This is a genomic window from Bacteroidales bacterium (assembly GCA_026418905.1).
Taxonomy (GTDB): Bacteria; Bacteroidota; Bacteroidia; order Bacteroidales; family DTU049; genus JAOAAK01.
On sequence record JAOAAK010000018.1, the window covers coordinates 1 to 57,671 of the forward strand.

The window sequence follows — 57,671 nt, forward strand, 5'->3', positions numbered from 1 at the left end:
AAAAATTAAGCTCTCCATCTGAGTCTCGTGGGAAATATATAGCCATTGCCCTGTGTCATTGAGATATAAAATAGGCTTGTTTTTCGCGATTTCATTTATGCCCACAGGGGTAGCTATGTATTTTACGTAAACAGCCACAGAATCAGATGGATTATCACTTACAAAAAACGTATATCGTATAGTGCTTACACCCAAATGACCCATCGGTTTGTATTCCCCCCAGAAACTATGATCGTCAGTAGTGTGAGCCGGGATTGTAATAGCATCGGGAGAAACATATACGGTCGGTATGTAACACTGCCCCCAGCAAAAAGTGTTTTCACTTCCAGGTACTATTTGAATTTCTGCTTTTTTAACTTTAACAGGAAGATTCTGATTGGTTTGGTTAGTGACATAAATATGAATTACAATAGTCGTATATAAGCCTGAATCACCATAGACTACTATTGTATCGTTCGGATTTAAGAGCCCTCCAGCGTAAGACAAAGAAAGACTTTGCTGAGCAAGCAAAGCCAAACTAATAAATATTCCTATGCTAGTGAATAAATTTTTCATCATTTTTTTTCAAATATATTTATTTATTTAAAAATGTATATTATCTTTGAAATGAAAACGAGAAACATATGAGAAATTTTATTGTAGTTGTAATTCTATCTTTTTTTTGTTTGAACCTCAAAGCTCAAACAATTGTCAGTACTCAACCTTCCAATAAAAACGTTATTCTTGAAGAGTTTACTGGGATCCACTGTCCTTATTGTCCAGATGGGCATAAAATAGCTAATCAATTAATGGCGAACAATCCAGGAAGGGTTTTCGCTATCAACATTCATCAGGGAACATATGCTGCTCCATCGAGTGGGGAACCCGATTATCGTACACCTTTTGGAGATGCACTGGCAAATCAATCCGGTTTAACAGGATATCCAGCAGGCACAATTAATCGTCATGTATTTACCAGTCCAACTCCTATGACCCCTGGAAAAACAGCCCAGAGTCGTGGAAACTGGACAAATTGTACTAATCAGATTCTAGCTATGCCCTCTCCTGTTAACATAGCCATTGACGTTTCGCTGAATTACCAAACTCGAGAATTAACTTTGTTGGTAGAAGTTTATTACACAGGTAACGCTGATAGCTCAACCAACAAATTAAATATTGCAATTTTGCAAGACTACGTAAAAGGACCTCAAGCTGGCTCAAGCTTAAATCCTTCTTATGTCACACCTGATGGACAATATTACCATATGCACATGCTTCGAACCTTCCTTACCGGTCAATGGGGCTGGACAATACCTCAAACAACCGCAGGTACTTTCTGGGATACTACTATCACTTATATAGTTCCAACTGCATATCATTCCATTCCTGTGGATCTTGGCAACTTAAAGGTAGTTGCATTTGTTTCCGAAGGAAAACAAGAAATATTGACTGGAACTGGTAAAAAAGTTCCCTCTCCACCATTAGATGCCTCCATCATTGGAATAACCAACGTATCTAGCCTTGCATGCGAAAGCACATTAAATCCGAAATTTCGTATTAAGAACGAAGGAACTGATACCATATATTTCTACGAAATTGAATACGGAATCAGAAATTTTTCTCAAAACACAATTCTTTACAACGATACAATACCACCTAATCAAACTCATATACTTGATTTACCTGGTTTTCAAGCGGCTAATGGTTATAATCCTATTTACGTAAAGGTAAATAATCCCAATGGTGGAATCGACGGACGAACTTTCAACAACGAGTATGAAATCAAAGTAACACGGTTCTTCCAGCAACTAACACCCCCCTATACCCAAAATTTTTCCAGTACAACTTTTCCACCAGTCAATATGAGTATTGAAGATGTGAATCAATGTGGCAGGCCATGGAAACGTTCATCTGCTGGTGGTGGATCTGCCTTAGTTGAATTTTATTACATTGAAGAAGGAAAAGAAAACAATTTATACCTCCCTTCTTTTAACTTTTCTAATTTACAACAAGTTGGTTTGGCTTTTAAGTTAGCTCATAGAATGTATAGTTCGGAATATATCGACAAACTTTACGTGGAAGTATCTACCGATTGTGGAAACTCATGGACTACCGTATGGTTTAAACAAGATCCAAATCTTGCCACTAACTCTTCACCATATACTAATGCATATACCAGTCCAGCCACCTCTGACTGGAGAGATGAATTTATCAATCTTTCCAATTATGCCGGGCAGTCTAATGTGCTCATTCGTTTTAGAGCAGTCAGCGGCTATGGCAATAATTTGTTTGTCGATAACATCAATGTCTCTGAAAACGTTTCTATTTTCGAATTAGGTAACATCCAAGTTGCTTTATATCCTAATCCTACTTCAGATAATCTTTCAATTCAATTTGATAACATCACCAACGAAAATATAAGAATACAGATTTACTCTGTAACGGGGAATGTAATTTTTGATAACACTTATTTTATCAGTGCATCTACCATATCTATTCCAGTCAAAGAACTACCCGAAGGAGTTTATTTTATAAACTTAATCTCTAGCCAGAATTTCACAACTAAAACTTTTGTGATTCAACGTTAAACTTTGTTTTCTATAACTAACTATATAGAGTTTTTAGCTAGCTTATTTAACTAAAGGAATTAGTTTTTTCTTCGTTAGGTAATAAAAGAATATTGCAACGATAGCACCAACAGTCATTCCTCCAATTACATCAAAAGGATAATGTTGGCCAAGATATATGCGACTATATCCGATGAGGAAAACATATAACAACAAGGTAAAGAAAAAAATTTTCTTTCTTCGAATTTGTCTCATTAACCATAAAAAAACATATGTTGCAAATGCTGTGCTATTAGCTGCATGTGATGAAATAAAGCCATATAATCCTCCACATTTATTATTGACCAGGTGAATATGTTCTTTTAAATTCAAGTTGTGACATGGCCTATAGCGCTGAAAAACGTTTTTAAACAAATGAACGGATGCTTGATCGGTTACAGTAATAAGGAAAATACCCCCTAATAAGATAATCCAACCGTGTCGAGGATATTTTTTAAATATCAACCAAATAAAAAACATATAAAAAGGAATCCATACATATTTATTGCTTACATACCAGAAGAAGACATCAGCCCACGAAGTATGATAACGATTAATCCATAAAAATAAAGTTATGTCTACATATTCTAGCCATTGAAGCATATTTATTCATTTAAGAGTTTCCACAAAGTATCTTTCAGCTGCATCAAACCTTCTCCAGTACGACTAGAAATAAACACCGGATTAAATTCAGATAATTCCAACTGCCACTTTCTTCTCTTGAAATTATCCAGCAAATCCGCTTTTGAAACAGCAATTAGTCTTTTTTTTAATAATAGAGATGGATTATACAAGTCAAGTTCGTTTAACAAAACATGGTAATGATGAATCGGATTTTCAAGATCTGCCGGGATGAGAAAAAGCAAAATACTATTTCTTTCAATATGGCGAAGAAAACGAAGACCCAAGCCCTTTCCTTCATGAGCTCCTTCTATAATACCAGGTATGTCGGCCATCACAAACGAAAAATAATCGCGATAAGGTACTACACCTAGCTGAGGAACAAGAGTCGTAAAAGGATAGTCAGCGATCTTAGGTTTTGCAGCTGAAAGTACAGAAAGCAAAGTAGATTTACCTGCATTAGGAAACCCTACCAACCCTACATCAGCAAGTAATTTGAGTTCGAAAACAAACCAACCTTCTTGTCCTTCTTCACCAGGCTGGGCAAAACGTGGAGTTCGTAAAACAGGACTTTTAAAAAAATCATTTCCTTTACCACCTCTACCTCCTGGCAACAAAATAAATTCTTCACCATCTTTATTAATTTCACCAACTAATTCATTGGTTTCTGCTTTTTTAACTACCGTACCAACGGGAACTTCAATGACTTTATCCTCTCCACTAGCACCTGCTTTTCTTGCGCCAGACCCTGACTCACCATCCCCAGCAATGATATGTTTGGTATATCGAAGATGAAAAAGAGTCCATAGTTGTGCATTACCACGGACAATTACGTGACCTCCTCTTCCACCATCACCTCCATCGGGTCCTCCGCGTGGATTTTTTCGTGTCCTGATAAAATGAACCGCTCCCGCTCCCCCTTTACCACTGCGGCAATAAATACGTATGTAATCAATGAAATTGCTTTCGCTCATACTCCTCTAGTTCCTCCTGAATATGACTGCTTATTTCAGCAAAAACCTCTTCGATAGTCTTGTTTCCATCTATTTCTTTTAAAATATTCTTTTTTCGATAATAATCAATAACTGGTTGCGTATGTGAATAATACACTAACAGTCGATTCTTCGCTACAAATTCATTGTCATCTTCTCGTCCTGATACCTGAGCTCTCTTAAGTATGCGTTGAATCAAAACTTCTTCAGGTACATCAATGGCCAATACGAGATGTATCTGGTACCCTTTTTTCTGAAATACTTTATCTAACATTATAGCTTGATAGAGAGTTCGAGGAAACCCATCAAAAATAATTCCTCTTACTTTTTCATGCTTTCGAGCAAATTTCCAAACTTCCTTTAATATCATATCATCCGGAACGAGAAGGCCCTGTTGGGTAAATTTGAGAAATTTTTGGCCCGCTACTGTACCTTTTCGTATTTCTTCGCGAATAAGATCACCAGTAGATAAATGAATAAAATGAAAATGCTCTTTAATAATTTGTGCCTGAGTCCCTTTACCACATCCTGGAGGACCTAACAAAACTAAATTAAACATCACTTAAGATTCTTAAATGTTTTGTTAATCATAACTCTCAAATCTTCAAAGACTTCTTCTTCACTTCTGCTTGCGTCGACGGTTTTAAGCAAATTACGCTTTTGGTAATATTCTCTGAGGACGGAAGTTCTCTCTTCAAATTCTTCCATACGGTGAATAATAATTTCCGTTGACATATCGTAAATTCGAGCATTAGGAGTTTTTGACCGTGCAGTAAGACGTTTAATGTTTAACAACGTTGGTGATTGAAACTCAATGACACAAGACACCTTACTACCAAGTTTTTGTAAAAAGCCATCCAAAATATAAGCTTGTGAAATGGTAAGAGGAAAACCTTTAAATATGAAACCCTTAGCTCCTGGATGTTTTTGAATCTTTCTTTCGATTAAACGAATAGCATATTCATCTGGAACAATATCACCTCGTTCGATATAAGGTTTAACAGCTCTTCCGATTGGAGTATCTTGTTGCATTTCCTCCCGCATGAGTTCTCCGGTCGAAATATACACAAGATTAAATTCCTGGGCAAGTTTCTTAGCTTGAGTCCCTTTCCCTGCACCGGGTGGACCAAACAAGATGATATTGACCCACACATTTTCTAGAACTTTTTGAATTACGCTTTCAATGCGAGAAAAAACTTCATCGATAGACCCAACTCCATTTAATTCATAAAACTTTCCCATCCCCTGATAAAAATCAGCCACTGGTGTAGTCTTTTTTTCATATTCATCCAAACGATGAAGTATCACGTCCATTTTATCGTCCGATCGTCCTTCTTTACGAGCACGTTCGAGCATACGCTCGATAAGCATTTCCCGTGGTACGGATAGAGAAATCATACAATTTAAAGTGGTATTCATACGCATGAGCAAGCCTTCTAAAATGTAAGCTTGTACTACCGTACGAGGAAAACCATCAAACAAAAAACCATTGGTTTCAAGATTAGTATCGATTTTGTTTTCCAAAAGTTGAACAATGATGTCATCGGAAACCAATTCGCCGCGTTCGATGATGGATTTTACTTTTTGGCCAATAAGGGTGTTGGCAGTCATTTCTTCACGAAGCATATCTCCCGTACTAACATATGTGAGATTGTACTTCTCAAGAATTTTGCGGGACTGCGTTCCCTTACCTGCGCCTGGAGGGCCAAATAATGCAATATTAATCATGACTTCATTAATTTAAAAATTCCACGTAAGTTTCTTCCTTTTTCATTATAATCTAATCCAAATCCTACAACAAAATCGGAAGGAATTGAAAACCCAACATAATCCAATTTGAAGTCGTAGAGAAAAGCATCAGGTTTAAAAAGCAATGCAGCTACACGTATTGAATGGACCCCCATTTCTAAGAACCTTTGCAGCAAATAATTGAGAGTATGACCCGTGTCAACAATATCCTCAACTATGATTAAATCTTTGTTTCTTAAATCTTTTTCTATAAATAATTTTTCTTGAATATTTTCTGTTGAACGTGTTCCCTGGTAGCTGGACAATTGGATAAATTCTACTTCACATTCACCTTCAAAATACCTGACCAATTCAGATCCGAAAAAAAATGCTCCTTTTAAGACAATAACAAATAGTGGGTTTTTTCCGGTATAATCATGATTTAATTGTTGAGCCATTTCTTTAATTTTGTGAAGAATGGCTTCGTATGAGATAAATTCTTCAAATATCAAATTTTCAATTCGTACAACTTGCATGATTTTGCAATTAAAAAACAAATATATAACAATTGAACTGAATCTAAAACTATTTGGCAAGAATAACGAATTCCGTTCTTCTGTTACGAGCTCTACCTTCTTCAGTGTTATTATCTGCTATTGGTTTCGAAAAACCATAACCTTTATAGCTCAGACGATTTGAAGAAATTCCATTTTCAATCAAATACTCATAAACTGCTTTAGCTCTATTTTCAGACAAAGTCTTGTTAAATTCTTCTGTTCCAATATTATCAGTATGACCTTGAATTTCAATCTTGATGGTGGGATTTTCATTTAAAAAAGCTACAAATTCGTCAAGAACTTTTTTAGAATCATCAGTCAACTCAAACGAATTATATTTAAAGTAAATGTTGTTGATGGTATAATGCATACCCACTTCTATGGGCTTCAACTCTGCTTGTAAATCTATTTTTTGTGGAGCTTCATTTTCAACAGTACTTACATAAAAACTTTCATACACATATTCTGGTTCTTTGACCGTTACTACAAATTTACTGTTAATAGGAAGAATGGCGACATATTGACCGGTTTCAATATCGACAGGTATCTGTTTAATTTCCTTATTTTCCAGGTTACGAATTTCAACTTTTGTGTTAGAAAAATCTTTTTCAGAATTTTGCTTTTGTACTTCGCCTTTAAGCATACTGATTTTCTGTGGTTTGACGCTTTCTGGTAATGGAAAATAATATAAATCCCAGCCACCCACTCCTTCTTTTTGGTTGTTGGAAACAAAAAAACCATATTTGCCATCGAAACTAACGAAAAAACCCGCATCATCTTCGCGAGTATTGATAGGATATCCTATGTTACGAGGAGTCTCCCACGAACCATCGGGTTTAAGTCTAGAATAAAAAATATCATAACCCCCTAAACCAGGCCATCCCTGTGAGCTAAAATAAAGTGTCTGGCTATCGGAATGAATAAAAGGGCTTTTCTCATTCGCAGAAGTATTGATATTACTACCTGCATTGACAGGTTTGCTCCATTTGCCATCTTCTTTTCTATGAGAGATATAAATATCGTAGCCCCCATATCCTCCTGGTCTATCTGAAACGAAAAACAACGTATTTCCATCTGCTGAAATCGAAGGTTGACTTTCCCAAAAGTCAGGTGTGTTGATCTCCTCTAGAGGTCTTAAATTATCCCAAAAACTGCCACTCTTATTGACCTCATATAGATCACAATTCGATTTCTTTTTTACTTTGTCATATGTGCAAATGGTAAAAACCATGGTTTTGTTGTCAAGTGTAATGGTTGCTCCCCCCTCATTTTGTGCTTTGTTAAACGGTTCAGGCAAGGCTTCACCCACCTCAAAATCAGGCTCTGTCCATTCTATTTTAGAGTCACCTCTGCGACGGCTGTAACAAAACTTTTCTCTTTCTTCAATCTCTTCACCCCATGCTAACACCTTTTTTTCCTTATAAACTCGTGTAAAAAAAGCCCATTCATTGTCCGGTGAAATGATAAAAAGGTATTCATCAGATGGTGTGCTAAGATTGGGTACAACTTTCGGTGAAAAGGGTACAGGATTTTTTAAGAGGTTAATAGCTAACTTGCAATGCTGCTCAACTTTTCGAGCTTCTTCGAGCAAGCTATCACGATGAGTTTCCTGTTCAAGCTTTATGAATTCTTGAATATTCTTGAGTGACTCCTCAAACTTACCTTGACCTAAATATATCTTACTTAAATGAAAATAACTTTCTGACATTGCTTCCGGACACAACTCTATAGATTTTTTAAAGTTTTTTTCAGCGGAATTTAAATTGGAAAATGTTTTGAAAACATCGATACAACCAAGATAAAAATACAATTTAGCATAATCTGAATTGTCTATTAGAAGTTCCTTAAACTGGCGTTGAGCCTCATCAAAAAGTTTATCAGCTCGGTCGGGTTGCTTGATTCTGTAACTCATAGCCATGTTGAAATATGAAACGGCCTCCTCAAATTGCTTTCTATATTTTTTTGATAATTTACCACATTCATCTTTTTGAGCCAGAAGAATCATGAGTTCGAAACATAACAACACCATCAAAAGAAACAACCTTTTCATGGAAAACCACAGTTTTAAAACAAAGATATAATTGATTCTTTAATGTTTTAAAAACTCTTTAATAAAATATTCCCAAGCTCTCAATTCTTCTCTAGCAGGATATTTTCGAAAAGAAACCTTCCTTCCATCCATAGACTGAAGTAAGTTAAACACATAGTTATGTAAATATGCAATCCCATTAAAATTAATTAAATCGATCTTATCACGTGTTGTATGATACACGGGTGGCAATCCTGTAGTGAAATATAAAAAAGGAATATGGCGTTGATAAAAACAGGCATGATCAGAAACATCCAAGGCGGCACCATATTTAGTTATAACATATTTTTTCTCGTTGAAAATGACAGTTTTCAAATCCATAGTATCCCAATATCTAGATGTAGACGTGCCGAAAATAAGAAAAGAATAACTGGAATCCCAGTTGAGTCTTCCCACCATATCGAAATTGAGATAAAAAGATATCCGATCAAAAGGATAGATGTTTATCTCACAAAAATGATTTGAGCCCAACAATCCTAATTCTTCTGCTCCCCAAAAAGCAAACAAGTAATTGTAATTTGATAAATTTCGTTCTTTAATAGTTCGAGCAAGTGTTAGAACAAGAGCACAACCAGAAGCATTATCATCAGCACCATTCATGATTTCGAAAAGAGAATCTTTTCCTACAAAACCGATGTGATCATAATGAGCGCCTATAATTACCGTATATTTAGCCTTATTATCAAGGTATGCAATTACGTTGGCAGATGATATAGAATCATTAATGTTAAACAATTGTAAGTATCGATCTGTGCCGGGAAGAGGGGGTATATTCATCGCTTCAAGTTCACGTATAATATAATTAGCCGCTTTTCTCTCATAGATGGTTCCAGGACTTCGGCCTCGAAGACTATCGTGAGCCAGCACTGATAAATGCCTTACAATATCCCTATAAACATTACTGTCTAGTGTAACTTCAACTTGTGAATAAGTCGTTAAAAAAACAAAAAGAAATAAAATCACGCCACTAAGGATATGAAATCCACTTAAGACCTTTCTCATGGGGAATTTCAATTAAAGAATATAAAAATTGATAGTCTTTTTCATTTTTTACAAAATCTATTCCCTTCATGTCAATTACTAAAATTGGAATATTTTGAATTTGTTTTAAAAGAGACAGATAACCTTGCTGTATGGATTCAAGATACGATTCAGAAATGTTTTGTTCGAATACTCTTCCACGTTGCAAAATTTGTTGCTTCAGTCTCGAAGGTGTAGTATAAAGATAAATGATCAAAGAAGGTTGAGGTACCTGTTGTGAAAGTATGAAAAAAAACTGCCTAAATACTTTTAGCTCATCAGAAGGAAGTGTATTTTCAGCAAAAACAAGTGACTTATAAAAACTATAGTCTGCTACCACAGATGGTTTAAACATATCGGGACGAAGCAATATTCTTTGCAACTGTTTGTAACGATTGGCTAAAAAAGACAATTCTAACGGAAAAGCGAACCTTTCAGGATCAGCATAAAATTTGGCCAAGAAAGGATTGTCCTCAAATTCTTCTAAAATAAGTCGAGCATTAAGTTGATGAGCAAATTTTTTCGCCAATGTAGTTTTTCCAGCTCCAATTCCCCCTTCAATAGTTATGTAAGTATAAATCATATTCACAAGCTTAATATCTCTGATTCTTTAACAACATGAGTATCTGGGCACATGGCAAGTAGTTCCCGAATTGTTTTTCTAAAAACAGGGTGAATGAATTGTGGAGCAATTTCATGCAGTGGAAGCAACACAAATTTACGTAAGTGAATGTATGGATGAGGAATAATAAGATTTCTTGATAAATATATCATATCATCGTAAAAAAGAATGTCAATATCCAATTCCCGATCGTCATAAACACCACACTTTAAGGAGTTTCTACCAGATTTTTGTTCAATTTTTTTAATTACATATAATAATTCAATCGGTGATAGGGTTGTCATCGTTCGACAACAATAATTGACAAAAGCCCTTCGAGAATCATATCCCCAAGGTTCAGTAATATATAGTCGACTACACCTTTTAATTCTTCCAACAAATTTACTGATAGATTGCCAAGAATTAGGTATGTTGACGTTAGGTTCGATGTTGGAGCCAATTGATAAAATTACATCATGATATTTTTTCATGTTCAAAATTAATGCTTTTTAATCAGTCATTTGATAAAAAAACTTTTTTCTTTTAATGAAATATAGCCACAATACTGATTTTCGAAAAACCATGTCAGGATAATGTTCAGAATTAAGATAGGATAAAGAAAATTTTTTCATCTTTCTTGCATCTTTTCTTGCTTTAATAATCTGTGTTGCGTGAACGAACTTGCCCTGAAAAACATACATCAAAAAAATAAGCATGTCAATGCACCATTTGATGAAAAAAATTTTTTTTTGTTCTCGCTGAGGTAAATTTTTGGAAAGCATTAACAAATTATTTCTAATATTGAGGTAAACTTTTCTCGGCGAGTTGTATGGAAGAGTTCCTCCCCCTACATGATAGACTATGCTATCAGGTATAAATCCTACTTTTTTCCCTCGAAGCCAAAATCTCCAGCATAGGTCAATTTCTTCTTGATGTGCAACAAAACGCTCATCAAATGCTCCAACCTCAAAAAAATCTTTTACTCTAATACACAACGCAGCCCCTGAAGCCCAGAAAATATCCACGTATTGATCATATTGTCCTCTGTCTTCTTCTACCGTCGAAAAAATCCGACCCCGACAAAAAGGAATTCCGTAACGATCCAACATGCCACCAGCAGCCCCAGCATATTCAAAGTAACTTTTTCGCTCATATGAAAGTATTTTAGGTTGACATGCAGCATAATCAGGATGGCCATTCATAAATTTTATCAATGGCTGTAACCAATTTTCAGCTGGTTCAATATCTGTGTTGAGTAATACAGCAAGTTCCTCTTTAACCTTTTTCAATCCACGATTGTAACCTCCGGCATAACCATAGTTTCTATCTAGTTCAATGACTTCGATCTCAGCAAAGCTACCCAGATATGTTAGGCTTTCATCTTGACTGCCGTTATCTATAACATAAATACATGCATTTTTAGATCTTTCTATGACAACAGGCAAAAATTTCTTCAGCCATTTGGCACCATTATAGTTAAGCAACACAACTGCAATTTGCATGGTTATTTTTTCCAGAGATAAAAATTTTTCATTTCATAAAATTGTACACTGGAGTTGACCCATCCTCCCTTGCCTACACGAATAAAATTAAAAGATGTCGACAAAAGTTTCGACTCATTTATCTTATCCATACAATCAAAGTAGCATTCGCCGTATTCTTTCATGATTTTCGTAAAAAATATAGCCATGTCATAACCTAAAAAAGCTTTTCTGCCAGGATCCGCACCGAACATATCCTGAAATTTCTTAACAAAAGAATTTACTTCATATTGATTGTAATCTATAAACTGAGAACTGAAAAAATGAATATTGAATTTTTCCATAATATCAAATTCAACAAACTCAAAATCCAGCCATGTAGGTAAGCCAAAGACTACAATCTGATATTTGTTATAAGATTCAAACATTTGCCTCAAAAATTCTTTCACAAAAAATTCGTTGTTAGCCATCAGTATAACCACATTCTCTTTTTGAGAGTTTAACTTAGAAAAAACTGCAGAATTGTGCATCTGATTCAAATTCACAGTAGTAATAGGGATCAAGCTCTGTTGAGCAAGTTCTTGAAATAATTTTCCTATTTCGACAATATTTTCATCTCCTTTATACGCAAAAATAATATTTGACTGGTTGTGATTGCTATCAAGATAGGATAAAAGAGCTTCAAATTGGAGATTTATGGGTGTCAAGAATTGAATCAAGTGAGAATTGTTTTCCGCTAATGTTTCATTACGATCAACATGACAAACCACAAAAAAAGTGTTTTTCAAGTAATCGTTTTCTAAAATCTTATCATTTTGCTCATGATTCAATAAGGAAATGACAAGATCTGACTTGTCAACAGATTTTTCTTTCAAAATTTCTAGTAAATTGAGAGTATCATTACCTAATGTTAAGACCTTAATCGTACACGAGTTATCAAAAGATGAAAAAGAATCCAAAGCAAGTCTAAATCCTTGATAAAATTCAACATACTCAAATTCAGCCGGTTTTTCCCAATCCTCGTTTTCTTTTGGAATAGGATAAGAGAAAGGTTTAGAAGGAAGCGGAAGTAAAATGGTGATTTTAAACTTTACTGGATGATGAACTTTTGTACATTTACACTTATCTTGTGTTTGTGTTGTTTTTTGATTTCCTAAGGGTACTTTTATCTTTTGCCCAATCCTGATTTGAGCATCAATCTCAGGATTTAATTTTTTAATTTCATCAACTGTTGTCTGGTATTTTCTAGCGATAGAAAACAACGTTTCTCCTTGAGAAACCTCGTGAAAAATAACTTCATTTTGTTGCTGAGCTTTTTCAGTTTGCTTTGTCGATTTGACATATCTAGGAGTTAAAAGTACTTGCCCATCTTTAAGAGCATTTTCGCTGACATCTGGATTAAGAGCTTCAAGAAATTGAACTGAAATATTATGCTGTTTTGCAATCTTGTAATATGTATCACCTTTTTTTACAGTGTAGTAATCGACTAAATAAATGTTATCTCCAGCAATTAAAACAGAACCCTTTGGAGGCGATATTACGGCAGGTATGAGAAGATTTTGACCCTCTTTGATATCTTTGTTCTGTAAATTATTTGTTCTTAAAATATCGTCTATTTTTACTCCATAACTTTTGGATATGCTGTAAAGGGTTTGCTTTTTCTGAACGATATGTTTGTAGAAAAGTTTCCCAGCAGCAAAAAAAAGTGTATCTGACATGGATACAACTCCCTGTGCCTGTATTAGATGACAAATAACTAATAAAAAAAATAAACATGAGAATTTTTTATTCATGAAAAATAATTTTTCAATTTTATTCCCATTCGATGGTGGAGGGTGGTTTTGAAGTGATGTCGTATACAACTCGATTAATCCCTTTTATTTCATTGACAATCCTTGTAGAAACTCTAGCAAGAAATTCGTTGGGTAAACGAGCCCAATCTGCTGTCATACCATCCCTTGATGTAACTGCACGCAAAGCAATAACTGATTCGTAAGTTCTCTCGTCACCCATCACTCCAACAGTCTGAACAGGTAAAAGTACGGCGAAAGCCTGCCAAACTTGATCGTACAATTCTTCTTTTTTAAGTTCATCTATAAAAATAGCATCAGCTTCTTGTAAAAGCTCGATTCTCTCTTTGGTTACTTCACCAATTATACGGATTGCTAATCCAGGCCCTGGAAAGGGATGTCGATTCAAAATACCATCAGGCAATCCAAGTTCTTTTCCTACTTTTCTAACTTCATCCTTAAAAAGATAACGAACCGGTTCAATAAGTTTAAGATTTATCCTAGATGGCAAGCCTCCAACGTTGTGATGACTTTTGATAGTTTGAGAAGGGCCTGCCACCGATACACTTTCGATCACATCAGGATAAATAGTACCTTGCACGAGAAAATCAACATCTTTGAGCTGTTTAGCTTCCCTCTCAAAAACTTCATAGAAAATACGACCAATGATTTTGCGTTTTTGTTCGGGATCGGTTATCCCATGAAGAGCCGATAAAAATTCATGACAGGCATCTACGCCCTTGACGTTAATACCTAGCGAATGATAAGTATTAAGAACACTATCAAACTCGTTCTTTCTCAATAGACCATTATTAACAAAGATGGAATGCAAGCGGTCCCCAATGGCTCTAGTAACCAGTGCAGCAACCACTGAACTATCTACCCCACCAGATAGGGCCATAACAGCATGTTTCCCATTGGTTTGTTGACGGATCTTTTGAATGGCATCTTCAATAAAAGAAGCAGGAGTCCAATCTCTCTTGCATTGACAAATGTTGAGAAAATTATGGATAAAGGTTTTGCCTTGGGAAGTATGATAAACCTCTGGATGAAACTGAACACCATAAATACGACGGGATGGGACTTCATAAGCAGCTACACGTATAGATTCTGTACTACTAAGCAAGCGAGCTTCTGGAGGTAGTTCAACAATGGTATCACTGTGACTCATCCATACCTGTGTTCCAGGCTCTATTCCATCAAAAAGTGGATGATCATAAGAAAATGTAGCAAGCCGTGCCCGGCCATATTCCCTCTTTTCACTTGCTTTTATTTTACCACCTAGTAAATAAGCCATCATCTGTGCTCCATAACAAATCCCCAATATGGGTACACTTGGAATTAAGCTTTCTAGTCTAATTATTGGAGCCTCAGAATCATTCACCGAATATGGACTTCCGCTTAAAATAATTCCTTTGATATTGTACCTAGATCTAAACTCATCATAATCGACATTCCACGGAAAAATCTCACAATATACACGATGTTCCCTAACAATCCGAGCTATGAGTTGAGTGTACTGGCTTCCAAAGTCTAGAATCAAAATAGCATCCATTACAATTTCAGTTTTTTCCTAATATCAGTTGGGATGACATCTTTATGAACCATGATATCTGTAGTTTTCATAAGAACAAACGTACGTGAAGCATAAAGATAACCTTTGTACTTACCTGTTTCAGCCCAACTATTTTTCACTTTGTAATACACGTTACCACGTTCATCTTTAGCTATACCTACAATATGCATGCCATGATCATCTGTGGTTTGGTAGTTATCGAACCATTTCTGACGTAATTCAACTGAAGGTTTCATTTCAGGAATGTATGTTTCAAAACTATACAGTTGCTTTCTTTTTTCTTCCTCGCTAAGTTTTTCCCATCTCTCGCGCTCAGAGCCAGTGAGATCCTCACGTTTTTCATCTGGTAAAATGGCCAATCCATTTTTCCAGCTAAAACTTTTTTCAGAAACATCGCTTGCCCATGCAACGGTATATCCTTTCTGCAAGGCGTTGTCAATAATTGTTGCTAAATCATTCAACGAAACATTGTAAACTATATCATGTAGCCAATTATCTGGCAGCTCAAACACAAAGCTGGTATAATAAGGATGATGAGTAAAAGAGGTGATTTCCACGTAATCATCCCAATTCAACCCCAAGCTTGCTGCAAAAGACTGTGGAGTATATTTTTTCCCTTTGTATTCAAATTCCTGAGGAACTTTTCCAAAATAAGCATCTAATATACCATTGAATCCGTTAATCCAGGCTGTGGATAGTTGTTGCCCCGGATTTTTCACAATTGCCTCAACATATGCTTTGAGCACTTCATCCAATTCTCTATGATCAAATTTATCCGTCCCGTAATTAAGACCGGGATAAATTTCTTCTGGAACAATTCCATATTTTTTAATAATAAAAATGACATCGTGAAAAGCACCACCAGCACCAAAATTAACTTTGCCTTGAAATCGGACATACCGAATAGCTTTTTCAAGATATGCGAATCGTATGATAAAAGCTTCCGACAGATTATATTCTCCTTTTCCAACTCTCAAAATCTCCGATTCAACAAAGGAAAGGCCTGAAAAGCTCCAACATGTTCCAGATTTATACTGATCCTTGATGGAAGTATGAGCCAAAACTTTTTCGTCTTTAATAACATAAACAGAATCTTTACCTTGAGAAAGACCTATCAACGTGTGGGTCAAAATAACCAACAAAGAAAATAAACACTTTTTCATAAGTTTTTTTGCAAAAATAGAAAAATCTACTTGAAACCTGCTTGGAAAGAAAACGTTTTCTATATGATTACAAGCTTAATAGTAAAAAAATAGTATAAACTATTTCTGGTTTTCTTCTTGTGGTTGAGCAAACCATTCTTTGATTTTCTTTCCATTGCTATCAAACATGATTTTTCTGATAATTTTTCCCTGATCATCATAATACACCCATTGACCCACCTTCCTCACATCCTGATAATAACCAGTAAAGCATATATTGCCATTGGGATAATATTCAATAATTTTACCATCAGGTCTCCCTTCCTTAAACATTTGCTCGCGTAAAAGTGCACCGTATTTATCGTAAAACTTCCACTTGCCTGTTTTAAGGCCATTTTCATAAAAGCCTTCTTCGACAGGCTTGCCTGTTTCTCCATATTCAACACAATATCCATGTTTTACTCCATCCTTATAATTCCTTTCATACAATAAACTTCCATCAGGAAGATAAAACTTATCAAAACCATTTCTCAAACCTTGTTTATAATTAGTCTCATATTTTAATTTTCCATCAGGGTAATAGCCTTTCCATGGTCCATCCATTTGGCCATTTTTAAAATAACCATCGTTTTCAATTTTTCCGTTTCTGTACCAGCTCTGCCAATGCCCTTCTTCTCGATCGTTTACGAAACTTCCTTCACGTTGCTTTTCGCCTGTTTCATACCATGCTGTCCAAACCCCCTCTCGTTTTCCCATCACATAATTCCCTTCTCTCCATTTTTCACCTGTTTCATAATAGTACGTCCATTTTCCATCCAGCAATCCATTTTTAAAATAACCTATGCTACCCAATTTACCAGTGGGATGATAAAAACGCCATAAACTATCATGCTTATCCATTTTCATCTTTCCTTCCATTTCCACTTTTCCATTCTCATACCACCACGTAGCCCATCCGTGTAAGGAATCCAAATGGTAAACTCCCTCGAAACGTTTCTGTCCTTCCCGATACCATTCTTGGCTTTTCCCTTCTCTCATTCCTTCGATATAAAAAGTACGTTCCTTTAGCTTACCATTGCTGTAGAAAGCTTCGTAAAGGCCATTCTTTTTTCCGTTCACGTGGGTATATTTTTCTGCCACTTGACCATTTTCGTACCACGAAACACAAGGTCCATTTTCCATGGAAATTTCTTTCCATGGTTTCCCTGATTCGTAGAAATATTTCCATGTTCCTATTTTCTTACCTTTCTCATATTGACCGATAATGGCCACCTGCCCACTACTGTGAAAAATTTTATAAACACCATGCAAAGTGTCGTTAAGGTAGTTAGCCTCTTCTATTTTATTACCAAGTTTGTCATACTGAACATACAAGCCATTACGTTTTCCATTTTTAACTGTCCACTCTTCAATTTTAACACCAGCAGTGTCGTAGATTTCAACTGGTCCGTTTTCCATGCTAATTTTTTTCCAGAGTCTCCCATTAGGGTACCAGTAATTCCATTCGCCTACTTTTTCTCCTTCCAAGTAAAATTGTACAGCCTGAGCTTTTCCATTTTCATAAAAATATTCCCACATTCCATCCATTTTCCCGTTTTTCACGTAACCTTTAAATTCGATCTGAGATGGATAAGTATAATAAGCTATAACTTCTCCGTTTTCTTTTGCTTCTATCTTATATAGCATTCCGGAAGGGTAATAGAATTTCCAAATGCCTGATTCTTTTCCAAACTGGTATTGTCCTTCCGCTTTAAGAACACCAGTTTCATAAAAATACTCATATTTCCCATGACGTATACTATCAGATGTCATTTGATATTTCATTCTGATTTGTCCTGAAGGATATTTCTCAATGCAAGTAATTAATTTCTGTGAATGTAAATAATCAGCGATGGTAATGAAACAAATGAGAACGTAAAACTTTTTCATAAAATCAGTTTGGAACAAAAATAATTCTTTATTTGACCACGAATTAAATAATCATGCCAGCACCAACAGTTTCATTTGTCAGTTCGTCTACGAGTATAATGCTTCCTGTATTTCGATTAATGCGATATTTATCATAAAACAAAGGTTGTGTGGTTCGGATGGAAACTCGGGCAACTTCATTCAAACCAATGTTTTTATCTTCCAGATTCCTGTGAAGTGTATTGATATCTACCTTGTATTTTATATCCCTAATCATGCATCTCATCTGGCGAGTAGTATGAAACAAAACATATTTTCCATTCGAGCGAAGAGGTTTTTCATTAAACCAAACAAGCATCACATCAAAATCTTGTCCGATGGTGGGGACGTTGTTTTCGCGCACCAACATATCGCCTCTGCTTATATCAAGTTCATCCTCAAGTAAAATTGTGACACTCATGGGTGGAAAGGCCTCTTGCACCGATCCGTCGTATGTTTCAATGGCTTTGATACGAGTCGAGAAGCCTGAAGGTAAAGCCATAACCGTATCACCAGGTTTAAAAATACCGCCAGCTACTCTTCCAGCATAACCACGATAATCATGATATTCATTAGAAAAAGGTCTTATTACGTACTGAACTGGAAAGCGACAATTCACTAGATCTTGATCAGATGCAATATGAATAGTTTCAAGCAAGTACATTAAAGTTGGTCCTTCATACCACGGCATATTCTTCGATCTTTCCACAATATTATCACCATGCAAAGCTGAAATGGGCACATAGCGAATGTCGGAAACTTCAAGCTTTGAACTAAAATTCTTGAAATCCTCAATAATTTGTTCAAAAACATCCTTGCTATAATCCACAAGATCCATTTTGTTAACGCATAAAACAATATGAGGAATTTTAAGCAAAGAAGCTATAAAAGCATGACGCTTGGTTTGCTCAAGAATGCCTTTGCGAGCATCAACAAGGATGAGTGCTAAATTAGCAGTCGAAGCTCCTGTAACCATGTTCCGTGTATATTGTATGTGTCCAGGAGTATCAGCAATGATGAATTTTCTTCGTGGAGTGGAAAAATAGCGATAGGCCACATCTATGGTAATTCCTTGCTCACGTTCTGCCCTTAGGCCATCTAGTAACAAAGCTAAATTGACATATTCTTCGCCGCGTCGTTCGCTGGCTTGTTTGACTGCAAGATACTGATCCTCGAAAATAGCTTTGGAATCGTAAAGCAGACGACCTATCAACGTGCTTTTCCCATCATCGACACTACCAGCTGTTGTGAAACGCAATAGCTCCATGCGATAATATTGGTCAGGATTGAATTTGTTTTCCATACATTATGAATTAAAAATAACCTTCTCGTTTTCTATCTTCCATGGCAGTTTCGGAACGCTTATCATCTGCTCTGTTACCACGTTCAGTCACGCGAGAAGTTGCTACTTCAAGGATGATATCTTCTAACGTATTAGCTTCGGAAAGTACAACTCCAGTACAGGTCATATCTCCGATGGTACGACAACGAACACGTTTTTTTTCTATTTTTTCATTAGGTTTTAGTGCCATAAAAGATGCATACGCCAGCCAAACACCATCACGATAAAAAACATCTCGTTCGTGACTGAAATAAAGAGACGGAATTTCGATATTTTCACGGTGAATGTACATCCATACATCGAGTTCTGTCCAATTCGAAAGGGGGAAGACTCTGAAATGTTCGCCAGGCTTTTTACGAGTGTTAAATAAATTCCAAAGTTCAGGGCGTTGATTTTTTGGATCCCATTGACCGAATATGTCGCGATGACTAAAAAAACGTTCCTTTGCACGTGCCTTTTCTTCATCCCTTCTTGCACCACCTAACAAAGCATCAAATTTGTACTTTTCAATGGTGTCGAGTAAGGTAATCGTTTGAATGTAATTCCGTGTGGCTCCTGGACCGGTTTCATCTACTGCCTTTCCTTCTCTAATTGTTTCTTCAACACTTCCCACTATGAGCTTAACACCCAGCTTTTTTATTAAGTTATCTCTAAATTCAATAGTTTCAGGGAAATTATGGCCTGTATCTATATGCACAAAAGTAAATGGTATTTTAGCCGGCCAAAATGCTTTCTTAGCAAGATGAGCCATCACGATGGAATCTTTCCCACCCGAAAAAAGCAATCCCGGATTTTCAAATTGAGCAGCCACCTCACGCATAACATAAATGGCTTCAGCTTCTAGCTCTTGCAGATGATTCAAAATATATCTCATACAACTTTCATTAAAATTTTATGCGAGGTAATATTCTTTCCATTAAATAACGAGTACATTTTTTGATGTTCCAAAGATCTGTCCGTACTTCAATGTCTGGTTTTACCGGTGGTTCATACGGTGAATCCATACCCGTTAAATCCTTAATCAAGCCTAATCTATATTTTTTATACAATTCCTTTACATCTCGCATTTCGCAAATTTCGATCGGACAATTCACATAAACTTCAATAAAGCGGTCAGGCCCAATGATCGATTTGGCCAATTGCCTCATTTCTTCCGTTGGGGTAATAAAGGCACACAAAACAACTAAACCCGAATCCAGAAACATTTTAGTAACTTCCGCAATTCGCCGTATGTTTTCTTTTCTATCCTCCAGTGTAAAACCCAAATCATTGTTTAAACCTTTTCGAACAACATCACCATCAAATACTTTAGTGAAATAACCCTTTCTTAAAATAATTTTATTCAAGTTTTCGACCAGTGTAGTTTTTCCGCTACTGGGAAGACCCGTAAACCAAATGGCAATTGGACGTTGTTTTACTAGAAAGCGTCGTCGGTTACGGCGAATAAAAGCATTAAAATCCGTCCAAAGAAGAGGATTTTCGTATTTTTCAATTTTAGTCCTTCGAAAAAATAACTTCACTTTTTTTGCAAAATTAGAAAAAGATGAAGAAAGATGTATTCATGATCTTCCTTGTCTTCTGGGCCAACTTGCAATGCTGTAAATAACTGAGCTCACCAATTCAGAAAATCTGGTACAGACATATGATGTAAAAAACCCATTACAATAAACATCTTATTTTTACCATAAAGAAAATCACTGTGTTTATTGCAAACCCCAACATAAAACCTAAAAGGATAGTTCTTTAGACTAATTTTTCTCATCCAGTAGGTAGCAAATGTCAAAACTTTTGCATGATTTCCTTGAGCAATATGGTTTCCATAATAAGAAACTGGAATGTTATAACCAAGCCAACCATCACTGGTAGGCTGAAGTATATTCTGGCCAACATGAGTATTTGAAGCATCTAAGCCAATCCTAACGAGCGAAATACCAGATACCCAAGCGTTCTTTCGCCAAGCATAACCAAGCCAGGAAATAGCTTCGAAAAAATTCGCACCCAATGGATGAGCAACAGGTTGATTTTGATGCGAAAAACTCAATTCTGGAAATGAATGGCTGTATGTATATGGTCGAGCTATATTGACTTCCATTAACAAACCTAACCCCTTCATTCCGAATAAAGAAAACGATTTCATTCCCATCTGTAAAGCTTGCTTATTTACCCATGCCCCTGTATGAATGGTGGTATCATTGGGGTGAAACAAATATCTTAGCTCATTTTTGTATTCAGATATATAAAATTCATCCAATACCACCTGCATGTAAAAAGAATAGCTTTTCCATCTAAACTGAAGGAGTCCCGCCATGAACATATTAGCTGGTGACCCCATTGAATAATCGATAGGTCTGAGGAAGGCAAATGGTTGAAGATATGTTAGTTCGATCGCTCCCATGTTCCTTAATTTGGATACAGACCACGTGGCTGACTCGTAAAAACCCAAACTTAGCCACTTCCATGGCCTCCACCGAACATATTGGATCACCGTAAATTTGTGCCTAAGCGTGTCCCACAAGTTTTGTTGCCAATAAGCCAAAGAAAAATCGAACAATAAATTCCTCAAACGCACTCCTAAGTTAGCCCATGGATATAAAGGTGATTGACGAGAAGGAAGAAATGATCTGTAACCATCTCCGTAATGCCTATGCCCGTAACACAAACCCGAAAAAAAATACCGTAAAAAAGTTACATTAAACTGAAACAATGGCCGGAAATAAATTTTTTCCTTTCCTCCTATTACCATGCCTCCACCTAACGGATAATCTGAATGAATGTAATACGGCCTCGTTCGAGGATATTCGTACAAAATGTACGGCTCGAGATTAAAATTAAGCTTACCTAATTGCTTGGAGTAACTTATACCTGATGCCATCTGATATCTTACACGATTAGGACGAAAGAGAAAAGATTCGCCCAAGTTGACTTTGAATGTATCTCTCGTGCTTTGTTTTACTGATAAATCAAGACTATCTGACAAGGAAAAATCATTTTTTTGAAAGAGTTGTCCTTGCAAAAGAAAAGTACAGAGGATACTTACCCAAACCAAAATAAACTTCATAATTACCAAAAATTAAACCAGTATGGACGCATATTGCTATTGATGCCAATTTGAAGCCAGATTATACCATCAAAAGTACCATTCTGTTGATGCCCATACCACCATGGTAAAATAAAAACCGAAATTCCTGACGCAGGGTTGAGCATATAGTTTAATTTGAATTTTATGCTCAAGGTTCTTTCCGTTTGGTCATTTACTGAATCACCCATAGCAATGAGAAATGAACGTTCACGCATGTTCTGTTGAACTCCATTTCCTTCTAGTATAAGACTCCAACGCCCATACAAAATATAACCAGACAGGGTCAGCTGTTTAAATCTTCTTCCTAATGGATGACCTAGTGGAAAATCCATGTGATGCCAGCTTGTCCACTTATGAGCTGAAGTATAAGCAAGCCCGTTGGCTTGAGTATACTCGATCGACGTATGAATTGCTGTTTTACCTTTATCTCGAAATGAAAAACTTCCACCTACCTGCACTACAACTCCTCTACCCTCTTGAGTAAATAAATATGAATTATACAATCTATAATGGGAGAATTTCAATTGCCATCCAAATCCTGTCAATTTACCATACATCGAATCACTTGCCAGCAACTGCCTAACCCAAGGCGAAGGTAATAAGTAAACGTATTTCAAACCTTTAGAACTCAATTCATGGGGCGGCAAAACTATACTTTCAAACAAAAACATATCCATCAACGAGAACGGTGAAAAACGTATGTGATTATAAGAAAACCATTTTTTTTGAAAAGCGTTTCTACCTGTGTACACAGGAACTGACATGGCTCCACTAAAATCGGGATTGTATAGTGTTCCCACCCCATAATGCCAATGCCAACGTCTATAACGGGTAATGATTCCTACCTGAGGATAAGGCATGGACGTAGAATTTAACCACAAATTATAATATCCAGGAGACAAATCCATCTTGTCGTAAGCTACATAAAACGAAATGTCTTTACGAAGACGAACCAGACATCGACTATATGCTACTCCAAAATCATATCCATTTTCCTTAAACGGTTTATATTGAACTGCACCTGGAATAACTTTTACAGAATCGAGCCAATTTTTGATAAAAATTGGAAAAGTCGCTTGAGTTTCATAAAATTCAGATTGAACAAGTATCTTATCATCATAGTTAGCAAACAGCTTAGCTCCTCTCGTATTTTGATAATAACTACCCTTCTTATCAAAACTCAAACGCAAATCAAAAACAGGATCAACGAAGAAAATCAAATTTGTATCAACATATGTAATAAAATGTTCCAAAAAAAGTTTTCTTTTAATCCAGCTTGTTTTATGCCTGATGATGAGTAAACTATCGAACTCATGAAATGAATTTTCAACTTTTATATCGTCAAATTCAGAAATCTTCCATGCCATGGATTGGGAAGTAATAATAAGCCATTCTAGTAAAATGGCACCAACGAAAACTACTTTCTTCGAGTGGAATCCACTTTTATTTTTAGCCATTGTTCGGGTGATGTAGGTGTTTCCTTTTTAAAATCGACTAACCATTTCCCTCCGTCGTACACCATATCAAGAGATTTGACCTCCCCTTGATTGACAGTGTAGAAACATGTGGCCCGACTACGATTGGTTTTGCTAATTTCGCAGCGAACTATTTTTACTTGTCCAGCTACGATATTGGTTCTCTTGTCTTCTGGAAGCATGTAAACAAGTGTTCGCATAAGTCTCAATGCAGTCTTCGTATTTTCCGTTCCATAAGCTGCAGCTCCTTCAAAATTCAATTGTTGCATATTTGTCAGAAATTGATAAGCAACATATGCAGGAGTTCCTCTTTTTTTGGGGTTACTAATATTGTTCCAACAAGCAAATAAAATAGCGATCAGTAACAGAAAAAAAAGCCAAAATTTTATCTTTCTCCTCATTTAAATAGACCGTAATTATTTTCAAAATTAAAGTAAAAATCTAACATGTATCATTTTGAAAGTTTATTTTTGTTCATAGGATAATTTTGCAAGACCATGTTAAAATCATTATATTTGAAAAATTATATTCTTATAGAAGAAACATTTATTCCTTTTTATGAAGGTTTAACAATTCTAACTGGCGAGACCGGATCAGGCAAATCTATTTTACTTGATGCTCTTAAACTTCTACTGGGACATCGTGCAGATCCATCCGTCATTAGAGACACCTCACAAAAATGCATCATCGAAGGGGTTTTTAGTAATCTACCTAACGAAATCTATCAAATATTGAAGGAAAACGATATTGATTTGCAGGATGAGCTAATTATTCGACGGGAAATCAAATATAATGGCACTTCAAGAGCTTTCATTAACGATACACCTGCTAATTTAAGTCTTCTCAAAGAAATTGGTGAGCATCTCATCGATATACATTCTCAACATCAAACTCTTTTTCTATCGCACCCTGAATTTCAAATTCGTTTACTGGATTCCATAGCCAATCAAACCGATGTATTAAATGAATACCAGAGTCAATATCAATTATGGATCAAGCTAAAGCGAGAATTAAACGATCTTATCAATAATTCTTCTAAACAAGACGAAGATGTGGATTATATTGCTTTTCTACTTGATGAACTTGTCAAGGCCAAACTTAGTACGGAAGAATTCAAAGAACTTGAGCACAATATACAATTGCTCGAGCAAAGCGAAAACATCCGTAATATTCTTGAAGAAATAAAATACGGATTAAGCGAAAAAGATCAAAGCGTATTAACTTTTTTTAAAAACACTATTCACGCATTAGAACAAATCTCAAATTTTTTCCCCTCTTTTAACGACGATATTCAAAGGCTTCGCAGTATAGAAATAGAATTAAAAGAATTTAATTATACCATCCATAAAATTTTAGATAAAATTCATTCTAATCCAGACCAGCTTGAATCACTACAACAACGAATGCACGAATATCAACGACTTTTATTCAAACACAAAAAAAATACGGTGGAAGAACTATTTTCTTTGAAAAACGAACTAGAAATTAAATTAAAACAAGCAGAAGAAAAGCAGATTAAAATTGAAAACCTTCAAAAACAAATCGACCAACTCTATCAAACACTTCTTAAATATGCAAGCCAACTTTCGCAAAAGAGAATGAAAGTATGCGAACAAGTAGAAAAAAACATCATTAAAACACTTCAACATTTAGGGATGACAAGAGCTAACTTTTCCATTCAAATAAAACCAGCAAAAAATATTGATCGCTATGGAATGGATGAAGTGGTTTTTTTGTTCGATGCAAATGGAACAGGCAAATTGGAACCACTAAGTGAAGTTGCTTCTGGTGGTGAGATTTCTCGACTCATGCTTGCATTGAAAGCACACATATTGAACAATTCTTTGATGCCTACTATTTTTTTTGATGAAATAGATACAGGAGTTTCAGGAGAAATAGCAGCGAAGGTAGGCGATATGCTACAATCAATATCAAAACACCATCAACTATTCGTCATCACCCACTTACCTCAAGTGGCTTCAAGAGGAGACAAGCATATTGAAGTCATCAAAAAAGAAGATTCTAACGGCAGTATTTCCGAATTCATTTACGTCGAGGGTGAAAAGCGAGTTGAAGCTTTAGCCCGCTTACTAGCTAACAAAGGAATATCGAAAAAAACAATGGAAATGGCACGAGAACTATTAAATATGTAAAAGTATGGGATACGGTTTACTTGAAGGCAAAAAGGGCATCATATTTGGTGCCTTGGACGAAAATAGTATAGCATGGCATGTGGCCTTGCAAGTTTTCGAAGAAGGTGGTCGATTCGTTCTGAGCAATCATGATATTGCTCTTCGCAAAGGAGATATTTATCGACTTGCCGAGCAAACTCAGTCAATAATCATAGCAGCTGATGTTACTTCCCTTGATGATATTGAAAACTTATTCGATGAAACATTGAAGTATTTTGGCACTGGTTTGGATTTTATCTTACACGCTGTGGGTATGTCGCCCAATGTAAGGAAAAATATCCCCTACCCAGAACTTAATTACGAATATTTCATGAAAACTATCGATATCTCTGCTTTATCCCTTCATAAAATTCTTTCGGTAGCTTATAAGAAAGATGCTCTTCAGGAATATGCTTCAGTTGTTACATTAAGTTACCTTGGGGCCCAACGTCATTTTTCAAGTTACAGCGACATGTCTCAAGCAAAAGCTATGCTCGAAAGTATCGTCCGTAGCTTTGGATATCACTATGGCATCAAGAAAAAAGTCAGAATCAATAGTGTTAGTCAATCGCCCACTAAGACCACTGCTGGCAAAGGTGTCAAAGGATTTGATGCATTTTATTCTTTAAGTAATTGCATGTCTCCTATTGGAAATGCTACAGCAGAGGATTGTGCAAAATTTTGCGTCCTTTTATTTAGTGATTATGCACGAAAAATCACGATGCAAAACATTTTCCACGATGGCGGATTTAGTTCTATGGGCATTTCCGACCGCCTCATGAGTAAATGCTTTTCATGTATCGATTATTGCGAAGAAAACAATCATTAATTAATTTGAACTATCCTCATGTAAGAGCCATTCATTACAACAGTTGCATTAGCATTGGCCGTGCCTTGAGCCCATTGAACAGTAAGAGCACCGCCTACCCCGCTAGTATTGACAATAGCAACCAGTCGAACAATACGAACTGATGCTATGCTTGCTATATGAGGAAAAGCAGTAGTGGCAGTATTGAAAACCCGCGGACTACCATTATCTCTTATAATCTCACTTGACCAGTTTGCAGTAGCTCCGGCCGGCATGTTTACCTGAACTCGTATGCCTTGAGTAGTTGCACCTATCGTATTAACTATCATATACACTTCTATCAAATATCTTTGGTTGGGTGCAAGATTATAAGTCAAATGATCATCATTTTGCAAGACGGTTGAATTTACAATACTTTCATCAGTAGGTTTTACGACAACATCAGAAAAAACTCTCCTGTCTAGCCAAGAAAGATTCCCACTAAGATCAGACTGAAGAAGTGAATGCATAGGTTGAATAGTAGGTGTTAAGCTGCCAGGCAAAACATATTGAATATTATTTGATTGCATACCAGCAGTGATAGAAGTAACATAATTTCCAGAGCTTGAAGGAACGGCAAGAATAATTTGCCCTGGCGTGTTATTATTATTGCTTAAATACAAATTACCATTATGAATTTGAAGCCTCTCAATAGGTGTTGAAGTATTAATTCCTACGTGGCCAGCAGAAGTTAACCTCATCCGTTCAATATTATTGGTTCTTATCGAAAAATCATTAGGATCGGTTGTCCCCAAAAATTGTGTAGCTGGATTAGTGTTGGCATTACCACCTATTAACCACATATCAGCATTATTAGGTCTAATTTCTGCAAATTTTGTCCATTGAGGTGATGCCGATGTGCCGAAATTGTAATAAAATCCCTTTGGCAATCCAGCAGAACCATTATGGTAAATCAAAAGACCGGGTGCTGGGTTGCTAATGGTGGAAGCATCATTTGTTGAACTTAAGTCTACGCGGGGAATAAGCAGACCTTTATTGGTAAACTGAATCTCAAGACCAGCACTGGGATCAGGCACAAAAATGTTTTCTCCAATCCCTATACTTTGCGAAAAAATTTCCAAGGAAAGGCAACAAAAAAGAAATAAAATTAATGCTTTCATAGTAAGTAAAATTATGATAAACAAATATACAAAAATAATTATAAAAAAACTTTTAAAATGATTAAAATTTTATTATCTTAAAAGGTAAACAGAACCATTTATATAGTGTAGTAAGCCATCCATATCTTTGAATCTGAGTCGATAAACATAAAAGCCGGAAGGAGCTTTTTGACCATCAGATAGCTTTCCATTCCATCCTTTTTGAACATCAGTAGATTGGAATATCATCTTACCCCAACGATCATAAATTTGTAAGAGATAGTCTTCGTTTTTGATGTTGTGACCAATCGGTCTAAATTCATCATTGATATTGTCTCCATCAGGTGTAAATGCACTCGGCATGAAAATAGTATAAATATCTTTAACGTATATGATTTGCTCAGCTGTGTCTTTGCAACCATGTTCAGTAGTTACATAAAGCGTAACCAAGTACGATCCTGTGTCACTAAAATGATGTACGGCATGAGTTTCAAAGGAAACAGATCCATCACTAAAATGCCATTCACTTTGGAATGTGTTGGTACTTTGATTAAAGAAAGTAACGACATTGTTTGCAAGATCAGGATATCGTGGAAAAGGTTCAAAAAGAGCTATAGGCTTTTCATAAACGGTAATCATATCCGGAAAACGCATAGAATCTACACATCCATAAATGGAAGTCACAACGATAAAAACATCATATTTCCCCGGCTTAGTGTAAATAAAGAATGGGTTTTTGTCAAGGCTAAAATGCTCACCTTCATCAAGATCCCAAAAATAAGTCTGTCCCTCATCGGGTGACGTTTCTTGAAACTGTACCTCAAGTGGTTGACAACCAACCGTAGGATTTGCAACGACATTGATGGTTGGTAAGGGATGTAATTCTATGAGTGTATAAGAGACCACCGTATCACATCCCACTTGATCAGTGATAGTACATGTATATGTACCAGCTGGTAGATTATTGATTTGAGGTGAATTTAAATTAGGAGGTGACCAAAGATAAGAATAAGGAGGAGCGCCACCTGTAACTATCAAATGAATATATCCGTCACTACCTCCTACACAAGTGATATGCTTAATATTCGTATCTACAGCAAGCGGTGGGTACATATAAAAAATTTCGGCAGAATCTATTACAAAGCATCCATTTCGATCAGTGACAGTAACATAATACCAACCTGGGGAAAGTTGATCAATGTACGAATTGGTATTGTTCGTATTATTATCGATATACCCATTTGACCATTGGTAAGTATAAGGTGGAACCCCACCTGTAATAAAGACGGTTATTTTACCTGTCGAGTCGCCATAACACTTAATTTGCTCAACGTCCATGTGATCAATGGCCAAGGCAGGACAGTTTGTTCTCATCGTAAACGATGGCATTAACGTATCATGAAATCCTGCAAGTTCCCATGTGTTGTTATACCATGTAATTGGAATAAAACCTAAAGGCCAAGTATGACTAAAGAGCGGCCCAATATGAATGACTAAATCCTCAGGAAAATTCCGTACTGCAGGCAATGTTTGAGATGAAAAACATAACCTTTCAGTTGATGAGGTAATGGTTGTGTCCTGAGGCAAGTCCAAACAAATAGGTGGAACTTCAAATTCAGGCATGCTTTTGAAAAAAGGAATGTTAATCCAAAACTCTAATGCTGAGATAGTAAAATCAAAACTGATACTGTCCCACGTGTGATTAGTAAAATCATTATTCAAAGAATAAGCAGGTTGAATGTCCATTTGACTCACACCATGACATGGCCATTTAAAGTACAAATTGTGGCACGCTTTATATTTTATTTGATTGGAAACACCAGAGCCAACTATCTGATTTCCATTATGTGGATCCGCCACAAAATAATCCACGGGTTGAGGAAAATGGAGGGTATTCCAGATTGTTGGTTTAAAAGAGAAATCCTGCTGCATAGTACTCATAATGGTAAAATAGGCTGAAAATAAGCTATATTGAATTTCAACCCCCATGATATTGATGCTTCCATTCAGATTAGCAAGAAACTGTTGAATAGCAGGCCCAGTTGGAGGAGGAATAAGGGTGGCAATGGAACTCAGCAGTTGTATGACATCAATTTCCAAATTCACCCACGTACAATCGCCAGCAGCGTAAAGATTTTTTTCACACGGACCTGCATTTTCCAACCAATCTTCCGTTTCTACATAAGGAATGGTGATACTACCTGTTAAACCAATAGCAGGTACCGTAAATGTAATGGGAAGAAAATTGTTATGACAAATGGTGAAAGGAGGAAATCCAAGAGGATTGACACATGGATAAGAAAACACCCCAGTGATGGTATTCAACTCCACAATAGGAATGGTATCCCTAGGAACATTAAGAGTAAGTACATTGAAATCAGTACAAGTAAAAACACAAATAGTAGCATCCATATCCATAGAAAAGCCAAAATCAAGATACAAACCTATAACACCAGCCGAGGGAAAATGCGTATCCAAATACCAACCAGGTCTGACAGAATATGAGGATTTAATTTCAACCGTATCACCGGGACAAAATGTATTGTCGTTAGGAACTTCAAGATTGACTTGAACAGGATAACCCACATCTACATATCCTGTTGTAAAACCAGAAATGACAAAATCAGAACCAAGATGAAACCATGCATCAACATCAAATTCAGCTCCGAACTGACCACCAAAAATATTTTGAATGTCTCCGAAAGTAAAAGAATCGTCGTAATCAACACTGAACAAATTGATGTTCATGTTAATATTCCACGGATTTCCATTGGGCCCCCACATGTTTTGATTGGTGGTTTCCCAATCAATCTGATGAGAAATAATATGAGTCTGCGAAAAACTAATTATTGAAACTACACTAGCAAAAAAATATAAAAACCATCGTTTTGTCATACCAGCTTAAAAATTAACGGTTAACAAACTCTCTTTTAATACATGAAATAAAACTTTCTTCGCAACTATTGGATAATTAGCTATGACTATGACAGTCTTTTTAAGATCACCAGTTATTAACATCAATCGTTCAAATTCCATAGTATAATCCCCTGATTTTAAAGTAAAACCAAGTAGAAAAAGATCGGCTGGCTTTCCTTCATTGGTTAGCAGTTCAGTATGATCTTTCAAGACAACTTGTTGATTTGAAAGTGCTTCTTTTGTCATCCCTTTCACTACATAGGGATATAAGACATCGGGAATGATCTTAATTTCAATCGTGGAACCAGATCCACGATGAATAAAACCCACTTGTTTTTCAGTAAAAAAAGGCTGAAAATATGCAGGAGGAATAAGACTTATATTCAAGCTGTCGAAATGAAATGGCTCATTGATAAGATGATATGATGTATCGACCCAAATCTTCGGAACTTCCTGGGCTTTTAAACCAATAGCAAAGAGAATCAGAACAAATTTAAAACGCATCCCCTTTTTTACTCGCTATTTTGACCAAAATTATGAAAAAAAGTTTAATGCAAAAAAACTTAATTTTGATGAATAAAAAAAACTTCATTTTGATGAATGAAAAAAAATCATTAGTATTCATTTTTATTTTGTTCATAGCATATTTGTCATTAAAGGCAGATACTATCCCACGAAATGACGATCCCATTCAAGCATGGGGAGATATACATTTTTACGGTTTTTACGAATTTCGTCACAAAGCAAAACCACACCAGGGATTCGGATTATCAACAGGAATCATTGGTTTGAAAAAAAGCATTACAAACTTCGACTGGCAAATAAACGGAATCATCATGTACGATGTAACCAAGACCACACGGCTCGAATACACTGATAGTTCAGGGATTAATTCTTACGTTGAAGGAAGCCATTATACTGCCTATCTAAAAATGGCTGAAATACGATTATCTCCGATTGAAAGAAAATGGCATTTTTCCTTTGGTCAACTCTTAGGAGATCAATATCTCTCTTTTCAAGATAATAAGTGGGGCAAAAGGTACCTCATGACCACAATGCAAGAATTTTATAAGCTTGGAAATCCTGCAGACTTTGGTGTACGCTTAGGCTTACGTTCAAAAAACGACAAATGGTATTTTAGTTTATCGGTTTTGAATGGTGATGGACCATTTCGCCAACAAGACACATCTTCTTCTTTGTTAACCAGTTTTATGACAGTCTATGAAACTCAAACATCCGAAAAAAAATTATGGTCATTTAAAGCTTATGTCGATTACCAGCCTATTTCTTCAACAAATGAACACCGAATGGCTTTCAATCTTTTTATTCAATATGAAGATATCTTAAAGCGCGTGGGAGTTGATTTTGTTCATATCATGCAATCACCACATTTCACTGTAAAACCTTCTGTTCAAATGCTTAGTGCTTATTTGATACACCGAACCATTTTACCAACAATTTTGTTCGTTTTGCGAAATGACATATTTCTTAAATATCTTTCTCCCACCATCGAATCTCAATATCTTGTAGGATTAGAATGGTCTCCCATCCGCAACATAAAAATATCTTTTAGCTTTCGCAGAAACACATTGCTCAATCAGAATTTTGCATTTATTCATACGGGTCTTAGGTTCTAACTTCTCCAAAAAAATATTATCTTTGAAAAAAAATGAAACGCTATCTGTATTTGTTTTTTGCCATATGCATGCTTTCGATGCATGCTTTTGCCCAGCAAAAAAAGTTTTTCTTTACTCAGGGCGAAATCAACAATATTGAAGTCAACTCTATTTCTGATTATTCGTTCGAAGCCACTTTTCGCCTAGCAAATTTTGAATTAAGCTCCGTTACTGTTAATCAACGTTCATTTACACTCCTTTCCGCGGATGGTTTTACGTTAAGCTATGATGTAGGGAAACCCATGCTTCCCACTTTTAATAAACTTATTGAAATTCCTGGTAATGCTTCTTTTTACATTGAAATAGTAGAACATCAATTTCAGGAATTCAACTTAAACGACTCAGGATTTACTGGAAAACTTTTCCCCTCTCAACCATCGTGGTGCAAATGCACTTCCCCGGATGAAAGAATTTTTGCCTATGACTCACTCTTCTATCAAAAAGACGAATGGTTCTCATATCCTTTAATTCATGTGGAAGATGAAGGATTCGTACGAGGTGTAAACATCGGAACACTGATAATTTCTCCATTTCAATATAACCCTAAAAGAAATTCTTTACGAATAACCACTTCTATTCAATTTATTGTGCATTTTGAAATTTCTTCAACTGAACTCCAACAGTACAGCGAAAGAAAAAACAATCTATACAGTCCTGCATGGAAAGGATATTTTAAAGAACTCATTAACTATGATGATAAATCAATGAACAAGGATGTGATATCGAAATATCCTATCAAATTTGTCATTGTAGCTGATAGAATGTTCCAATCTGCTTTGCAACCTTTTATTCAATGGAAAAAAGAAAAGGGATTTACAGTGATTGAAGCTTACACAGACATGCCTTCAGTTGGAAATACTGCTACGAGCATTAAAAATTATCTTCAAAATCTATATAACGCAGGCAATTCGAACGACCCTGCTCCTACTTATGTGCTTCTAGTAGGAGATGTCGAACAAATCCCCAATTTTAGTAGTCAATCTTCTGGCACCCATGTAACCGATCTTTATTTTGCTTGTTATGATGGTTCTTCTGATTATCTTCCAGATGTCTATTATGGAAGATTTAGCGCACAAAACGTTAACCAACTTATCCCTCAAATTGAAAAAACTTTGATGTATGAAAAATACACTCTTCCATCAAAAAATTATCTCGACACAGTCGTCATGGTGGCAGGTGTAGATGCAACCTATTCACAAGTATATGCTAACGGACAAATCAACTATGGAACAACCTACTACTTTGAACCTGGTCACGGGATATATTCTCATACTTACTTATACCCTACCAGTAATCAGCCGTGGGTTGATGCTGATATGGTAAACAAAATTGGGAAAGGAGTTGGGTTTGCTAATTATACTGCTCATTGTAGTTCAAGTGGATGGGCAGATCCGGTTTTTTCATCATCGCAGGTTGCCTCGCTACCTCAAAATTACAAGTTTGGTTTGCTTGTTGGAAACTGTTGTCAGTCCAATAAATTTGAAGAAAATTCCTGTTTTGGTGAAACTCTTCTTCGTGCTCAGGGAAAAGGAGCCGTGGGTTATATAGGAGCATCAGATTACAGCTACTGGGATGAAGACTACTTTTGGGCTGTCGGCTATACAACCAACATTGTAGAATACCCCACATACAATGGAACGGGATTGGGAGCTTATGATCGGACTTTCCATGATCATGGAGAGCCTTATAACGAATGGTTTGTAACAAATGGCCAAATGATCATGGCCGGTAATTTAGCAGTTCAAGCCTCCAATTCAACACGAAAAAAATATTACTGGGAGATTTATCATCTCATGGGAGATCCTTCTGTCATGACTTATTATTCCAAACCCGAATCTTTATATGTATCATATGCTACCCCCATCATGATTGATCAAAGTCAACTGACTGTACAAACAGAACCTTATACGTTAGTTGCTATCTCTCAAAATGGAATTTTGCTTGATAGTAAGTATTCGCTACATCAAAACACAGTAACTCTTACTTTTTCACCCCTATCTACTAACGATTCTGTCTTAATCGTGGCTACTAAGCAAAACAAAATCCCTTACATAAAAAAAGAACCAGTTCAAGAAATTCTTTTTAACCTTGACGCCAAACTTCATTCCATTATTGAACCTCACTCTTATTATCCATGTTTTAATCAGGCTATTACACCCAAGGTTGTTATTCAAAATAAAGGTATTTCTACTCTCAACCAACTCACCATTTCGTACACCATTGATGGTGTTCCATATCAAAATTATGTATGGACAGGAAGTTTACAAAGCCAACAAAAGGACACAGTTTTCCTTTCACCATTCACTCTTCAACAAAATAGTCATGAAGTCTGTTTCTATGTGAGCTCACCTAATAATGGAACTGATCAGAATTTATCCAACGACACCATATGTGTGGAATATTTTGCTGAAAATGCAACAATAGTTGCCGATTTTACTTACAATCCTAACTCTATTTGCTATAGTCCAGCTACCATTCAATTTACCAATCAAAGTCTGCACGCCTTTGAATATGTATGGGATTTTGGTGATGGGCAAATTTCCCATGATCCCAACCCAACACATATTTATCAACTTCCAGGAGATTATAACGTAACACTTACAGCTTCGGCAAGTGTATGTGGACAAGACCAAAAAACCCTTGAAATCATTATCGGTGCAAGTAACCCAATTGTCAATGATACGGCTCACTGTGGCCCCACTTCTTTTGTTCTTACTGCAAATGGTTCGAATCTTATTTGGTACGATTCAACATTGACAAACATATTAGCTGAAGGAGACACTTTTGTAACCCCTTTGCTAACCACTTCAACCACATACTACGTCCTAAATCAAAATATTTATAATTACACAGGAGGTAAACCTGACAATAGTGGACCAGGTGGGTACTACACGAGCACTAACGAGCACTGCCTCATCTTCAATTGCTATGAACCTGTAACACTTAAAACCGTGAAGGTTTATGCTGGATCTAGTGGTAATCGAACCATCAAACTGAAAGATAGTCAAGGAAATACCCTTACATCCACCACAGTAAATATTCCGTCCGGCGAACAAATTATCACGTTGAATATGAATATTCCCGTGGGTAATAACTTGCAGCTTTGTGGACCTGCTGCTCCAAATCTTTACCGAAATGGTTCAACCACTGGTCCTGATTTACCTTATCCATACCAAATCGACAGTGTTATTTCAATTATAAGGAGCACTGCTTCAAATTATGAACTTAAATACTATTATTATTTTTATAACTGGAATGTTGAAAAAATTTGTTCCAGTAATTTCGTTCCTATACACGTCAATATTGATTATTCTCCTGAACCATCTTTTACCTATGAGGTTCATGGTGATACGGTAATATTTACGAATACCAGTATTGGCAATGGCCAATACACATGGCATTTCGGTGACGGAACTTCATCCAATGAAATTAGCCCTGTCCATGTGTATTCTTCCTACGGAGTCTACACTGTTACGTTGATTCAGCAGAACAGTTGTGGTATTGATAGTATCTCCATGGATGTGATAATTTACAGCGGCATTTCTAACTTTAATCCTAACATTCCTTGTATTATCTACCCTAATCCTGTTTCGGATCAACTTCATATTTACTTTCAAAACAGCATCAATGGTTTAATACTTATCAGAGACTTGACAGGAAAAATTATCTATCTTTCTACTATTGAACAAAAGCATATGACCATTCCTGTCAATTCATGGAATGAAGGATTGTATTTAATTCACGTTCAATCTGAAAACTCTGCTATTATACCATTTACTAAAATTAGTCAACGATGATACTTATCGATCAAGAACTTTTGCAAACCATTTCAACGCAAGCAAAGCAATCGGCTGAGAAAAAGTACCATTATGTTCTTTCAGATAAGGCAAGTAACCGTATTTATCAAGCTCTTATCGGCTTTGAACCAGGAGCATACATAGCACCACACAAACATCCTGACAATGTTATTTCTGAAACATTGATTCTTTTGAGAGGTGAAGCCATTCTAATAGTTTTTTCAGAAAACGGACAAATTGAAAATAAACACCTCCTTTCTCAAGAAAATAATGTTTTTGGACTTGTGGTTAATCCTCAAAAGTTTCACACTATTATCCCTCTAAAGGTGAGTACTGTTCTTATGGAGATAAAAGAACGCAAAGATATCAGTGATAATGACGAAAGAATTCATGCTTCATGGGCTCCACTTTCAACTGAAAAAGATAAAGTTAAGCAATGGCTAGAAAACCTATTGCATCACCTAAATATTATTTTTCCAGAGATTTACTGAATTATGTATGAATTATATCCTCTTAAACTAGCCCCCCTCTTTTTTGAAAAACCATGGGGTGGACGTAACATAGCAAAATACTATCCAAGTTACCAAGTTCCTATCAAATGCGGTGAAGCTTGGCTGGTTTCTGCTATCGAAGGTAAGAGTAATTTAATCATCAATGGTCATCTCCAGGGAAACGAGCTGAGTGAATTGATTGAAGTATACATGGAAGACCTCATTGGTGAGAAAAATTTTATCGACTTTGGCGAACAAATGCCCGTACTGATAAAGATGATTGATACTGCTAGCCCATTATCTATTCAGGTTCATCCAGACGACGTGTACGCACAACAACTTCGCAATTATCGTTGGGGTAAAAATGAAATGTGGTATATTCTTCAGGCAGGCCCTTCTTCTTTCATATTAAATGGTTTTTCTAACTTATTTTCCGAACAATACTTACAAGAATACATTGGCGATCATCGATTTCCTGAAATGCTTAATAAGATTTATCCAAAATCAGGTGATATGTTTTTTGTTAGAGCCAGAAAAGTTCACGCTATTGGTCCGGAAATTACTTTAATTGAAATTCAACAACCGTCAGATATTACCTTCAGAATATATGATTGGGACAGAAAAGACGAACATGGCAGTCCACGTGAATTACATCTTGAAGAGGCTCTTATGACTATAAATGTGCAAGATACTGATCACGGCCTCCTTCAACCTCACAAGAAAAGCGAAGAAATTGAAAAAATTTTTCATAGTCATTTTTTCAATGTAAATAAAATTCTCCTACCAGCTAGCAAAGTCTTGGCACGAAATTATCTTGGATTAGATTCCTTTGTAGTTTGGGTTGTTGTTAAAGGGATGATCTCTTTTCAATATCAAGACATGATTGATCATCTTCATACAGGAGAAATTCTACTGATCCCCGCCTCTTTAGATGAAATTTCATTTTACAGCAAACAAGGTTCTGAAATTCTTGAAATCTATAGATCATATGAAGAAAGCTAAAAATAAACAAAAGAATAATGACAAGGAGTTTCTTAAATGGAGTATTCTCGGATTGTTTAAGCAAAACCCTTATAGTATTTACAACTATCGACAAATTGCTCACATTTTAGGAATAGAAAAGAAAGAACGCGAAATTGTTCTTTACTACTTAGATGAATTGATAAAAGAAAAAAAAATTCTGACTAAAGGACGAGGTAAATATCAACTCAACATGAATTTGTATGAAGACGAACTTTCAACAACTGTTGAAGGAATTATTGAAATTACAGCCTCTGGCAAAGGTTATGTGCTTCACGATGAGGGAGATATTTTAATTAAACCCCCATTTTTAGGAAAAGCCCTGCATGGAGATAAGGTACTTGTTAAACTTCTTCCCCGACGTAAAAATAAAAAACCTGAAGGTAAAGTATTAGAGGTCATCGAACGTAAACACAAACAATACGTTGGAGTTATTGAGAGCAAAATTATAAATCTCTCTTTTTTCATTCCTGACGACCAAAACATTCACGTCAATTTCATCATCCCTAAAGAAAATCTCCACGGTGCAAAACACGGACAAAAAGTTATTTGCAAAATTACTCACTGGCCTGATCAAGCCCTACAACCCATTGCTGAAGTCATCCATATTCTTGGAGAACCTGGTAACAATGATGTTGAAATTAAGAGTATTCTTGCCAATTATGATTTTCCACTTACTTTCCCGAAAGAAGTCCTTAAAGAGGCTGAAAAAATTCCCGAAAAAATCCCCGAACATGAAATTAAGAAAAGAAGAGATTTTAGAAATATACCAACCTTCACTATTGACCCGGAAGATGCTAAAGACTTTGACGATGCTCTTTCTTTTCGTAAACTAGACAGTAATCTTTTTGAAGTTGGTGTCCATATTGCCGATGTGACCCACTATGTTAAACCCAATTCAGCTATTGACAAAGAAGCATATCAACGAGGAACATCGGTTTATCTTGTCGATCGAGTGTTTCCTATGTTACCAGAAAAACTATCTAATCATATTTGTTCACTCAATCCTCATGAAGATAAATTATGCTTTTCTGTTGTTTTCACCATGAACAAACAAGCTCAAATTAAAAACTATTGGATTGGTAAAACCATCATTCGATCGAACCGTCGCTTTACTTACGAAGAAGCTCAACAAATTATTGATACAGGCGAAGGTGATCTTGTAGAAGAATTGTTACAACTCAATCAACTTGCACGCAGACTGCGAGAACAACGGCTTAAAAACGGCTCTATTAACTTCCAAACTCAAGAAATAAAATTTAAACTGGATGAACAAGGTAAACCTCTTGAAATCTTCATCAAAGAACAAAAACAAGCAAATGAACTTATCGAAGATTTCATGCTACTTGCTAATAAAACCGTCGCAGAAGAAGTACAAAAGTTATCAATCGATCATCCAAAAACTTTCGTCTACCGTATTCATGATGAACCCAGTCCAGAAAAATTAACTATTTTTGCTGCATATCTAAACAAAATTGGCTATAAACTGCAACTAACTTCTCGAAAAAAAATAGCTCATTCTCTCAATCAGCTGTTTGAAAAAGTAGCTGGAAAACCTGAACAACATCTCATAGAAACCGTAGCTATCCGAACCATGGCAAAAGCTATTTACAGTACTTACAACATAGGCCATTACGGACTGGGATTTAATTATTACACCCATTTCACTTCTCCCATACGTCGTTACCCAGACATCCTTGTACATCGACTTCTAGAACGTTATATGAAAGGATTGCCTTCTGTAAACCAAGAAGAATACGAAGCCTGGTGCAAACATTGTAGCCAAATGGAACAGAAAGCTACAGAAGCTGAGCGAGAATCCATTAAGTTAAAACAAATGGAGTATATGTCCGAACGCATTGGGAAGATATTCAAAGGCGTTATTTCTGGTGTCAGCAAATGGGGCATCTACGTCGAACTAGAAGAAAGTAAAGCAGAAGGTCTCGTGCGTCTAGAAGATATGACCGATGACTATTATTACCTCGATGAAGATAATTACATGGTCATCGGAAAACGTTATAAAACCACTTATCGAATAGGAGACAAAGTCACTGTCAAAATTAAAAGTATTGATATCTCCCGAAAACACATGAATTTAATACTCATCATATGAGAAGATTAATTTCACTAATAACTTTTATTTTAATTTTTTTTGGGTGTAAGCATTTTCATGGACAAGAAAATTATGCCAGGCCTTACTGGGTCTTCTTCACCGAGAAAGATACAACACATTTCGACCCCTATTCTTTTTTTGATAAAAAGGCAATTCAGCGCCGTCTAAGAAATCACATTGCTTTGTACGATTACGATGATATTCCAGTAAAATCTGAATATATTGAATCTGTTCGAAATCTTTGCGACTCTGTCATCTATCCTAGTCGATGGTTTAATGCAGTATATATCTATGCTAATGAATCGCAAATTACACAAATTACTTCTTTTCCATTTGTTAAAGAAGTCCAACCCGCATTTATTGATTCTATTCAATTTAGCATTAACGATACATTGAACTTTGATTTTTATTCTCAACATTTTATGACTCAGCTTTCTATGATGAATGCAAATATTTTTTTAGACTCGGGTTTTTTAGGACAGAATGTTCGAATAGCTGTTTTTGATGCAGGATTTCCTGGGGTTGATACAATTTTAGCTTTTAAACATTTGCGCGATAAAAAGAAAATTATAGCTACCTACGATTTTCGAAAGAAAAAAGAATTTGTATATGATTATAATCAACATGGTACTATGGTGTTAAGCTGTATTGCTGGATTGGTACCTGTCAAAAAATCTACGGCACGTTCATGGGAAAGAAATGAAGCAATAGATACCTTTCAATTTTATTACCATGGAATAGCTTTAAATGCTGAATTCTTATTGGCGAGAACTGAAATAGCTCCAGAAGTAAAAGCTGAAGAGATATATTGGATAGCAGCTCTAGAATGGGCTGACCAACTAGGTGCCGACATTGTCAATAGTAGTTTAGGTTATACTTATCATAGATACTTCCCATATCAGATGGATGGTAAAACTACCTTGATTAGTAAAGCTGCAGCCAAAGCAATGAAAAAAGGTATTCTGGTAATTAATGCTGCCGGAAACGATGGAAATAAGGCGTGGCATGTCATCGGCGCTCCAGCCGATGCTGATAGCATTATTTCAGTTGGAGGGGTAGGTCCTGACAATATGCTTGCCACTAATTTTAGCTCCAGAGGTCCCACAGCAGACGGGCGACTCAAGCCTGATGTTTGTGCTGCCGGATGGGCTTATACCATTAATAAAAATGGCAAATCCACTTATGCAGCAGGTACCTCTTTTGCTGCACCACTTGTAACTGGTTTTGCTGCCTGTTTATTATCGGCAGACAGCACTACGACTTCCTCCCAACTTTACCAAAAATTAAGAGAAAGCGGTCATTTATATCCTTATTTTGATTATGCTCACGGCTATGGTATACCTACCGCTCGTAAAGCATTTAAACTTGATACAACAACACAATCATTCGACGTGAAAACAACATCTGATTCTATCACATTTACTATCTTAAAGAATAAACTTCCTTTCTCCAATTCGGTCACTTCAGATACTTCTTTTTTGGATCGTTATTTTTACATTCATTGCGAGGGTACCAATGGCATACTCAAATGGTATGAAGCTTATCCTGTTTCATCCGTTCAAACCATTTCATATCCAATAAACCAATTCAAAAAAGGAGAAGTTATTCGATGCTTTTACCACAATCAATATTTTGAATATAAATTTTAAACCGATTCATATGAAAAAAATACTTTTGGTAAATGTTCTTTTTGTTTTTGCACTTGCTGGACTGTTTTCACAATCTAAATATTTTCGTGAGGAAGTTCATTTTCCCTACAAAAAAGTACCCATTGTTGGTCAAAATGGACGACACTATTTTGCCGCCATGTATGGCTTCCAAGTTGCGATCACTACTCATAAAACACTTCTTGCACCCACTTCTCCATTGGGAACATTAGAACCCACCTTGGGTTATATCTATAAATTGCGGATTACGTCTTGGTTTTCCACAGGACTTACCAGTAACTATGCAATTTACGGTTACATCTACCTCAATGATAGCATGAAAATTTTCCCTGATGTTTTTTCACACCGAAGACAATCAATACGGACAGGGCTTTTAGAAGGTAATTTTTACATACGCCTAAATTTTGATCCCAAAAGAGGTAATACGTTAGGAAAGTACGTGGATTTTTTCATTTGGGGAGGTTATCCTATCATGCGCAGACAATATTATAAGGATCATATAAGCAAAGAAATTTATTCAGTGAAAGTCAAGAATTATCAAGGCATTGCAAATGATTGGCAGTACGGTTATGGTATCCGCCTAGGCTTTAAATCATTTTTTGCCTACCTTAAATATAGAGCAAGTAATTTGCTTTCGTCTGAATTTTCTAATAAATTAGAACCTCCTCGATGGGCTTTAGGCATTGTTTATCAACTTAGTTTACCTAGTAAATCTAAAAATTCGTGAAAAAAAATATTATCCATCAATACATTGAATTTATTCTTTCAAACAATTTCCTAGCCCAAAAGCAAATTAGTTATCTTTTGATAGGACGAAATTTCACGCTAATTTCCCTCGAAAACAAGTGGTGGGGTATTGCCCTGACTGAGCATCAGCATTGTTGTACTCAATCTCATGAACAAATCCTTTTCTTAAAGGCATTTAAGCGTCCTACCGTACAGTGGTTACTTGAACACCTTGAGCAAACACCTTACTTTAATTCTATTCTTTGTGCTCTTGCAAACGCATGGTTGCAAGAACAGATTGATTCAAAATCTGTTGATTTTATTGAAAAGGATCCTGTCGAACTAATTGACCTCAAGGGAAAGGTAGTTACCATGGTAGGATATTTTCAGCATTACGCTCACTTGTTTGATGATTGGGAATTAAATTGGACAGTCATTGAAAAAGATCCTCAGCACGTTGCACCTCAACACCAACACAAAATTGTTTTGTTCGATACAGATGAATGGAAAAAAAAGATATTTCACAGTGATGTAAATATCATCACGGGTTCAACCGTTGTCAACAATACACTGGAGGAAATTATACATTACGTTAGCCCTTTTGCTATTAATGTGCTTACAGGTCTAACAGCAGGAGGTATTCCAGAGGTTTTAGCTGGTTACCCTATACACTTTATTGCTGGTTCGGTCGTCTTATCACCTAAACGTACTAAAAAGCTTACCTTGCTGGGAGCACCCGGTTTTGCTTATTTCAAACTAAAAGCTTTGAAAAAAATTGTCTTAACCCTACGTTGATTTTTCATTTTTTTTCACAAAAACCACCAAATATTCTTCCACCGCTTTTCCTCAAAAGGAAATATATTATCTTCTTCTCTAAGGTCTTAAATTTTAGCTAAATAGCTCACGGGTTTAATTTTCACATACATTGAAGTAACCCAAAACTTTCACGATCAAATCACCGAATTAAATTAATGCAATTTTTTTAGAGCTTTTTCAATTCTTTCCATTGCTTTTTGGAGGTTTTCCATGCTGGTAGCATAGCTAAAACGAATATATCCAGGGCTACCAAAAGATGAACCAGGAACCAATGCTACATGAGCTTCATTGAGTAAGTACATACATACGTCATTGTCATTTAGAATAGTAAAGCCATCGAGAGATTTACCATATAAAAGTTCTACATTAGGAAAGACGTAAAAAGCTCCATCAGGATGGTTAGGAATCATTTCTTCTATCTCAATAAGTTTTTGCACAAGATAATCTCTTCTTTCTTGGAAGGCTTTTATCATTTTTTGTAAGTCTGGAGAAGCCTCAGGGTCCTGTTCCAGTGCAGCAATAGCAGCTCGTTGTCCTATGGTATTTGCACCTGATGTCATTTGTCCTTGTACCTTCTGAATAGCTTTAGCAACGACAGGATTGGATGCGCTGTAACCTATACGCCACCCAGGCATAGCAAAAGCCTTCGACAAACCATTAATAACTATGACCTGTTTATGTATTTCCTCAAATTCAGCGATTGATGTTGTTTTTCCCTTGAAATTGATAAGCTCGTAAATCTCATCTGATAAGATGTAAATGTCAGGATATTTAGCAAAAACTTGTGCAAATTCTTTCAGTTCTTCTTTTGAGTATACAAGTCCGGATGGATTGTTAGGTGAACTAAAAATAAAAGCTCTTGTTCGGCTAGTAATAGCTTCTTCAATTTGTTCAGGAAAAATCTTGAATTCATTTTCAATAGAACTGTTGATAATAACAGGAACACCGCCTGCCAATTTGACAAGTTCCGTATAACTAACCCAATATGGTGCAGGAATTATTACTTCATCTCCAGGATCGAGAATAGCAAAAAAAGCATTAGCAATAGCTTGCTTTGCTCCGTTCGAAACGACTATCTGGTCAGGTGAATAGACTAAATTATTATCACGTAATAGTTTTTTTGCTATAGCTTCGCGCAATTCAGGAAATCCAGCTACAGGAGGATAAAAACTATAATTTTCTTCAATGGCTCGAATGGCAGCTTCTTTAATAAACTGGGGAACAAAAAAGTCAGGTTCTCCAATGCTAAGATTAATGATGTCAATACCCTTCTTCTGTAATTCACGGCTTTTCTGAGCCATTGCCAGCGTGGCTGATTCTTCAATTTGCAAAATTCTTTCTGCAATCAAGGGTCGCGTTGCCACTTCCATTTTTTTAAATTTCAACAAATGTAAACATTTATTTAAATGTACAAGTTATATGTTAATAAAAAAATACAAATTTATACTAATCACAGCAAATAAAAACCGAAAATCAGTTTTTTGTAGACAAATTTAATTTACCCTAAAACTTTTTTCCTGATATGATACAACATATCTTCTGTCATTGAAGCAAGGTCATAATCTGGATTCCACCCCCATTCGTCACGAGCAGCACTATCATCAATGGTTTGAGGCCATGAATCGGCAATATCCTGACGAAAATCGGGTTCATAGGAAATTTCAAATTCTGGAATATGCTTTCTAATTTCTTCGGCAAGCTCAGCAGGAGTAAAACTCATAGCTGTTACGTTAAAATTACTATGATGCTTAAGTTTTGAAAAATCAGCTTCCATTAGCTGAATAGTGGCTTTTAAACAATCAGGCATATACATCATGGGAAGACGAGTATCAGGTTTTAAAAAGCAAGTATAACGTTTGTGTTTAACAGCTTCGTAAAAAATTTCCACGGCATAGTCAGTCGTACCACCACCTGGTAATGTTTCATAACTAATAATACCAGGATACCGCATGCCACGCACGTCCAATCCGAATTTTCTAACATAATAATCGCCCAACAATTCACCGGCCACTTTGGTAATTCCATACATGGTAGTAGGTTCAAGAATTGTACTTTGAGGAGTATTGACTCGTGGAGTTGTTGGACCAAAAGCAGCAATTGAGCTGGGATTGAAAACTTGTTTCAATCCTAATTCACGTGCCACTTCAAATACGTTAATTAAGCCATTCAAATTAATATCGTATGCTAAAAGTGGATCTTTTTCCCCTGCTGCAGATAAAATAGCTGCCATGTTAATGATTATTTCAATCTTATACTTCGTACAGATTTCTCTCAGTCGTTCTCTATTTCTAACGTCGAGTTCCTCGTAGGAAAACTTAAGAAGCTTTTCGTTAGTCGGTCTTTTTCGAGATGCTAAAACAACCTGGTCATCACCATACATTTCAGCAAGTTTAAGAGCTAATTCTGAACCAATCTGGCCACTGCCACCAATAATTAAATATTTGCTCATAATATTTCCTTTAAAATTGTTGGCAAATATAGAATTTTCCACAATACTACCCTAACTGGGAATTTTTTCTTCCATACATCATAAGGTATGCTTTGATAAAAGTATCTAGTTCTCCATCCAGTACAGCTTGTGCATTTCCTACTTCAACATTGGTACGCAAGTCTTTCACCAATTTATAAGGATGAAGTACATAATTTCTAATTTGAGAGCCCCACTCTATTTTCTTTTTTGAGCTTTCAATAGCTTCGATTTTTTCGCGTTTTTTCTGAAGTTCCAACTCGTAAAGCCTTGATTTTAGCATTTGCAAAGCTTTTTCTCTATTTTGAAACTGACTTCTAGTGACCTGACATTCAACCACAATACCAGTTGGAATATGTTTTAATCTCACTGCTGTTTCTACTTTGTTAACGTTCTGTCCTCCAGGACCAGAACTCCTGAAGGTATCCCACTCGAGATCTGCTGGATTGATGTTGATCTCAATTCTTTCATCTATTAAAGGATATGCATATACGGAAGCAAAAGAAGTATGCCGTCGCTGATTTGCATCGAAAGGAGATATTCTTACCAGCCTATGAACTCCACTTTCCCCTTTTAAATAACCATAAGCATATTCTCCTTGTATTTCCAATGTACAAGATTTAATGCCAGCCGTGTCACCCTCTTGTAAATCGAGAATTTCTATCTTATATTTTTTCTCCTCTGCCCATCGCAAGTACATTCTCATAAGCATTTGGGCCCAGTCCTGACTTTCAGTTCCTCCTGCTCCCGCATTAATCGTCAACAATGCTCCAAGTTTATCCTCTTCTTCGCCTAACATGTTGAAAAATTCCAAATCTTCTACTTCTTTTAAAGTTCGTTGATAAATTTCGTCAAACTCCTCCTGAGACAATTCATCAGACTGAAAAAATTCCCATGCAATACTCAGTTCTTCAAATTTTTCAATAACATTTTGGAATCGTTCAACCCAGGATTTTTTTTCACTTAATTTTTTCAATATCCCTTCCGCCTCCTTTGGATCGTTCCAAAAACCATCAGCTATGGTCAATTGCTCAAGCTTTTGAATTTCATCTTGATATTGTTCTATGTTAAAGATACCTCCTTAACGCTTCAATGCGTTCCTTAAGGGAAAAAAATTCTTCTTTACCTGCCATAATGTATAATTTTATTTATCCTGAAAAAGAGTGGTTTTTTTTACTAAAATACGAAACAAAATGTATGTTGGTAAAACTATCAGCAAGGCTATGATCCATTCTTTATCAATAAAAAATTGCCTATCTTGTAAAAAATTCTTTAAAAAATTCAAAACAATAAAGGAAATAATAAGAGCAGATATACTATGATATTCACGGCGTACGAATCTTTTTAAATTGATCACTGTTTTTGTAGGCTCATAATGCTTGAAAGATGGAAAAAAAGCTGGGGTTTTTTCTGCCCATTGCTCAAAGGCTTTTCCAAATTTTTCACGAAGGAACTCTTCTTCAGCAAACATAATACGTTCATAATAAATCCAAAAAAAAGCTATGGAGAATAATAAAAATTCTATGCTTCCTGCATAGATGATTAAACCGAGCCACATAAAAAAATTACCCACATAAAGGGGATGCCGTACTACCGAATATATTCCTTTCGTGTTGAGCGATAAAGCAACTTGCTTTTCAATATTTCGACCACTGGTTCCAGCAGGAGTTTGCATAAGAACAACAAAACGAATAAACTGCCCTAAAAGAGAAATACTGAAACAAGTCAAACCCCATAGCCAATTGTGATAATTCCCAAAGTCTGAACGTTCAAATAACAAAAAAGGTACACCTACAATAAATAAAATCAGCGGTATAAAACTCCTATATCGAAAGAGCATGTTACCCTCTCGAACAAATTGACTATAGAGAGACATATTAATAATGGTAATACTGGAAGTCTTTGCCTAAATAATAACCAGAAGAGCCCAACAATTCTTCAATTCTAAGTAAATGATTATATTTAGCTACACGTTCTGATCTACAAGCACTACCTGTTTTAATTAAACCAGTGTTCATAGCTACAGCAAGGTCCGATATGCTAGTATCCTCGGTTTCTCCACTCCGATGACTGATGATGGCCGAATAACCATAGCGGTGAGCTACCTGTATAGTTTGAATAGTTTCAGAAACAGTTCCAATTTGATTTAGCTTGATAAGTATAGAATTAGCAATACCATTTTCTATTCCATATGCTAATCTTTCAATATTGGTAACAAAGACATCGTCGCCAACAAGTTGGATTTTATCACCTAATTCAGCAGTAAGTTTCTGCCATCCTTCCCAATCATCCTCTGCCATACCATCCTCAATTGATAGAATTGGATATTTTTCTATCCAGCTTCTATAAAGGGAAATAAGATCCGACGATGTCAACATATCACCAGATGATTTTTTAAGGATATACTTGTTTTCCTTTGGATCATACAGTTCGCTTGCTGCAATATCTAAAGCTAATGCAATATCAGTTCCTGGCTCATATCCGGCTTTTTCTATGGCTTGCAAAATGACTTTGACAGCTTCCTCATTGTTCTCCAAGTTTGGAGCAAACCCTCCTTCGTCTCCAACCGAAGTTGCCAATTTTTTTTCTTTTAAAATTGCTTTCAACTGATGAAACACCTCAACACCCATTCTTAAAGCATCGGCAAAAGTTGTAGCGTTGATAGGCATAATCATAAATTCCTGAAAATCAACACTATTATCTGCATGAGCACCACCGTTCAAAATATTCATCATGGGAATGGGAAGCGTATTAGCATTTGCTCCACCCAAGTACCTAAAGAGTGGCATGCCTGAAGCTTGAGCTCCAGCTTTTGCACACGCAAGAGACACACCTAAAATAGCATTGGCGCCAAGTCTTCCCTTGTTGGCAGTACCATCTAATTCAATTAATATTTGATCGATCAAATTCTGTTCTCTGACATCCACTCCTTGTAATTCGGGAGCTATGATTTTATTTACATTTTGAACTGCTTGCAAAACACCTTTACCAAAATAATATGATTTATCACCGTCTCTCAATTCGTGCGCTTCATGTTTTCCAGTCGATGCACCAGAAGGAATACTAGCCCTTCCAAAAAAATTGGATTCAGTAAACACTTCAACTTCTATGGTTGGGTTACCTCTCGAATCGAGAATTTGACGAGCATAAATTCTTTTTATCGCACTCATATATTTCTTTTTATTTAATAAAAAAAAACAGGATAACAAGTATCCTGTTTCAAAATTAATATTTTTACTTCAATTAATCTTCAGTTTTTTTCATCTCACCATTTTCGGAAGATGTAGATTTCTTTTCCTCAATATTACTTTGTTTCGCATCTTGTTGAGTTATTTTAGTTTCTTTTTGAGTTGATTTTTTTCTTCTGCGTCTTCTAGTAGAACTTTTTTGGGTCCCTTCACTAGCTTGAATCAATTCATTAAAGTCAACAAGTTCAATCATAGCTAATTCGGCATTATCACCAATTCGGTTACCTAGTTTTAAAATTCTTGTGTAACCACCTGGCCTGTTCATAACTTTAGGAGCAACAACTCGAAAAAGTTCTTTTACAGCTTCCTTGTTCTGCAAATACTTAAAAGCCATTCGACGATGATGTGTACTGTCTTCTTTCGTCAAAGTAATGATAGGTTCTACAAAACTTCTAAGAGCCTTAGCTTTCTGCAGAGTTGTTTTTATTCGCTTATGCAATATAAGAGATATTGCAAGATTTTTGAGAAGAGCTTCTCTATGCTCTTTTTTTCGACCTAAATGATTGAAATTTTTCTTATGTCTCATGACTAATCTTTTTCAAGTTTGTACTTGGATATGTTCATGCCAAATTGTAAATTCTTAGATTTTAACAATTCTTCAATTTCTGTGAGTGACTTTTTGCCAAAATTTCTGAATTTTAAAAGATCAGATTTGTTATATACAACCAAATCTGCCAGTGTTTCAATATCAGCTGCACGTAAACAATTGAGAGCCCGTACACTTAGATGAAGATCTTCCAGTTTTGTCTTAAGTAATTTCCTCATGACAGCAATATCCTCTTCTTCTTCTTCAATCATATTAGTTTTTTCCAGTAATTCAACCTCAAATTTGCCATCTGTGAAAAGAGAAAAATGTTGAATTAATATCCGAGCTGCTTCTTGTAAGGCAGTGGCGGGATCAATAGTTCCATCTGTTTCAACTGTTAATAAAAGTCTTTCATAATCTGTTCTCTGTTCTACTCGAACGTTTTCAATTTTGTAACTCACATTACGTATAGGAGTAAAAATAGCATCCATGGCAATATATCCAACAGGAGGATTAGCGGGTGCTAGATCTTCTGCCAGAACATATCCTCTTCCCTTAGCTATATCGAGTGAAAAATTCAATTTAACTTTTGGTTCGAGGTGGCATATCACATGGTCAGGATTGGCTACCTCAAAAGCGTTGAAAAATTTAGCAATGTCACCAGCAGTCACAACTTCTTGGCCATGGATTACAACGTTAACAGTTTCATTGTTAACACCATCAATGATACGTTTAATTCGTACCTGCTTCAGATTTAATATTATATCAACCACATCTTCTACGACACCCTCTATGGTTGAGAATTCATGTAAAACATTACTAAATTTCACCCCGACTATGGCAAATCCTTCAAGAGAAGAGAGCAAAACCCTTCTTAAAGCATTTCCAACGGTTTGACCATAACCTGGCTCAAGAGGCTTCATTTCAAATACACCTCTTGATTCACTTTGTTCTAATTGGATGACCCTATCTGGTTTCTGAAAATGTAATATTGCCATATTTTATTTTACTTACTATAGAATTCAACGATATATTGCTCATTAATATTCTCAGGAATGGCCTCGCGTTCTGGATAATTCATAAATTTTCCTGTCAGTTTTTGAGTGTCAACTTCAAGCCAACTGTAAGTATTTTTGTGACCCTGCACGGCATGTAGTATGATATCAAGGTTTTTTGATTTTTCTCGAACTGAAACAACATCCCCCGGTTTTACAAGAAAAGAAGGAATGTTAACCACCTGGCCATTTACCTCGATGTGCTTATGAGTTACCAGCTGCCTTGCTTGTCTCCTTGTTTTAGCAAATCCTAATCGATACACCACATTGTCCAATCTTGATTCCAGTAATTGCAAGAGAACAATACCGGTTACACCATGTTTTCGAGAAGCAACTTCAAAAAATCTCTTGAATTGTCTCTCTAATAAACCATATATACTTTTTGCTTTTTGCTTTTCTCTTAAACGCAATCCATAATCGGACAATTTCTTTCGTTTTCTAGCCAATCCATGTTGTCCAGGAGGGTATTTTTTTCTTTCAAAATGTTTATCATACCCAAAGATGGGCTCCATGAATTTTCTTGCAATTTTCGAACGAGGTCCTGTGTATCTTGCCATAATTCACAAAGATTTCTTGTTAAACTCTTCTACGTTTGGGTGGACGACAGCCATTATGTGGAATAGGTGTAATGTCAATAATTTCAGTTACTTCTATACCACAATTATGAATAGCACGAATAGCACTTTCGCGACCTGCCCCAGGTCCTTTTACAAACACTTTAACTTTTCTTAATCCTGCATCATAAGCTATTTTGGCGGCATCTTCTGCTGCAACCTGACCAGCGTATGGTGTATTTTTTTTACTTCCCCTGAAACCCATTTTGCCAGCAGATGACCATGAGATGACTTGACCATCATCATTAGTAAGAGTAACTATCACGTTGTTAAAGGTTGCTTTGACAAAAGCTTTACCAAAGGGTTCTACTTTTACTTTTTTCTTTTTTGATGCTTTGGTTTGTTGTTTAGCCATAATCAACACTTTTACTTTTAACCTTTAGGTGCCTTCTTTTTGTTGGCTACTGTTTTACGCTTACCTTTTCTGGTTCGAGCGTTGGTCCGTGTACGTTGACCACGAACAGGTAGTCCCAAACGATGACGAATTCCCCTATAACAGCCAATATCCATCAATCGTTTGATGTTCATTTGAATTTCAGAGCGTAATGCTCCTTCAGTTTTTACTTCATCGTTGATAATCTGACGAATTTTAGCTAGCTCATCGTCAGACCATTCAGAAACCTTTTTGTCGAAAGAAACACCAGCTTTCACTAGTATTTTCTTTGCTGTCGAACGACCAATACCATAAATATAAGTAAGTGCTATTTCTCCTCTTTTGTTTCTTGGTAAATCAACACCTGCAATTCGTGCCATATTCAATTACCTTTTTGACGTTGTTTATATCTTGGATTCTTTTTATTGATAATATAAACTCTCCCTCTCCTTCGCACAACTTTACAATCGGAAGATCTTCGTTTAACAGAAACGCGTACTTTCATAATGCTCAAATTTTAATATCTTTTTGTAATTCTTCCCCTGGACAAATCATATGGCGACATTTCCAGTCTTACCTTATCCCCCGGTAAAATTTTAATGTAGTTCATTCTCATTTTACCTGAGATATGTGCTAAGACTATGTGCCCGTTGGGTAATTCAACGCGAAACATAGCATTCCCCAAACTTTCTATCACAGTTCCATCTATTTCAATGAGATCTTGTTTGGCCATATGTAATTTTTTTCTACAAATTCATAAGTGGAAATAACTTCAGGATGTTGATCTCTCACTACCACCATATGCTCAAAATGAGCACTGGGTTTTCGGTCCTTTGTTTTTATAGTCCAACCATCGGAAGCAACATAAACCTCATAGGTTCCCATGTTGATCATTGGTTCTATGCAAAGTACCATGTTCGTCATTAATTTCATCCCTTTATGCTTTTTACCATAATTAGGTACTTCAGGCTTTTCATGCAAATTTTTCCCAATCCCATGCCCGACTAAATCTCGAACGACACTGAACCCATGTTTTTCCACATGTGTTTGAATTGCATTACCAATATCTCCCAGATGATTACCTGCTATAGCTTCCCTTATCCCCAGTTGCAAAGCTTCATAAGTCACTCGCACCAGATCTCGTGCTTTTTCATCTATGTCTCCGACGATAAAAGTATATGCATAGTCGCCAAAATAACCCTTGAAATAAACCCCGCAATCCACAGAAACTATGTCACCTTCTTGAATTACCCTATCGCTAGGTATTCCGTGTACTACCTCATCGTTGATCGAAACACATAAAGTAGCCGGATATCCACGATAACCTTTAAAAGCAGGCATAGCTCCGTGGGAAAAAATGAACTCCTCTGCTATCTTATCGAGCTGTGCAGTAGTTATACCGGGGCGGATCAATTTTGCTATTTCGCCTAATGTTTTCCCAACAAGCAAAGAACTTTCTTTAATCTTTTGTATTTCTTCTTCTGTTTTTTGCAAATCAATCATAATCAGTACCCCATCATACCAGGTGAAGTTCTACCTTTAATTCTGCCACTTTTGGTCAGTCCATCATAATGTCGCATGAGAAGATAACTTTCTATTTGCTGCAACGTATCCAAAACAACTCCAACCAAGATAAGCAATGAAGTTCCACCGAAGAATTGGGCAAACTGCGAATTCACATCAAAAGTTCTAACTAAAGCAGGCATGATAGCAACAAAAGCAAGAAATAGAGAACCTGGTAAAGTAATTTTTGACATTACATTATCAATAAATTCAGCTGTTGGTTTACCTGGCTTAATACCAGGGATAAATCCTCCGTTTTTTCTTAATTCTTCAGCCATTTGCGTGGGATTAATTGTAATAGCTGTATAGAAGTAAGTGAAAATAATGATCAAGAAAGCAAAAACTAGATTGTACCAAAATCCATCAGGATTTATCATAGAAGATAGGAATCCAGATAATTCCTGACTTTTTGCATACCCTGCTATGGTAACAGGCAAGAACATGATAGCTTGAGCAAAAATAATAGGCATCACACCTGCAGCATTAACTTTAAGAGGTAGATACTGGCGAACTCCACCATATTGTTTGTTTCCGATAACTCTCTTAGCAAATTGAATAGGTATTTTACGAGTTCCCTGAACAAGCATAATAGTAATCACTACTACAACAATTAAAACTATAAGTTCGACAATGAAAACAAACAGACCACCCCCGCCAACTTCAAGGCGAGAGGCAAATTCAGCCACCAGAGCAAATGGGAATCGAGCTATGATCCCAACCATGATAAGCAAAGAGATTCCATTTCCAATCCCTTTGTCGGTTATTCGCTCACCTAGCCACATCACAAATAATGTTCCAGCAGTTAACAAAATGGTTGAAGAGAACCTAAATAAAAAAGGTAAATGGGTTATATCAGATCTAAAAGGGTAAATTCCTTCAGGTGGAATCATGGATGTTACGTAACTTAAGTATCCTTGAGATTGAGCTATAACAACAAAAACAGTTAAATAACGAGTTATCTGATTTAATTTTTTTCTGCCACTCTCTCCCTCCTTTTGCAATTTCTGAAAGTAAGGTACAGCTACTGTTAAAAGCTGAATAATAATAGATGCAGAGATGTAAGGCATAATACCTAGTGCTAAAATAGATACTGATGAAAAAGCACCACCAGAAAAAATGTTAATCAACTCAAGAATTCCACCCTGCCCTATCGATCCAGATTCTTTCAAAACTTGAGGATCAATTCCTGGCAAAATGACATGAGCTCCAAGTCTATAGATTAAAACAAGAAAAAGTGTGTAAAGAATTCGTTGTTTTAATTCGTCTATTTTGTTAATGTTTCGAATAGTGTTTATTAATCTGCTCATTATTTAGTTATATTTTAAATTATTGAAGTTATACCTCCTTGTTTTTCTATTGCTTCCATGGCTTTTCGTGAAAAAGCATGGGCACTAACATTGATTTTTTTAGTAATTTCTCCTCTTCCAAGTATTTTCACTTTGTCATTTTTTCCAATCAAACCATGTTGATTAAGAATTTCGGGTGTAATTTCTTGCAAATCAAACTGTGTAACTATGCGTTCTAAAGTATCAAGGTTAATAGCTTTGTAAAAAATCTTATTAGGATTGGTGAATCCAAACTTAGGAATTCTTCTATACAATGGCATCTGTCCACCTTCAAAACCAATTTTTTTACTATATCCACTTCTGGACTTTGCACCCTTGTTGCCACGAGTTGAAGTGCCTCCATGACCAGAACCTTCGCCCCTGCCTATTCTTTTTTCCTTGTGTACAGAACCCTTAGCTGGCTTTAACTGATCCAAACGTATCATGGTTATCAATTTAATTAATTTCCTTATATAACAATAAATGCTGAACTCTTTTAATCATTCCAAGAATTTGTGGAGTTGCCCGATGTTCTACCACAGAATTCAGTCTACGTAATCCCAATGCTTTAATGGTTCTCTTGTTCTTCAAAGGTTCACCTATCACACTACGAATCAACTGAATTCTTAACCTTTTCATATGCTATCCATTAAAAACTTTTTCCAATGGAATATTTCTCATTTGAGAAACTTCGAAAGGATCTTTTAATTGCAACAAAGCAGTCATGGTTGCTTTCACCACATTATGAGGATTGGTTGAACCTTTACATTTAGCTAAAACATTTTTAATTCCCACGCTCTCAAGAACAGCACGCATGGCACCTCCTGCAATTACACCTGTTCCGGGAGCAGCAGGTTTTATTAATACTTTAGCTGCACCAAATTTGGCTTCAACTTCATGTGGTATGGTTCCCTTTAAAATATTTATTTTATACAAGTTTTTCTTAGCATCTTCGACACCTTTAGAAATAGCAGAAGTTACTTCTTTGGCTTTTCCTAAGCCAATACCAACAATACCATTTTCATTCCCAACCACTACAATAGCTGAAAAACTAAAAGCTCGGCCGCCTTTCGTTACTTTTGTTACACGTTTAACAGTGACCAGCCTTTCCTTTAATTCAGTATCAACTGCCCTTACTTTTTTATTAATAACTCTCTGCATAAAATTAAAATTTTAAACCTCCCTCTCTGGCACCTTCAGCCAGAGCTTTTACTCTCCCGTGATACTTGTATCCATTTCGATCAAAAACAACTTCAGTAATACCTTTTTGAATAGCCAGTTCAGCAATTTTTTTCCCAACCAATTTGGCTTTATCTGTTTTCGTGCCAACCACTTGAGCTACCTCTTTCACGCGAGATGAGAAAGCAGCAAGTGTTCGACCCGCATAGTCATCGATTAATTGAACGTAAATTTCCTTGTTACTTCTAAAAACAGACATCCTAGGTCTTGAAGATGTTCCTTTTATTTTTTTCCGGATCCTCATTTTGATCCGCCATCTTCTAAACTCTTTTTCGTTTTTAAATTTTGACCTCATAGTTTTTCGATTTTACTCATTACTTAGCAGCTGCAGCTTTACCAGCTTTTCTACGTATGTATTCATTAATGTAACGGATACCTTTTCCTTTGTAAGGTTCAGGCTTTCTCAATGCTCGAATTTTGGCCGCCACCTGACCTAACACTTGCCTATCATATGAACGCAAAATTATTTTTGGATTTTGTCCTTTTTCAGTAATTACCTCAACTTGTACTTCTTTTGGCATTTCAAATATCACATTGTGTGAAAAACCTAAAGAAAGATCCAACAAGTTTCCAGAAACAGATGCTTTATAACCCACACCTACCATTTCCATGGTGATGGTAAATCCTTCGTGAACTCCTTTAACCATGTTGTTGATAAGTGTCCTATATAAGCCATGATAAGCTTTCGTTTGCTTTTCGTCGTTTAATCGTTCACAAATAATTTGATTATTTTCTACTTTAACTCTTATGGTAGGCTTAACCTCTTGCTTTAATTCTCCCTTAGGTCCTTTAACCAACACCACATTATCGGGCGTAACCTTAACTTCTACGCCTTTGGGTATAAAAATGGGCATCTTTCCTATTCTCGACATGATAATTCCTCCATTTTTAGGCTATATAACATATTATTTCACCTCCCACATGATGTTTACGAGCTTCTTTGTCAGTCATCAATCCCTTGTTTGTGCTTATGATTGCAATACCAAGCCCGTTCATCACACGTGGCATATCTTCCACTGAAGTATACTTTCGTAAACCGGGTGTGCTAACACGTTTTAGCATTGATATAGTAGGCATTTTAGTTACAGGGTGGTATTTTAAAGCCAATTTGAGTATTTTTTTGTTCATTTTTTCATCAACTTTATAACTTAAAATATATCCATGTTCCTTTAAAATTCGTGCAATTTCAATACGCATCTTACTAGCAGGCACTTCCACCACCCTATGCTTGGCTTGTAGAGCATTTCGCACACGCGTCAAAAAATCGGCAATAGAATCTGTGCTCATAATTTCACATTTTTACCAACTTGCTTTTTTTACACCTGGAATTAAACCCTGATTGGCCATAAATCGGAAATTGATACGAGATATACCAAAATCCCTCATGTATCCTTTTGGACGGCCATCGATCATACATCTATTATGAAGGCGAACTGGAGAGGAATTACGTGGAAGACGCTGTAAAGCAAGGTAATCACCCTTAGCTTTAAGTTCGGCTCGTTTTTTTGCATACTTTTCCACCAACTGCCTTCGCTTTCTTTCTCTTGCTTTCATGGATTCCTTTGCCATAACTATGATTTTTTAAATGGCATACCAAAAAGTTTTAACAATTCAAATGCTTCCTTATCTGTTCGAGCAGATGTTACAAAAGTTATATCCATCCCTGAAATCTTATATATTTTATCGATATTGATTTCAGGAAAAATAATTTGCTCATTGATTCCAAGTGTGTAATTACCTCTTCCATCAAAACCTTTGTCATTAACACCTCTGAAATCACGAATCCTAGGAATAGCTGCTGATATAAGGCGATCCAGAAATTCATACATGCGATCTCCACGCAATGTAACCCGAACGCCTATGGGCATTCCACGACGAATTTTAAAATTTGAAACA

At 36.1% G+C, this 57,671-nt stretch carries 57 protein-coding genes (1 of these 57 running past the window's edge); 11 read left to right on the forward strand and 46 right to left on the reverse strand.

All coding sequences use genetic code 11. The features are described from left to right. Positions 1-555: hypothetical protein (locus N2Z72_03745; protein ID MCX7696792.1), on the reverse strand; the 555-nt coding region annotated here is incomplete at its 3' end. A gap of 68 nt (positions 556-623) precedes the next feature. On the opposite strand from N2Z72_03745, the gene N2Z72_03750 reads away from it, so the two are divergent. Continuing rightward, on the forward strand, positions 624-2,567 hold the full coding sequence (locus N2Z72_03750; protein ID MCX7696793.1) for an Omp28-related outer membrane protein: 1,944 nt from the start codon (positions 624-626) through the stop codon (positions 2,565-2,567). Between the two features lie 42 nt (positions 2,568-2,609). Here the strand turns inward: N2Z72_03750 and N2Z72_03755 are convergent, their stop codons facing one another. The 20 genes from N2Z72_03755 to N2Z72_03850 form a co-directional block, all read right to left on the reverse strand. Beyond that, positions 2,610-3,188, reverse strand: a complete 579-nt coding sequence (locus N2Z72_03755) for a phosphatase PAP2 family protein (protein MCX7696794.1) — start codon at positions 3,186-3,188, stop codon at positions 2,610-2,612. A 2-nt stretch (positions 3,189-3,190) separates the two neighbouring features. Continuing rightward, positions 3,191-4,180 carry a GTPase ObgE gene (gene obgE / locus N2Z72_03760; protein ID MCX7696795.1) on the reverse strand — a complete coding sequence of 330 codons (990 nt, stop codon included), beginning with the start codon at positions 4,178-4,180 and terminating at the stop codon, positions 3,191-3,193. Beyond that, the gene (locus N2Z72_03765) at positions 4,158-4,757 is read right to left on the reverse strand and encodes an adenylate kinase (GenBank protein MCX7696796.1); all 600 of its coding nucleotides are present in this window, start codon (positions 4,755-4,757) and stop codon (positions 4,158-4,160) included. Before N2Z72_03765 ends, obgE begins: the two co-directional genes overlap by 23 nt. Beyond that, a complete protein-coding gene (locus tag N2Z72_03770) occupies positions 4,757-5,926 on the reverse strand; it encodes an adenylate kinase (protein ID MCX7696797.1) in 1,170 nt (389 codons plus the stop codon). Before N2Z72_03770 ends, N2Z72_03765 begins: the two co-directional genes overlap by 1 nt. After that, positions 5,923-6,462, reverse strand: coding sequence for a hypoxanthine phosphoribosyltransferase (gene hpt, locus N2Z72_03775; protein MCX7696798.1), 540 nt, complete (start codon positions 6,460-6,462; stop codon positions 5,923-5,925). The genes N2Z72_03770 and hpt overlap by 4 nt, the downstream gene beginning before the upstream one ends. Positions 6,463-6,511: 49 nt before the next feature. Further along, the gene (locus N2Z72_03780) at positions 6,512-8,533 is read right to left on the reverse strand and encodes an OmpA family protein (protein MCX7696799.1); all 2,022 of its coding nucleotides are present in this window, start codon (positions 8,531-8,533) and stop codon (positions 6,512-6,514) included. A 39-nt stretch (positions 8,534-8,572) separates the two neighbouring features. After that, on the reverse strand, positions 8,573-9,574 hold the full coding sequence (locus N2Z72_03785; protein MCX7696800.1) for a M28 family peptidase: 1,002 nt from the start codon (positions 9,572-9,574) through the stop codon (positions 8,573-8,575). Further along, the gene (locus tag N2Z72_03790; GenBank protein MCX7696801.1) at positions 9,540-10,175 is read right to left on the reverse strand and encodes a deoxynucleoside kinase; all 636 of its coding nucleotides are present in this window, start codon (positions 10,173-10,175) and stop codon (positions 9,540-9,542) included. Before N2Z72_03790 ends, N2Z72_03785 begins: the two co-directional genes overlap by 35 nt. Before the next feature lie 2 nt (positions 10,176-10,177). After that, the gene (gene folK / locus N2Z72_03795; protein ID MCX7696802.1) at positions 10,178-10,684 is read right to left on the reverse strand and encodes a 2-amino-4-hydroxy-6-hydroxymethyldihydropteridine diphosphokinase; all 507 of its coding nucleotides are present in this window, start codon (positions 10,682-10,684) and stop codon (positions 10,178-10,180) included. Positions 10,685-10,702: 18 nt separating this feature from the next. Next, positions 10,703-11,695 carry a glycosyltransferase family 2 protein gene (locus tag N2Z72_03800; protein ID MCX7696803.1) on the reverse strand — a complete coding sequence of 331 codons (993 nt, stop codon included), beginning with the start codon at positions 11,693-11,695 and terminating at the stop codon, positions 10,703-10,705. A 2-nt stretch (positions 11,696-11,697) separates the two neighbouring features. Then, a complete protein-coding gene (locus N2Z72_03805; GenBank protein ID MCX7696804.1) occupies positions 11,698-13,467 on the reverse strand; it encodes a LysM peptidoglycan-binding domain-containing protein in 1,770 nt (589 codons plus the stop codon). A 19-nt stretch (positions 13,468-13,486) separates the two neighbouring features. Further along, positions 13,487-15,019: a glutamine-hydrolyzing GMP synthase gene (gene guaA, locus N2Z72_03810; GenBank protein ID MCX7696805.1), complete on the reverse strand. Its 1,533-nt coding sequence runs from the start codon at positions 15,017-15,019 to the stop codon at positions 13,487-13,489. After that, positions 15,019-16,203 (reverse strand): aminopeptidase, encoded by a 1,185-nt coding sequence (locus N2Z72_03815; protein MCX7696806.1) that lies wholly within the window; start codon positions 16,201-16,203, stop codon positions 15,019-15,021. The genes guaA and N2Z72_03815 overlap by 1 nt, the downstream gene beginning before the upstream one ends. Before the next feature lie 99 nt (positions 16,204-16,302). Beyond that, positions 16,303-18,111, reverse strand: coding sequence for a hypothetical protein (locus N2Z72_03820; protein MCX7696807.1), 1,809 nt, complete (start codon positions 18,109-18,111; stop codon positions 16,303-16,305). A gap of 43 nt (positions 18,112-18,154) precedes the next feature. After that, positions 18,155-19,432, reverse strand: coding sequence for a sulfate adenylyltransferase subunit CysN (gene cysN / locus N2Z72_03825; protein ID MCX7696808.1), 1,278 nt, complete (start codon positions 19,430-19,432; stop codon positions 18,155-18,157). 10 nt (positions 19,433-19,442) lie between these two features. Further along, positions 19,443-20,345: a sulfate adenylyltransferase subunit CysD gene (cysD, locus tag N2Z72_03830; protein ID MCX7696809.1), complete on the reverse strand. Its 903-nt coding sequence runs from the start codon at positions 20,343-20,345 to the stop codon at positions 19,443-19,445. Between the two features lie 10 nt (positions 20,346-20,355). Continuing rightward, a complete protein-coding gene (cysC, locus tag N2Z72_03835; protein ID MCX7696810.1) occupies positions 20,356-20,991 on the reverse strand; it encodes an adenylyl-sulfate kinase in 636 nt (211 codons plus the stop codon). A 92-nt stretch (positions 20,992-21,083) separates the two neighbouring features. Then, positions 21,084-22,529, reverse strand: coding sequence for a hypothetical protein (locus N2Z72_03840; GenBank protein ID MCX7696811.1), 1,446 nt, complete (start codon positions 22,527-22,529; stop codon positions 21,084-21,086). 2 nt (positions 22,530-22,531) lie between these two features. Then, positions 22,532-24,007, reverse strand: a complete 1,476-nt coding sequence (locus N2Z72_03845; protein ID MCX7696812.1) for a hypothetical protein — start codon at positions 24,005-24,007, stop codon at positions 22,532-22,534. Further along, complete coding sequence (locus tag N2Z72_03850) at positions 23,968-24,426, reverse strand: hypothetical protein (protein ID MCX7696813.1); 459 nt, start codon at positions 24,424-24,426, stop codon at positions 23,968-23,970. The genes N2Z72_03845 and N2Z72_03850 overlap by 40 nt, the downstream gene beginning before the upstream one ends. A gap of 96 nt (positions 24,427-24,522) precedes the next feature. Between N2Z72_03850 and recN the strand changes: the two genes are divergently transcribed. Next, positions 24,523-26,178, forward strand: coding sequence for a DNA repair protein RecN (gene recN / locus N2Z72_03855; protein ID MCX7696814.1), 1,656 nt, complete (start codon positions 24,523-24,525; stop codon positions 26,176-26,178). Positions 26,179-26,182: 4 nt separating this feature from the next. Then, entirely contained in the window at positions 26,183-27,025 is an 843-nt protein-coding gene (locus N2Z72_03860; protein MCX7696815.1) for an SDR family oxidoreductase, read from the forward strand. On the opposite strand, the gene N2Z72_03865 is transcribed toward N2Z72_03860, so the two are convergent. The 3 genes from N2Z72_03865 to N2Z72_03875 all read right to left on the reverse strand — a co-directional run bounded on the left by N2Z72_03865 (position 27,022) and on the right by N2Z72_03875 (position 31,563). Further along, positions 27,022-28,164, reverse strand: coding sequence for a hypothetical protein (locus N2Z72_03865; protein ID MCX7696816.1), 1,143 nt, complete (start codon positions 28,162-28,164; stop codon positions 27,022-27,024). The genes N2Z72_03860 and N2Z72_03865 overlap by 4 nt on opposite strands. A gap of 72 nt (positions 28,165-28,236) precedes the next feature. Beyond that, entirely contained in the window at positions 28,237-31,038 is a 2,802-nt protein-coding gene (locus tag N2Z72_03870) for a gliding motility-associated C-terminal domain-containing protein (protein MCX7696817.1), read from the reverse strand. A 6-nt stretch (positions 31,039-31,044) separates the two neighbouring features. Beyond that, positions 31,045-31,563, reverse strand: coding sequence for a hypothetical protein (locus N2Z72_03875; GenBank protein ID MCX7696818.1), 519 nt, complete (start codon positions 31,561-31,563; stop codon positions 31,045-31,047). Positions 31,564-31,655: 92 nt separating this feature from the next. On the opposite strand from N2Z72_03875, the gene N2Z72_03880 reads away from it, so the two are divergent. The 8 genes from N2Z72_03880 to N2Z72_03915 are packed head-to-tail and all read left to right on the forward strand — an operon-like array spanning position 31,656 to position 43,344. Beyond that, on the forward strand, positions 31,656-32,696 hold the full coding sequence (locus N2Z72_03880; GenBank protein ID MCX7696819.1) for a hypothetical protein: 1,041 nt from the start codon (positions 31,656-31,658) through the stop codon (positions 32,694-32,696). Between the two features lie 32 nt (positions 32,697-32,728). Continuing rightward, positions 32,729-36,532 carry a C25 family cysteine peptidase gene (locus N2Z72_03885; protein ID MCX7696820.1) on the forward strand — a complete coding sequence of 1,268 codons (3,804 nt, stop codon included), beginning with the start codon at positions 32,729-32,731 and terminating at the stop codon, positions 36,530-36,532. Next, positions 36,529-37,023, forward strand: a complete 495-nt coding sequence (locus N2Z72_03890) for a WbuC family cupin fold metalloprotein (protein MCX7696821.1) — start codon at positions 36,529-36,531, stop codon at positions 37,021-37,023. Before N2Z72_03885 ends, N2Z72_03890 begins: the two co-directional genes overlap by 4 nt. A 3-nt stretch (positions 37,024-37,026) precedes the next feature. Beyond that, a complete protein-coding gene (locus N2Z72_03895) occupies positions 37,027-38,025 on the forward strand; it encodes a class I mannose-6-phosphate isomerase (GenBank protein ID MCX7696822.1) in 999 nt (332 codons plus the stop codon). Then, positions 38,012-40,156: a ribonuclease R gene (gene rnr / locus N2Z72_03900; GenBank protein ID MCX7696823.1), complete on the forward strand. Its 2,145-nt coding sequence runs from the start codon at positions 38,012-38,014 to the stop codon at positions 40,154-40,156. The genes N2Z72_03895 and rnr overlap by 14 nt, the downstream gene beginning before the upstream one ends. Next, a complete protein-coding gene (locus N2Z72_03905; GenBank protein ID MCX7696824.1) occupies positions 40,153-41,805 on the forward strand; it encodes a S8 family serine peptidase in 1,653 nt (550 codons plus the stop codon). The genes rnr and N2Z72_03905 overlap by 4 nt, the downstream gene beginning before the upstream one ends. 10 nt (positions 41,806-41,815) lie before the next feature. Next, on the forward strand, positions 41,816-42,550 hold the full coding sequence (locus tag N2Z72_03910; protein MCX7696825.1) for a hypothetical protein: 735 nt from the start codon (positions 41,816-41,818) through the stop codon (positions 42,548-42,550). Next, positions 42,547-43,344, forward strand: a complete 798-nt coding sequence (locus tag N2Z72_03915; GenBank protein MCX7696826.1) for a DUF364 domain-containing protein — start codon at positions 42,547-42,549, stop codon at positions 43,342-43,344. Before N2Z72_03910 ends, N2Z72_03915 begins: the two co-directional genes overlap by 4 nt. Before the next feature lie 173 nt (positions 43,345-43,517). On the opposite strand, the gene N2Z72_03920 is transcribed toward N2Z72_03915, so the two are convergent. The 22 genes from N2Z72_03920 to rplE all read right to left on the reverse strand — a co-directional run. Further along, a complete protein-coding gene (locus tag N2Z72_03920) occupies positions 43,518-44,729 on the reverse strand; it encodes a pyridoxal phosphate-dependent aminotransferase (protein MCX7696827.1) in 1,212 nt (403 codons plus the stop codon). Between the two features lie 134 nt (positions 44,730-44,863). Further along, positions 44,864-45,814, reverse strand: a complete 951-nt coding sequence (locus N2Z72_03925) for an L-threonine 3-dehydrogenase (protein ID MCX7696828.1) — start codon at positions 45,812-45,814, stop codon at positions 44,864-44,866. Positions 45,815-45,860: 46 nt separating this feature from the next. Then, positions 45,861-46,965 (reverse strand): peptide chain release factor 2 gene (gene prfB, locus N2Z72_03930; protein MCX7696829.1). Its coding sequence is split into 2 segments (ribosomal slippage): positions 45,861-46,901 and positions 46,903-46,965, totalling 1,104 coding nucleotides; the frame shifts between segments, so codons are not numbered across the junction. An 11-nt stretch (positions 46,966-46,976) separates the two neighbouring features. Continuing rightward, positions 46,977-47,708: a DUF1295 domain-containing protein gene (locus tag N2Z72_03935; protein MCX7696830.1), complete on the reverse strand. Its 732-nt coding sequence runs from the start codon at positions 47,706-47,708 to the stop codon at positions 46,977-46,979. A gap of 1 nt (position 47,709) precedes the next feature. Beyond that, positions 47,710-49,002, reverse strand: coding sequence for a phosphopyruvate hydratase (gene eno, locus N2Z72_03940; GenBank protein MCX7696831.1), 1,293 nt, complete (start codon positions 49,000-49,002; stop codon positions 47,710-47,712). 73 nt (positions 49,003-49,075) lie between these two features. Further along, positions 49,076-49,606, reverse strand: coding sequence for a 50S ribosomal protein L17 (rplQ, locus tag N2Z72_03945; protein MCX7696832.1), 531 nt, complete (start codon positions 49,604-49,606; stop codon positions 49,076-49,078). A gap of 2 nt (positions 49,607-49,608) precedes the next feature. Then, entirely contained in the window at positions 49,609-50,604 is a 996-nt protein-coding gene (locus N2Z72_03950) for a DNA-directed RNA polymerase subunit alpha (GenBank protein ID MCX7696833.1), read from the reverse strand. An 8-nt stretch (positions 50,605-50,612) separates the two neighbouring features. After that, positions 50,613-51,218 (reverse strand): 30S ribosomal protein S4, encoded by a 606-nt coding sequence (gene rpsD / locus N2Z72_03955; GenBank protein MCX7696834.1) that lies wholly within the window; start codon positions 51,216-51,218, stop codon positions 50,613-50,615. 19 nt (positions 51,219-51,237) lie between these two features. Continuing rightward, positions 51,238-51,630: a 30S ribosomal protein S11 gene (gene rpsK, locus N2Z72_03960; protein MCX7696835.1), complete on the reverse strand. Its 393-nt coding sequence runs from the start codon at positions 51,628-51,630 to the stop codon at positions 51,238-51,240. 17 nt (positions 51,631-51,647) lie between these two features. Beyond that, positions 51,648-52,028 (reverse strand): 30S ribosomal protein S13, encoded by a 381-nt coding sequence (rpsM, locus tag N2Z72_03965; protein MCX7696836.1) that lies wholly within the window; start codon positions 52,026-52,028, stop codon positions 51,648-51,650. Positions 52,029-52,030: 2 nt separating this feature from the next. Further along, positions 52,031-52,153 carry a 50S ribosomal protein L36 gene (gene rpmJ / locus N2Z72_03970; protein MCX7696837.1) on the reverse strand — a complete coding sequence of 41 codons (123 nt, stop codon included), beginning with the start codon at positions 52,151-52,153 and terminating at the stop codon, positions 52,031-52,033. A gap of 12 nt (positions 52,154-52,165) precedes the next feature. Further along, complete coding sequence (gene infA / locus N2Z72_03975) at positions 52,166-52,381, reverse strand: translation initiation factor IF-1 (GenBank protein ID MCX7696838.1); 216 nt, start codon at positions 52,379-52,381, stop codon at positions 52,166-52,168. Then, positions 52,354-53,151: a type I methionyl aminopeptidase gene (gene map, locus N2Z72_03980; GenBank protein ID MCX7696839.1), complete on the reverse strand. Its 798-nt coding sequence runs from the start codon at positions 53,149-53,151 to the stop codon at positions 52,354-52,356. The genes infA and map overlap by 28 nt, the downstream gene beginning before the upstream one ends. A gap of 2 nt (positions 53,152-53,153) precedes the next feature. Then, on the reverse strand, positions 53,154-54,518 hold the full coding sequence (gene secY, locus N2Z72_03985) for a preprotein translocase subunit SecY (protein MCX7696840.1): 1,365 nt from the start codon (positions 54,516-54,518) through the stop codon (positions 53,154-53,156). Between the two features lie 14 nt (positions 54,519-54,532). Beyond that, positions 54,533-54,979, reverse strand: coding sequence for a 50S ribosomal protein L15 (gene rplO, locus N2Z72_03990; GenBank protein MCX7696841.1), 447 nt, complete (start codon positions 54,977-54,979; stop codon positions 54,533-54,535). 13 nt (positions 54,980-54,992) lie between these two features. Further along, entirely contained in the window at positions 54,993-55,175 is a 183-nt protein-coding gene (gene rpmD, locus N2Z72_03995) for a 50S ribosomal protein L30 (protein MCX7696842.1), read from the reverse strand. Positions 55,176-55,178: 3 nt separating this feature from the next. Further along, a complete protein-coding gene (gene rpsE, locus N2Z72_04000) occupies positions 55,179-55,697 on the reverse strand; it encodes a 30S ribosomal protein S5 (protein MCX7696843.1) in 519 nt (172 codons plus the stop codon). Positions 55,698-55,701: 4 nt separating this feature from the next. After that, positions 55,702-56,070 (reverse strand): 50S ribosomal protein L18, encoded by a 369-nt coding sequence (gene rplR / locus N2Z72_04005; GenBank protein MCX7696844.1) that lies wholly within the window; start codon positions 56,068-56,070, stop codon positions 55,702-55,704. 19 nt (positions 56,071-56,089) lie between these two features. Then, on the reverse strand, positions 56,090-56,647 hold the full coding sequence (gene rplF, locus N2Z72_04010) for a 50S ribosomal protein L6 (protein ID MCX7696845.1): 558 nt from the start codon (positions 56,645-56,647) through the stop codon (positions 56,090-56,092). 16 nt (positions 56,648-56,663) lie between these two features. Next, complete coding sequence (gene rpsH / locus N2Z72_04015; protein MCX7696846.1) at positions 56,664-57,062, reverse strand: 30S ribosomal protein S8; 399 nt, start codon at positions 57,060-57,062, stop codon at positions 56,664-56,666. Between the two features lie 12 nt (positions 57,063-57,074). Next, the gene (gene rpsN / locus N2Z72_04020) at positions 57,075-57,344 is read right to left on the reverse strand and encodes a 30S ribosomal protein S14 (protein MCX7696847.1); all 270 of its coding nucleotides are present in this window, start codon (positions 57,342-57,344) and stop codon (positions 57,075-57,077) included. Between the two features lie 2 nt (positions 57,345-57,346). After that, a protein-coding gene (rplE, locus tag N2Z72_04025; protein MCX7696848.1) for a 50S ribosomal protein L5 crosses the window boundary here: on the reverse strand, positions 57,347-57,671 show its 3' portion. 230 nt of this gene lie beyond the right edge of the window; 325 of the gene's 555 nt are visible here — the last part of the coding sequence; the start codon falls outside the window, past its right edge — the gene reads right to left on this strand; its stop codon occupies positions 57,347-57,349.

Coding starts and splice junctions, on each gene's coding strand:
- rpsM (MCX7696836.1), bottom strand. CDS start 52,028: ATGGCACGAATTGCAGGTGTTGATTTACCAAGAAACAAAAGAGGAGAA.
- N2Z72_03805 (MCX7696804.1), bottom strand. CDS start 13,467: ATGAATAAAAAATTCTCATGTTTATTTTTTTTATTAGTTATTTGTCAT.
- N2Z72_03910 (MCX7696825.1), top strand. CDS start 41,816: ATGAAAAAAATACTTTTGGTAAATGTTCTTTTTGTTTTTGCACTTGCT.
- N2Z72_03880 (MCX7696819.1), top strand. CDS start 31,656: ATGAATGAAAAAAAATCATTAGTATTCATTTTTATTTTGTTCATAGCA.
- N2Z72_03925 (MCX7696828.1), bottom strand. CDS start 45,814: ATGAGCAAATATTTAATTATTGGTGGCAGTGGCCAGATTGGTTCAGAA.
- N2Z72_03780 (MCX7696799.1), bottom strand. CDS start 8,533: ATGAAAAGGTTGTTTCTTTTGATGGTGTTGTTATGTTTCGAACTCATG.
- N2Z72_03800 (MCX7696803.1), bottom strand. CDS start 11,695: ATGCAAATTGCAGTTGTGTTGCTTAACTATAATGGTGCCAAATGGCTG.
- hpt (MCX7696798.1), bottom strand. CDS start 6,462: ATGCAAGTTGTACGAATTGAAAATTTGATATTTGAAGAATTTATCTCA.
- N2Z72_03845 (MCX7696812.1), bottom strand. CDS start 24,007: ATGGCTAAAAATAAAAGTGGATTCCACTCGAAGAAAGTAGTTTTCGTT.
- N2Z72_03765 (MCX7696796.1), bottom strand. CDS start 4,757: ATGTTTAATTTAGTTTTGTTAGGTCCTCCAGGATGTGGTAAAGGGACT.
- rplQ (MCX7696832.1), bottom strand. CDS start 49,606: ATGAGACATAAGAAAAATTTCAATCATTTAGGTCGAAAAAAAGAGCAT.
- N2Z72_03860 (MCX7696815.1), top strand. CDS start 26,183: ATGGGATACGGTTTACTTGAAGGCAAAAAGGGCATCATATTTGGTGCC.
- eno (MCX7696831.1), bottom strand. CDS start 49,002: ATGAGTGCGATAAAAAGAATTTATGCTCGTCAAATTCTCGATTCGAGA.
- rpsD (MCX7696834.1), bottom strand. CDS start 51,218: ATGGCAAGATACACAGGACCTCGTTCGAAAATTGCAAGAAAATTCATG.
- N2Z72_03885 (MCX7696820.1), top strand. CDS start 32,729: ATGAAACGCTATCTGTATTTGTTTTTTGCCATATGCATGCTTTCGATG.
- N2Z72_03870 (MCX7696817.1), bottom strand. CDS start 31,038: ATGACAAAACGATGGTTTTTATATTTTTTTGCTAGTGTAGTTTCAATA.
- rplR (MCX7696844.1), bottom strand. CDS start 56,070: ATGAGGTCAAAATTTAAAAACGAAAAAGAGTTTAGAAGATGGCGGATC.
- N2Z72_03890 (MCX7696821.1), top strand. CDS start 36,529: ATGATACTTATCGATCAAGAACTTTTGCAAACCATTTCAACGCAAGCA.
- map (MCX7696839.1), bottom strand. CDS start 53,151: ATGATTGATTTGCAAAAAACAGAAGAAGAAATACAAAAGATTAAAGAA.
- N2Z72_03755 (MCX7696794.1), bottom strand. CDS start 3,188: ATGCTTCAATGGCTAGAATATGTAGACATAACTTTATTTTTATGGATT.
- rpsE (MCX7696843.1), bottom strand. CDS start 55,697: ATGCAGAGAGTTATTAATAAAAAAGTAAGGGCAGTTGATACTGAATTA.
- N2Z72_03950 (MCX7696833.1), bottom strand. CDS start 50,604: ATGGCAATATTACATTTTCAGAAACCAGATAGGGTCATCCAATTAGAA.
- rpsN (MCX7696847.1), bottom strand. CDS start 57,344: ATGGCAAAGGAATCCATGAAAGCAAGAGAAAGAAAGCGAAGGCAGTTG.
- rplF (MCX7696845.1), bottom strand. CDS start 56,647: ATGTCGAGAATAGGAAAGATGCCCATTTTTATACCCAAAGGCGTAGAA.
- rpsK (MCX7696835.1), bottom strand. CDS start 51,630: ATGGCTAAACAACAAACCAAAGCATCAAAAAAGAAAAAAGTAAAAGTA.
- rnr (MCX7696823.1), top strand. CDS start 38,012: ATGAAGAAAGCTAAAAATAAACAAAAGAATAATGACAAGGAGTTTCTT.
- obgE (MCX7696795.1), bottom strand. CDS start 4,180: ATGAGCGAAAGCAATTTCATTGATTACATACGTATTTATTGCCGCAGT.
- N2Z72_03790 (MCX7696801.1), bottom strand. CDS start 10,175: ATGATTTATACTTACATAACTATTGAAGGGGGAATTGGAGCTGGAAAA.
- guaA (MCX7696805.1), bottom strand. CDS start 15,019: ATGGATGCTATTTTGATTCTAGACTTTGGAAGCCAGTACACTCAACTC.
- N2Z72_03850 (MCX7696813.1), bottom strand. CDS start 24,426: ATGAGGAGAAAGATAAAATTTTGGCTTTTTTTTCTGTTACTGATCGCT.
- N2Z72_03750 (MCX7696793.1), top strand. CDS start 624: ATGAGAAATTTTATTGTAGTTGTAATTCTATCTTTTTTTTGTTTGAAC.
- secY (MCX7696840.1), bottom strand. CDS start 54,518: ATGAGCAGATTAATAAACACTATTCGAAACATTAACAAAATAGACGAA.
- cysN (MCX7696808.1), bottom strand. CDS start 19,432: ATGGAAAACAAATTCAATCCTGACCAATATTATCGCATGGAGCTATTG.
- cysD (MCX7696809.1), bottom strand. CDS start 20,345: ATGAGATATATTTTGAATCATCTGCAAGAGCTAGAAGCTGAAGCCATT.
- N2Z72_03770 (MCX7696797.1), bottom strand. CDS start 5,926: ATGATTAATATTGCATTATTTGGCCCTCCAGGCGCAGGTAAGGGAACG.
- rpsH (MCX7696846.1), bottom strand. CDS start 57,062: ATGAGCACAGATTCTATTGCCGATTTTTTGACGCGTGTGCGAAATGCT.
- N2Z72_03935 (MCX7696830.1), bottom strand. CDS start 47,708: ATGTCTCTCTATAGTCAATTTGTTCGAGAGGGTAACATGCTCTTTCGA.
- N2Z72_03905 (MCX7696824.1), top strand. CDS start 40,153: ATGAGAAGATTAATTTCACTAATAACTTTTATTTTAATTTTTTTTGGG.
- N2Z72_03785 (MCX7696800.1), bottom strand. CDS start 9,574: ATGAGAAAGGTCTTAAGTGGATTTCATATCCTTAGTGGCGTGATTTTA.
- rpmD (MCX7696842.1), bottom strand. CDS start 55,175: ATGAAAAGGTTAAGAATTCAGTTGATTCGTAGTGTGATAGGTGAACCT.
- recN (MCX7696814.1), top strand. CDS start 24,523: ATGTTAAAATCATTATATTTGAAAAATTATATTCTTATAGAAGAAACA.
- infA (MCX7696838.1), bottom strand. CDS start 52,381: ATGGCCAAACAAGATCTCATTGAAATAGATGGAACTGTGATAGAAAGT.
- N2Z72_03840 (MCX7696811.1), bottom strand. CDS start 22,529: ATGAAGTTTATTTTGGTTTGGGTAAGTATCCTCTGTACTTTTCTTTTG.
- N2Z72_03865 (MCX7696816.1), bottom strand. CDS start 28,164: ATGAAAGCATTAATTTTATTTCTTTTTTGTTGCCTTTCCTTGGAAATT.
- N2Z72_03875 (MCX7696818.1), bottom strand. CDS start 31,563: ATGCGTTTTAAATTTGTTCTGATTCTCTTTGCTATTGGTTTAAAAGCC.
- N2Z72_03895 (MCX7696822.1), top strand. CDS start 37,027: ATGTATGAATTATATCCTCTTAAACTAGCCCCCCTCTTTTTTGAAAAA.
- rpmJ (MCX7696837.1), bottom strand. CDS start 52,153: ATGAAAGTACGCGTTTCTGTTAAACGAAGATCTTCCGATTGTAAAGTT.
- N2Z72_03820 (MCX7696807.1), bottom strand. CDS start 18,111: ATGAAAAAGTTTTACGTTCTCATTTGTTTCATTACCATCGCTGATTAT.
- folK (MCX7696802.1), bottom strand. CDS start 10,684: ATGAAAAAATATCATGATGTAATTTTATCAATTGGCTCCAACATCGAA.
- N2Z72_03815 (MCX7696806.1), bottom strand. CDS start 16,203: ATGAAAAAGTGTTTATTTTCTTTGTTGGTTATTTTGACCCACACGTTG.